We start from the raw sequence: 57,671 nt of genomic DNA, 5'->3' as shown, positions 1-57,671 counted from the left end.
CTACTAAGAACAGACCGATCCCAAGTCCAAATGTTTTCAAATCAGCTGTGCCTGAAATAATGACCCAAGCGGAATACCCCATCGCAACAAGCGCAATGATTCCGTCTCTTGTTCGCTTCCCTTTTTGAAGATCATACGTGTCACCTTGCATGATGACCTTAAAGCTATAGATCGAAGACACAATATACGGAATGAGATACGCAAGTGTCGCTGATGTCGTTAAAAAGGTAAAAGCTTCATTAATCGTACGGGACATCACGGAGAAAATAAACAGTTGTGACATGATATTTGTAACCGTCAAAGCAAAAACAGGACTGCCTTTTTTGTTTGTTTTTGCAAATACTGCTGGGAAATCGCCAGCCTTTGCTGCTTGATACGGTACTTCTGAACCAAGTAAGATCCAGCCAAGCATCGAGCCAAATAAACAAATGATCGCAAGCAGTGCCATGACTATTCCGCCAGCCGGTCCAATAATGAGCTGAAGCACGTCAACGAATGGTTTATCTGAGCCTTGCAACTGATCATGCGGCAGGACGCCCATTGTAATCAATGTAATAATCATGTAGATGGAAAGTGCGATTAAAAGACCTGTAATCGTTGCACGTTTCACATCGCGCTGCGAGGATGCTCTCCCTGATAAAATCACAGCTGATTCGATGCCAATAAATGCCCATAGTGTGGAAATGGCCGCATGATGAATTTGGCCTCCAAGTCCGAGCACTCCTTCGCCTTCTGCTGCAACTGGGAAGTAATAATGTTCAAATAATGCCGTTTGGAATGCAAATAATCCCGCAACAATAAAAAGGACGAATCCAAGTACCTTTGAAAAGGTCGTAATAAAGTTTAATTTACTTGCAGCACTTAAGCTTGTAATTAAGATCGTATGTGTGCCCCAAAGAAGAATGGTACATACAATAAACGTTGTCAGCTGACCAAGTGTGATCGCTTCTTTTCCAAAGGTGAAAATCTCCGTCTTCACGGTGAGAATAGGGAAAAATGTCGTTAAATAACCGGCAAGACTCGTAATAATTGCGACATTACTAATCCAGCTTGCCACCCAATATCCCCAAACCATTGTAAAACCGGCCGCTTTCCCTTTTTTCGGATCGTTAAAAAGCGCTCTTGCATAACTTTGTGGTCCAGCCGTCAGCTGCGGCTTATGAATGGACAAATGCCCAAAAACAAGTGCAATCATCAGCACACCGCCACCTGTAACAAGCCATGCCATCGTCACACCTAAAGGACTGGCATGCTGGGCAAGTGTACTTGGCAGCATAAAGATGCCTGACCCTACCATATTTCCGACGACAAAAGCCGTCAATAACCAAAAACCCCATTTTTTTGTCTGTTCCATTTCCGTACCTCCGTTATATTCACTTCGGACCAGACCCGGCAGTATCTTCATTGATATATTCGTGAAGCAATGACTTGTATTCTTTATGTTCATCATGGGTCACTTTCTTAACAGCATACCCTTATCTTAGATACTCAGAACATAAAAAAAAGCCTGAACAACAGTCCATGCTTTTCAAAACATACACCTTGATCTCCGGATAGCCCTCCACGCTTCAAAGACGTGGCAGTCCTGCATTTATTCAATGCAGACCCAGCATAAAGAAAGTTGGAGCTCTCTCTACACTTCGGCGCTGATGCCTTTTTTCTCATGATCTTCGATTCCATCTCTCCCATGAGTGACTCATCATCCGCGCAACCTCTACCTCACTGAGACATAGCGTGAGGATTTCTATTCATTTTTACTACACGAAGGTTATCAAACATTCTCACATCTGTCAAAGGGAAAAACATAGAAAAAAGGCAGAGAATCATTTCTCTGCCTATTACCTGCTTATTGATCGTTGTTTTTCTTCTTTTGTACAGCTTCCTGAAGCGGATCGCCTGCTAGCTCTTTGCTTGCTTCTTCTAACAGCTGATCAACCTGCTTGTGGTCTTGCTCGCTTTTCGCCTTTTTATCCTTTTGGAAAAATGACATCGCTGTTTCCTCCCTTTTCATAAAATGCGGTTGCCTGTTTAATTTGTGCTACAGTGCGCCTCATTATACAAGGTGGAAAGGCTCAATCATCATGGAAGGTCTGTCTCATTTTTTGCAAATACGTCAAAAAGGTCTTTAAGTCTTCCTTTGTGAAGTCTGACATCATATGCTGAATCACCTTTCCGAAAAGACGTGTATGCTTTTCATAAATCGCTACCCCTTTTTCCGTAGCTTCTAACCGGACTAGCGTGGGGTCGTCTTTGTCACGTTCTCTCTGAATATAGCCCTGCTCACATAATTTATTGAGTGCAATGGAGGCTGCACCTGGGTTTAAGGAGAGTCTTTGTTTCAGCTCTTCGGCATGTGATACTTTGCCTTGTATCAAAATAGAAAGAGCATATATCTGCGGTGGCGTGATGTCTTTTTCTAACTCAAGTAACTTGCGGTTTAATTTACGGCTGACTTCATAATGTACGAGAACAATTTCTTTTAAAATGTCTGCATTACTCATCCGAATCGCATCCTTATCGTTAGTATCAACATGACTTCCCCCTTATTATAGAATGTTTTTCCAATCAGCCAACCCTTTTGTCCTCTTTTTCTTTAGAAATAAGCCTTGCTGAATGAATTCACCCTTGATATAGTGAGTACTTGAACAAAAGATAGAACAGGAGTACGCATCATGACAGGAAAAACACACATTATGGGCGGAATCGCCGCCTCAACGGCCGTCGCCTACTACTACGGACTCGACCCAGTCATCATGGCTGCAGCTGGATCAGCAGGTGCTCTGATCCCCGATCTTTGCCATACAAAAAGTAAAATCGGCAGAAAATTCCCGTTGCTCTCGACACTAATCAGCAGCGTGTTCGGTCATCGCACGTTTACACACAGTTTATTATTTCTGCTGATCATTTATTTTCTCGCGACAACATACATTCCAAATGACAGCTTAAGTACCGGTTTACTCGTTGGAATGGCGAGCCACCTTATCCTTGATGCTGGAACAGTGAACGGCATTAAATTTTTATTTCCAGCTTCCATTAAAGTGCGTCTCCCCTTCTATGTCAAAACAGGCAGCACAGGAGAACAAGTCGTACTAGCTGCTCTCACCGTCGTCACCTGCTATTACATCGCCGTCATCTGCGGCATATCCATCCCAATCCAGTTCTAACAGAATAAAAAAAGAGTTTTGCGAAAAAGACAGGATATGAATTGATCATTCCTCATTTTTTTAGTAGGTTTAAGATAAGTGTTTTTGCCTTGCAGCTGAATACAGAATGGTGAGGAGATACATAAATGAAAGCGTTTTTCAAAAATCACTGGTTTTTAGTGTATTCCATCCTTTTCATGTGGATGAAAACATACATCATTTATCAATTCGGATTTCACATACGAACGGCCAATCTGTTTCATGAATGGCTGCTTTTGATCAATCCACTTAGCTTTTTGCTCCCTTTGTTTGGGATTGCTCTTTTTTTAAATGAAACCAACCAAAAGGTTTTTTTATTGACCGCAAATTTTATTCTAACGGCGATTCTCATCTCGAATACGATCTTTTATGGTTTTTATATTGATTTCATTACCATTCCCGTGTTATTCCAAGCGAAGAACATGGGAGATATGGGCAGCAGTATGACGGAATTATTCCACCCGCTCTTTGTGCTGATGCTCATTGATTTTGTGGTACTGGCATGGCTGCTCAAGCGCAAACCATTAGCCCCAAAAGCGTCATTCAAGACGATCAAAACGTATTATGCGGTCTGCTGCAGCTTCTTATTGTTTCATGTCAGCTCAGCTATGATGGATCACCCTCGATTTCTGACAAGCTCTTATGATCGTGAAGTCATTGTCAGAAACCTCGGGCTTTTCCAATTTCATCTGTATGACGGTGCTGCCCAAACGGCACGCATTGGACAAAAGGCCTTTGCAGATGAAGATACGCTTTCTACTGTAGCAAACTACACAAAGGCTGATTACAGCGCACCAAACGAAGAGTATTTTGGACTTGCTAAAGGCAAGAACGTTGTGTTCATTTCACTTGAATCGACGCAGCAATTTGTCATGAATCAAAAGGTGAATGGACAATCCATCACTCCCTTTTTAAATCAACTGGCTAAAAAGAGTTTTTATTTTGATGAATTTTATCAGCAGACAGAGCAGGGGAAGACGTCGGATTCAGAGTTTATTGTCGCTAATTCCCTCTACCCTTCTAGCAGCGGCGCTGTCTTTTTCACAGCGAGTGACAACGAATATGACACGTTATACAAGCAGTTGAAAAAGGAAAACTATCAATCCGTCCAATTTCATGCGAATAATAAAACGTTTTGGAATCGTGATGTGATGTATGAATCGCTTGGAATTGATCGTTTTTATGATGTCGATTCATATCATGTCAATGAACGGAATTCAACTGGCTGGGGCTTAAAAGATATCGACTTCTTTGATCAATCCATTGATCATTTAAAAAAGTTGAAGCAGCCTTATTACAGCACATTCATTACACTGACCAATCATTTTCCATTTGAAATTGACCCGAAAGATCAGTTTATTGATGAATATGATTCGTCCAGTACCATTTTAAACCGCTATGTGACGACCGTCCGCTATCAAGATGAAGCGGTTAAAATGTTTTTTGACCGTATGAAAGAAGAAGGATTGTATAACAATACGATGTTTGTCCTCATGGGTGACCACTATGGCATCTCAGAGGCACATCATGAGGCAATGGCACAGCTGCTCAATAAAGAGGAAATCACGCCGTTTGATGCGGTCAAACTGCAGCGGGTACCCTTTTTGATTTACATTCCAGGTGTCACGGATCAAGCACCGCAGACCATTTCTGAAACAGCTGGTCAAATGGACGTAAAGCCGACACTTCTTCACTTACTTGGGATTGAAACGAAGGATGCCATTCAATTCGGCAATGATTTATTTTCAAATGAACGTACGCCTTTCGCTGTACTGAGAAACGGGAACTTTATTACAGATGATTATCTCTATACAAAGAACACCTGCTATGATCAAAAAACAAAAGAACCTGTTGAACAGGATGAGGTGTGTCAGCCTTATATCGAAAAAGCCAATAAAGAGCTTTCCTTATCAGACAAAGTGATCAATGGGAATTTGCTGCGTTTTTATCAGAAGTAAACAGGATAAAACGATCCCTTTTATCTTCACGCTGAAAGTCGCCATTTGGCGGCTTTTTCTTTTCTCTTTTTACTGAAAGCCTATGAATGCTCAAATAAGTTTGCTTATAATAAAGGGAACCACATGATATTGAATGAGAAGAGGTGTGAACATGAAGTATACATTCTTAGCCTTCATCTCCATATGTTTGCTCCTGAGTGGATGCCAAACAGAGATGATGCCATCTAATTCGAATAAAAAAACAGAGCTTGTGATTTCAGCAGCGGCAAGTCTTCAGGATGCACTAAAGGAAATTGAAGCCTCCTTTCACAAGCAACATCCGAATGTGACATTAACGAATAACTTCGGGTCATCCGGCGCATTGAAGCAGCAAATCGCTCAAGGAGCAAAAGCGGATCTTTTTTTCTCAGCAGCTGAGGAGCCATTCGATGAACTTGTTCAATCTGGAGACATTGATCAAGATTATATCAAGGACGCTATACAAAACGAGCTAGTCCTTATTGTGCCAAAAGATGGCTCTTCCTCTATTAAAAGCTTTCAAGACGTCCGGCACGTAAAAGGAAAGATTGCTCTTGGCACACCTGAATCGGTTCCTGCTGGTACATATGGCAAAGAGATCTTCACACAACTGAACATATGGGACCAAGTGAAAAAGAATGCTGTCTACGGCAAGGATGTGCGGCAAGTCCTAAGCTACGTCGAAACAGGAAATGTAGAAGCAGGTGTTGTGTATAAAACAGACGCCCTCGTTTCCAAAAAAGTAAAGATTGCAGCTGAGGCAAATCCGGACATGCACTCCCCGATTATGTATCCAGTAGGGATTGTAAAAGGGACAGAACATCTAACGGAAGCCAAGGTCTTTTTTCAATTTCTTCAATCTGATAAAGCCAAATCCATTTTTAAGAAATACGGCTTTCAAGTGTCGTAATGGCTATGCTGACTGAAGAATTTCTATCACCCATTTGGCTGTCCATTCAAGTGGCCATCGTCAGCGGACTGTTGGCCACTGTTTTTGGCACAACGGTCGGCTTTTGGATGACGCGAACAACTTTTAAAGGGAAAATGATTGTGGAAACGTTCCTGATGATGCCGCTCGTTCTCCCACCAACAGTCGTTGGCTTTTTATTGCTCGTCGTATTCGGAAAACATAGTGTAATAGGGGGCGCGATTGAATGGATCTTCCATCAGCCGGTCATTTTCACATGGTGGGCGGCGGTCATTGCTTCGACAGTCGTGGCATTTCCGCTCATGTATCAATCAGCAAAGGCGGGCTTTTCTACAATTGAGTCAGATATTGAAGGGGCTGCAAAAGTTGATGGTGCTCATTCATTCCAAGTCTTTGCCTATATTACGGTACCTCTTGCCCTGCCTTCCCTGCTGTCTGGCAGCGTCCTCAGCTTTGCGAGAGCCCTAGGAGAATTCGGAGCGACCTTAATGTTTGCCGGCAACATCCCAGGAAAAACTCAAACACTCCCAACCGCTATCTATGTGGCGATTGACTCTGGACGAATGGAACTTGCTTGGGCCTGGACGATTTGTATTGTGATCTTATCTTTTATTATGCTTTTGGCTGTGCGCAGAAGCAGTACATAAAAAATCCCCTTTCTCATATGAGAAAGAGGATTTTTTTCATTTATTCAAACCCAACCGTCATCGTCTCTGGATTCGAGCCGACGCGCTCGTTATTGTTTAACGCATCGATTTTTTCCATGTCTTCTTTGGATAGTTCGAAATCAAAAATATCTGCATTTTGTTTAATGCGTTCTTCGTTGATTGATTTAGGAATCGTCACGACGCCGCTTTGCAGATCCCAGCGCAAGATGACTTGCGCAACAGATTTGTTGTAGCGTGCAGCAATGTCCTTCAATACGTCATGATCTAATAGCTTTCCTTGCATCAGCGGAGACCACGCTTCAATTTGAATGCCTTTTTCTTTTGCGTATTGACGCAGTTCGACAAGTGTCAGTTTCGGATGAAATTCAACTTGGTTCACGGCTGGAACAACCTCAGCATCTTTTAACAGCTCTTCTAAATGCTGAATGTAGAAGTTGCTGACGCCAATGGCTCTCACTTTCCCATCCTTGTAAAGCGTCTCAAGCGCACGCCATGTGTCTTTAAATGTATCTGCATTTGGGCCAGGCCAATGAATCAAATAGAGGTCTAAGTAATCAAGACCTAATCGATTCAAGCTTGCGTCAAACGCAGCCAGCGCTTTGTCATAGCCTTGATCCGTGTTCCATACTTTAGACGTAATGAACAAGTCTTCTCGTTTCACGCCAGATTCTTTAATCGCTTTGCCTACGCCTGTCTCATTTTTATAAACGGCAGCCGTATCAATACTGCGGTATCCGTTTCGTATGGCTGCTTTTACGGCATCTACCACTTGATTGCCGTCCTCCACTTTGAATACACCTAAACCAAACCAAGGCATTTCCACTCCGTTATTCAGTGTTACGGTATCATTCAAGCTTTTGACCATTTTAACAACCACCTTTTTCATAGATTCCATCTTTTTCATTATCTCACGTTGTCCATTAAAACTCTATTATCAGGCGTTTTTCTTCGCTTCGATGGCTAACAGCAAAGCACCTGTCATGCCGGCCTTGTCCTCAAGTCCAGGAGAGACAATGTATGTATCAAGCGGCGGCAGGTCTACATAATCATTGAGATAAGCAGCAAGCTTCTCTCGAATCAGTGGAAACAGCTGCTTTTGCTTCATGACACCCCCGCCCATCATGATGCGCTCTGGGCTTAAAATGAGCGAGTACTGCATCAGCGCCTGAGCCAAATAATCAGCTTCAAGTGCCCAAACTGATTCTTCCTCCGTGAGCTCTTTGGCAGATTTCCCCCACCTTTTCTCAATCGCTGGGCCAGCTGCCAGTCCTTCTAAACACGTCCCATGCGCTGGGCAGACTCCTTCAAACGGGTCTGATTCATGCTGCCTGACAAGGATGTGCCCCATCTCTGGGTGCGAATGACCGTGAAGAAGTTCGTTTTTTACAACAGCGCCAGCACCGATACCCGTACCGACCGTGATATACATACAGCTTTTCAGCCCTTTGGCTGCTCCTTTTGTTAATTCACCTAAGGCTGCCGCATTAACATCTGTTGTAAAGGATACTGGGACCCGTAATTGCTTCTCTAGTTCTGGAATGAACGGGTAATGCTTCCACTCTACTTTCGGCGTGTTCATGATATAACCGTAAGAAGGATCGTCTTTTTGAACACAGATTGGTCCAAAGGAGCCGACCCCTAATGCTTCAATGTCATGCTGCTCGAAAAATGGAATGAGCTTTTGTAATGTTTTTTCTGGGTGCTCTGTTGGAATCGTCATTTCCTCGAGAATGTCCCCATGCTCATTGCCGATTGCACAACAAAACTTTGTACCGCCAGCTTCAATTGCTCCATAATACGCCATCATTGATCTCCCCCTGCTTGTTCTCTTTCTTCATCATAAAACATAGGGGAGAAGATCACAACATTACGTATTGGTCAGGAGAACAGCTTCCATGTCATTGATATACTCCCTTAAATGATGGGCAATGTCACGATTGATTTCACCATCTTCATACAGAGTTTGAATTTCATTTCGTATTGTCTGTACAGCTTGGAAGTTAAGCTCTTTTTTCTTCCGGTCAAATGAACGGTCTTTTTGCTGAAAGAAGCTTGGACCGTGTTCACATCGATAAATGACTTGGTTGTAAAAACCAATCACTTGATGACACGTTTGTTTATTTTCATCGGTCATATGCTGTTTGATCGAGTCCACAGCAGCCTCAGCCGTTTTCTTACGGATTTGTTTGTACGAGCCCTCGTTTTCTAAAATGCCGCTGGAAACGTGCTGATTCGGCCGCCATAATTGGAGCCATTGAAGCAAGCGCAGAAACTTCACTTTTGAAAAACGGATTTTGAAGGAGTTTGAATACAGCATTTCTAGCTCATGAAATCTTTCTTGCAGCTCATAGGCTTCTTCTTTATCGATTTTCTCTTCCTCAATGAGCTGTTGCAGCTTCATCTGCTCAGCTTTGATTCCGTGCAGCCTGATCTTTCTCTCTTGTTTTCTCATCCCGAATTGATACGGTTCACGCTGGATATTGCGCAGCTTCATTCGGTAATCATTGATGAGTGCAAGAGACACTTCCCTATTGTCTTCATTCATTCCTTCTCTTAAGGTTTTAATGGCACTTCTTAGCAGCTTCCGTTTCGCATGCTGAATCTTTGTATCCAAATCCACAGCAATTTGCTTGTCTTTTTTCTCAGATAAAAGAGGCAGTAACACACTAGCTAAAATGAGTGTACATAAGATGACGCCTGCTGCGAGGAAAATAATCAAATGCCGTTCAGGAAACGGTGATCCGTCCGCAAGTGTAAATGGGATGGAGAAGGCACCGGCTAATGTCACAGCCCCACGAACACCAGAGAATGTCATGAGCATCGAGGCGCGAAGCTTCGGTTTTTTCACATTTTGCTTTTTCGTTGCACTCCAATTCCCTGCCCAGAACAGCCATACCCATAAGAACCTCAGGATCATAAGACACAGCGTGATGATTAAGATGTAACTGATGACCTGCATATTATTAAAGGCTTCATCCTGGAAAATGACCGTCGATACATCAGGAATCTGCAATCCAAGGATAACGAAAACAAGTCCGTTTAAAATAAATAAAATAATATTCCATGTGTTTGATGAAGCAATTTGCAGTTTGGCTAAATTTGCTTCCATTCGATCCTGCTCAATAGCGTGTGTCACACCGCCAGCAACAACCGCTAAAATACCGGACACACCGATTTCTTCCGCTGCTAAATAGATGACAAATGGTGTAAGAATTTGCAGGATGATGTGCATCGTGACATCGTCCATTCCTAGACGGCGGAGGAAATAGCGAAAACGAATGATAAAAAAGGATAGAATAAATCCAGTCAATAGACCACCTGCGGCAATCAGAACAAAGCTAAAGGATGCCTCAGCAATTGAAAAAGCGCCAGTCACCGTTGCAGCAATGGCAAATTTAAAGGCGACAAGTCCTGATGCATCGTTCATCAATCCCTCGCCTTCCAGCAGTCTCATGATACCCTTTGGCATGTTCACACGGCTGGAAAGAGCACTGACTGCTACCACATCTGTCGGTGATAAAATCGCTGCAAGCGCAAATGCGGCTGGAAGCGGAATGCTTGGGATCATCCAATGGATGGTATATCCTGCTACAATGACTGTCGCAAATACTAACCCTAGGGCTAACAGAAGAATCGGCGCTCTTAATTTCCACAGCTCGTCCCTTGGGGTACGCTTCCCGTCATTAAATAACAGCGGCGCAATGAATAAAACGAAGAATAGTTCGGGATTTAAAGAAATATGTAAACCTGAAGGAAAAGCCGCCACCAATATTCCTAAGCCCACTTGAATTAACGGGACTGGAATAAAGGGGACAAAACGATTGATAATATTAGATGATGCGATGAGTGCTAGTAATACAAGCACTGCCAAAAAAATCTCCACTAGTACGTGTCCCTCCTATTTCAATTTTTTCGTCAAGTTTTGCTTACATGCAAAGATGTGTTCATTCCATGTTGATTCATCCGTCCGATCATAGGTGCTTCTTTAGTATTCCGCAAAATGTGAAACCAACACATAACAATCCATCTAGGCAAAAAAAGCTGAATCCAGATATTCAGCCAGCTGACAAAATTTTCATCCCATGTATTGTTCCAATGATGAACAAAAAGACCCTGCTTTTATTTTACACGAAAACTCCATTACCTGCTGACATCCAGCTCGTATCAAACACAAAAAAAAGAGCGAAACCGCTCTTTTCTCGTTTTACCCTTTATTTAAAAAATAAGACCTAGCGGGAAGCCGCCATTTGAATAGGTAGGAACAAACCCTGCATACGACAAGGATGAGAAACAGCAAATACAAAGCAATCTCTCCTTGTGCTAAACCGAGTCCTACGAGTAAGCCGCCAAGTGCTGCCCAAACTGCGTAAATCTCCGCTTTTAGCACAAGCGGCTTTCGCCCTGCCAATAAATCACGCACAATTCCGCCTCCGCTTCCAGTCAAAATGGCTGCCACAATGACCGCACTGAGCGGAAGCTCTCTTTGCACAGCAAATAATGCACCTTGAATCGCAAACGCTGCTAAACCAATCGCATCCGAGAAATTCCCCCATGTGCTCCAGTGCTTGAGCAAAAGCTTTGGAAAAAGAAACACAATCGTAATGGATACAAGAGCAATGGTAAACATTTTGCCCTGTGACCATAAAGCAGACACCGGAAGACCGATTAATAGATTTCGAATCGCTCCACCGCCAAATGCTGTCACAATCCCTAAAATGTACACACCAAGAATATCGTACTCTTCCTCCATTGCTACTATCGCACCACTAATGGCGAATGCGATAATACCAATGATACTTAAGACTTCCCATGCCATTTTCCGCTTATCTCCTTACATGATCTGATCATCTAACACTACTCCCTTAATGTATATCTGACATAAGCGAAAAGCAATACAAATTTTCTTTAAATTTTATCTTTTTGCAAAAATAAAAAATAGCCCGCTGAAAAGCAGGCTATCTCTCAATCTTCTTTTGCATTTAACAGCAGCATACTGAGGATGATCAGAATAAATGCAATAAGTGCTAACAGCGGAATGGTAATAAAACCAAACCAGTTCAGATAATCAACGGAACAAGGAATGCCGCTTAAGCAAGGACGAATCGACGCAAAGCCCGGGATCTTTTGTTCCATATAATGATAGATGGAAAAGCCAGCACCGATCACAGCCAAAGGCAGTACGTAATACTTCACTTTGACATCGCCCCGGAACGTAGCAATTCCAAGTAAGAGCACGAGCGGGTACATGAAAATGCGCTGAAACCAGCACATATCGCATGGGATAAACTTCTTTATTTCACTTAAATACAGGCTGCTCATCGTCGCAACGATAGAGACAATCCAAGCACTGTATAAGTAAATGAGCTTATTCTTCATGATTTTTTCCCTTTGAGCTCTTGATCAATTAATTCTTTGATTTCATCATAGTCATAAAAGTTTTGAACTTGTTTATTGTTAATCAAAATCGTTGGTGTTGAATTCACTTTATATTTGTTCACAAGCTGATCGTCTGTGTTCAGCTGCGGCTGATACGTTTTCTTTGATAAGTTATCTTTGAGTTTGTCCGTATCAATTTTTGTTGTCTTTTTCGCTAGTTCAGTCAGCTTAGCAGGCGTAACCCATTCCGCTTCACTATCTGGCTGTGCTTGATAGACAGCTTCATGGAATGCCCAGAAGTTTTTTGGATCTTCTTTCCACACTTCTTCAGAAGCTAGTGCTGCTAACACTGCGCCATCTCCATGAACAGGCAGTGGTAAATTAATAAATGAAAAGGATACATCGCCTTTATCTATGTAGTCTGCTTTCAGCTTTGGGAAAATGTCTGTTTCAAATGATTTACATGACGGACATTTGTAGTCCCCAAACTCAACGACTTGCACCGCTGCGTTTTTGTCCCCTATGACAGGCTGTCCTTTAATCGAAGGCTTACTGTCAACTGTTTGTGCTTCTTGGCTGTTCTTGTTCCCAATCACAACAAATAGACCGATGAGAAGAGCTGCGATGATGGTTAAAATGACAGCAAATTTAATGGATGAAGATTGATTATTTTTCTTACTCACATAAGCACCTACCTTATCTTTTTCATTCCTTAAAAAAGAAAAAGGATAATAGCTTAGAAAAATGCCATTATCCAACTTCTTCTATTTTAACAAGAGGGGGTCGATTATGAAAGATGGTATTCATGAAATTTTCCTTACAATTTTATTTCATGACCCTCATCGCATTTAAAACAGCGAGTACGGTGACACCGACATCCGAGAAGACGGCTTCCCACATGGTCGCAATACCGAATGCACCGAGTAATAGGAAAATGCCTTTGACACCAAGGGCAAATGCGATATTCTGCCATACAATCCTTCTTGTTCGTTTCGCGACAGCGATGGCTTCTGCTACCTTTGATGGCTGGTCCGTCATGATGACGATATCAGCCGCTTCGACAGCTGCATCTGATCCAAGCCCGCCCATTGCAATTCCTATGTCTGCTCTTGCTAATACAGGTGTATCATTAATGCCGTCCCCAACAAATAACAGTTTTTCTTGAGGCGCTTTTTTCTGATCAATTTCTTCTAATTTCGTTACTTTATCCTGCGGCAATAATTCTGCATGTACTTCGTCGATACCAATTTGCTTGGCGACCGCAGTTCCGACTTGCTTAGCATCACCAGTGAGCATGACGGTTTGAATACCAGACGCTTTTAGAGCAGAAACGGCCTCGATTGCATCATCCTTCAATTCATCTGCAATCAAGATCGATCCGGCAAACTCACCGTTAATCGCCATGTACACAACGGTTCCGCTTCTTTTTTCTTTTTCATACGCAATGCCTTCTCGCTCCATCAAGCGATGATTTCCCGCTAAGACATGGGAACCGCTGATGGTCGCTTTAATTCCATGTCCCGCGATATCCTCATATGCTTCAATCTGGCTTTCATCAAGCGGCGAGCTGTATGCCGCTTTAATCGATTCTGCAATAGGGTGTGAGGAATGGGCTTCTGCCAGTGCTGCAAAAGAAAGCAGCTCCTCTTCTGACCACTTGTCACTGGTTGTGACGATATTGGTCACCGTAAAGTTTCCTTTTGTGAGTGTGCCCGTCTTATCAAATACAGCATATCTCACAGAATTCAATGCTTCTAGATAGTTACTGCCTTTCACAAGGATGCCTCGTTTAGAAGCTGCCCCAATTCCCCCGAAAAATCCTAATGGAATGGACACAACAAGAGCACAAGGACAAGAGATCACGAGAAAGACAAGTGCCCGGTACACCCAGTCAGACAATTGTGCCGATGGAATGAAAAGCGGCGGCATAAAGGCCAGCAATAAGGCAAGCAAGACGACAGCCGGTGTATAATATTTTGCAAACTTTGTGATGAAATTTTCTGTCTGTGCTTTTCGGCTGCTCGCATTCTCAACCAAATCTAAAATCTTCGTCACTGCCGATTCACTTAGCTCTTTTTGCACTTCAATTTCAAGTATACCGTTTTGATTCACAAACCCTGCAAGAACTTCTTTTCCCGCTTCTACATCCCGCGGCACCGACTCCCCTGTTAATGCGGATGTATCAACAAGTGAGAAGCCTTCAATAACGAGCCCATCCAGCGGAATTTTTTCACCAGGCTTCACGACAATACGGTCACCGGCTTTTACTTCTTCTGGATTCACTTTTTTCGTTTCATTTCCGACTTTTAGATTCGCGTATTCTGGACGTATATTCATTAATTCACTAATTGATCGTCTTGAACGGTTCACTGCCGCCCCTTGGAAGAGCTCTCCAATTTGGTAAAAGAGCATGACAGCAAGCGCTTCTGGATATTGCTGAATGACAAAAGCACCAACCGTTGCAATCGTCATTAAGAAGTTCTCATCAAAGACTTGACCTCGCACAATATTTTTCAGCGCTTTAAAAACCACATCACCGCCGACTAGTAAATATGCTGCGAAGAACATAATGAACTTTAATACACCATCTTCAGGTATAAAGAAAGCTGCTGTTCCAATGACTGCACCGCCAATTAATTTCAGCACAATCGTTTTTAAATTTTTCGTCCCGTGATCATGATCGTGATGATGACCATCTTCTTTCGGTGATACACTCACATGAGGTTCAATGGACTGAACAGTTTTTTCAATTCGCTTTGACATCGTTTCTTGCTTATCTGCATGCGTCACAGTCAAGGTGCCTGTCGCAAAGTTAACAGAGCAAGCTTCCACTCCATCCATTTTGCTGACACCTGTTTCTATTTTACGTGCACAGTTGCCGCAATCAAGACCGCTTAATACGTATTCATCCTTCATCTTTTTCATGTTCTCACCTTTTTCTATATAAGTAGCCTTCCCTGATTCAATCAAACCTATCAGCTGCTGTGGATATTATATATGAGCACATATTCATATATTGAATTATCTTTATTATATGAGGAGTTCTGATCAGCTGTCAATCATTTATAAGCAAATGTTTGGTTTTTTTATGCCCAATCCTGCCACATGGATTTTCAATAATCCAAGCTCATGTCCCCCGCTCCCCGCATAACATAAAAACGATAGTTTGACCTCTGACAGAAAAAGTGCAGCTTTTCTCTTTACAAAAGAAGGACATACACTTAGAATGAAATAAAAGTTTCCCTAAGGAAACAAATTAGCATTAGAGAATCATTTCATCCTTTAGTCAAAACTATTTAATGTATGCATATATCTTTAGGAAGTGCAATGATGATTGAAAGGGGCCGCAGACATGCCAAATGCTTTAACAATCGACCGTCTTCATGTCTCATATCACGGGCAGGATGCATTAGAGAACATCTCTCTTTCCATACAGGAAGGAACGATGACAGGAATCATAGGTCCAAATGGTGCCGGTAAATCGACTTTACTCAAGGCATGTTTGGATTTAATTGAAAAAGACCAAGGGGATATTCGCTTTTTTGAACAGCCCTTTAAACAAGTCAGAAAACAGATCGCCTATGTACCACAGAGAAATGATCTAGACTGGACGTTTCCTATTCATGTGCTGGATACCGTGCTACTTGGAACATATCCGAAGCTTGGCCTGATGAAACGTCCGAAAAAAGAAGACCGGGCATATGCGTACCACTGTTTAGAAAAGGTCGGCATGCAGGACTTTGCCAAAAGACAGATTGGTGAGTTATCCGGCGGTCAGCAGCAGCGTGTCTTCCTTGCAAGAGCACTTGCGCAAAACGCACAGCTCTTCTGTTTGGATGAACCGTTTGTTGGGATTGATATGGCCAGTGAAGAAACGATGGTTCGCATTTTGCAAGAATTACGGGATGAAGGAAAAACCATTTTGGTTGTCCATCATGATTTAAGTAAAGCCGATGATTACTTCAGTCATCTCGTTCTGTTAAATAAAAAACTCATCAAAGCTGGACCTGTACACGACATCCTTCGCCCAGAGGTCATGCTGGAGGCATATGAAACGCAGCTACCATTCTTAAAATCAGCAGGAGGAGACGTGTAATGGAATTTTTAACCGGACTCTTTGAATATGCGTTTTTACAAAAAGCGTTATTTACATCCGTGATGGTAGGCATTATTTGCGGGGTCATTGGCTGCTTTATCATTTTACGGGGCATGGCATTGATGGGAGACGCCATATCGCATGCTGTGCTGCCAGGTGTCGCCATCTCTTATATGCTGGGAATTAACTTTTTCTTCGGGGCCGTCTTAACTGGCGTATTAACAGCGATTGGGATCGGATATGTGAGTCAAAACAGCCGAATTAAAAATGACTCTGCGATTGGCATTGTCTTCACCGCTTTTTTCTCAATCGGGATCATTTTGATCACATTTTTGAAAAGTTCCAGTGATTTATATCATATCTTGTTTGGAAACGTTCTAGCTGTTCGATCATCTGATATGTGGATTACACTTGGCATCGGCATTTTTATCCTGCTGGCTGTCATCGTTTTCTACAAAGAACTGCTCATTAGTTCATTTGATCCGGTCATTTCTTCGGTTTACGGTTTACCGAATCGAATGATCCATTATTTTCTCATGACGCTGTTGACCCTTGTGACCGTTGCTTCACTGCAAACTGTTGGGATTATTCTTGTTGTTGCCATGCTTATTACGCCGGCAGCCACTGCGTATCTCTTAACAGACCGGCTATGGATCATGATCTATTTATCTGCTTTTTTCGGGGCAGTTTCTGCCGTCGTCGGACTTGGGCTTAGTTTTACGTATAACTTGTCGTCTGGCGCTTCTATCGTGCTGGTCGCGACCATTTTATTCGGGAGTGCCTTTATCCTTTCACCAAAGCAAGGAATTCTATGGAGATCATTAAAATCTAAACGAAAACGAACGCAGCTAAAAAAGGAAGCGTCTATGTAAAAGGAGGACATATATGAAGAAGGTATTTGCAATCCGTTTGACCGCAGTATTCATTGCCCTTATGGTCATCACAGGCTGTTCTACTAAACAAAATAATTCCGGCAAAGATGACGGCACATTAAAAGTCGTCACGACCTACTCCATTCTTTATGACATTGTGAAGGAAGTAGGCGGAGAGCATGTCTCTATTCACAGCATTGTTCCCATTGGTACAGACCCACATGAATTTGACCCACTGCCAAAGGATGTTCAGCATACAACGGATGCAGACCTTGTTCTATATAATGGTTTAAACCTTGAAACAGGGAACGGCTGGTTTCAAAAGCTGCTCGAATCGAGTGGCAAGGACGGGGATGATGCACCTGTAGCCGAATTAAGTAAAGGCGTCAAAGTAAAACATTTATCTTCAAAAGGCCTCGAAAGCCAGCAGGACCCCCATGCTTGGCTGAATGTCGAAAATGGGGTTCTGTATGCTCAAAATGCCCGGGATGCGCTTATTGAAGCGGACCCTGAGCATCAAGAGGATTACGAAAAAAATACAGAAGCCTATATCAAAAAGCTTCAAGCGCTTCACGATGAAGCAAAAGACAAGTTTGATCAGCTGCCAAAAGACAAAAAGCTCCTTGTGACAAGTGAGGGAGCCTTCAAGTATTTTGCAGATGCCTATGGACTGAAAGCAGGCTACATTTGGGAGATCAACACAGAAAGTGAAGGAACACCTGGACAAATGAAGCGCATCATTCATTTTGTCAAAGATCATCAAGTTCCTGCGCTCTTTCTTGAAACAAGTGTCGATCAACGCAGCCTTGAAAGCTTATCTGAGGAAACCGGGGTTCCGATTAAAGGAAAAGTATTCACTGACTCCATTGGAAAGAAAGGTGAAGATGGGGACAGCTACTATAAGATGATGAAATGGAATATTTACACCATTTACAAAGGGCTTTCATCATAAGAAAAGACAGGCAGAGTGATTTCGCCTGTCTTTTTTATTAGCTGGCTATATTTTGCGGGTGTTTTTTCGGCCAGATCACATAGCTGATGCTAATGACGAAATCAATGGCTAAGACCATTCCCCATACTCTCGCTAGCTGCATCAGTGCTTCCGTTCGTTCTGGTGCTTGGATGAGAAAAGATAACCCAAATAGCAGACCAGCTCCGATGACATAAGAGACGAAATGCCGCGTCCAGCTGACCATTTCATACACTGACCGTTCCTTCCCGTACTTAGGTCTTCCCTTCGGCTTAGGGCCTCCTGCAAATCGATAAGCAAACCGAGCATCTGCCCATTTCACCATTTGATGTCCAAAGGCGAGACTCACCCCAATATAAACAGCCGCAAGCCCGTGGATGACACTCGCCACAGCCCCTTGCCTTAAATCCATATAAGTAGCCGCAAGAAGGATTAGATCCAAAATCGGCGTACAGACCAGAAAGAAGGCGCCCCACTTTTTCTGTCTAAATACATAACGCAGTGTTAAACCCACCAGAATAAACAGCCAAAAACCAATTTCACATGCCACAATCAATAACCCGACCAATTTTCACCACATCCTTTTTAACACAATTGTATTAAATAAAAAATAACACAACTGTGTTAAAAAAACAATAGCTGTGCTAAAATCAATGTATGCCAAAAATCGTCGATCACCATAAACAAAAACAAAAAGTCGCTCAAGCTGCCATGAGAGTGATTAAACAGGATGGATTGGAAAACGCTTCTGTACGAAAAGTAGCGGTAGAAGCTGGTATTTCAGCGGGCTCTATGCGTCATTATTTTTCCACACAGCAAGAGTTATTTCTTTTCTCTATGACATTGATTCAGGAAAGAGTCAAAGAGCGTATTACAGGACTTCAGCTTAACGGTTCAACGGAAGAAAATGTCCTCGCGTTATTGGAACAGGTTCTTCCACTTGATGAAGAACGAAGATTTGAAATGGAGGTGTGGCAGGCTTTTACAGTCAAGTCGCTGACTGAACCAGATTTACAGCCGCTCAATGCAAAGATGTATGACGAGCTTCTCCAAATGACCCAATATTGTTTAATGAAATTAAAAGAGGATGGGCTTTTGCTTGATCATATCGATCTTTTAGTCGAAACTGAGCGGCTTTATGCGGTCATCAACGGGCTTGCATTGAATGGAATCTTGCAGCCTCATCGTTTACCGCCTGAGCTCTTACGCTCCGTGCTGCAGATGCATCTGCAATCGATCACCAAAAAAGACATGTCTCCCTCATGAGGGAGCATGTCTTTTTTTAATCTTCCATAAAAATACGTTTTGCTTCGTAGTAGAGCACCTGCACAAATTTCTTCACATTGATACGAGTATGTTCTTCTCTACCGCTCGTCTCTTTTGTTAATTCACTCATTTTCTTTCGCACGATGGTGAAATCAAAGAATTTAGATGCATAATTTTCAAAGGTCGGATGAGAAAAATCAGTTAACCCAAGTGATGCGATGTGTTTCAAAGATTGGTTGATCGCACGTCTTACCCGCTGTTCCGCTGCCTTCGCTTCTCTTGCAATGTCTGCTGATGTGTACGGCTCATTTAATTTATCCTCCGTGATTCCGGTAAAAATGATCTTTAACGAAGGAAAGGAATCGTGATGATCGGTATGCAGCGCTACATACTGATCTGTGAAGAGAATCATATCTAATAAATCTTTAGACCCCTTCTCACCGACAATCCCAAGCTCCGCCAGCAAGAACTGACCTGCCTCTGCAAGACTTTTCCCCCGCTGCTTCGTTTTCGTCTGACCGCGCTGCTGAAACTGCATGACGGATTTGAGTGAGTGCTGAATGTTTTCAATTGAATGCTCTAAATGAAGACGTTCAATCATGAGATGGAGCACGCTTAAGACCTCTACACGATTGATTGGCTTTGTCACATAATACTCAACACCAAGCGTATACGCCTGGCCGATTAATTCCTTTGTTTCTACCTGCGACAGCATTAAGTATTTCCCATGAAACTCATCCTTAATGGCTCGAATCGTTTCAAGACCGTCTCTTTCCGGCATCAATAAATCAATACATAAGATATCAATGTGCAAATCATTTAAGTAGCTTGCCGTTAACTCTGCGCCATCCTCTGCTTCCCCTGCGACAATGCCAAGCTCTTCATCTTCAATGAGCTGAGCCAGTGAAGAACGCACGGCTTCATCATCATCAACAATAAAAAATCTCATCTCCCAATCCCCTCTTTTCTACTGACTTGATCCACTGGTATCGTTAACGTGAAAATCGTTTGTTTATTTGGGATACTCTTCATCTCAACACTTCCGCCAAGTTTCTCCGCTGTATCCTTCACATAGGAAAGCCCGATACCGCTTGATGGATTCCCAGCCTGGTCGTATTTTAAAGTAAAACCGGGTTTAAAAATCACATGATGATTACGCTCTTTAATGCCAGGCCCGTTGTCACTGATTTGAAAGATCACCTGGTTCTCTTTCTGTGAAATAGAGAGTGACACCTCTCCATCCACTGGAATGGCTTCGACAGCATTGGAAACGATATTATTTAACAAAGATAGAATGGTATACACGTGATAGGCGGGATGCTGCCCATCTTCATCATAATGAAAGACAATGTTTTTTTTAAGAGATTCTGCGTAATTTTCATGGATACGAATCACAAGCCCAGCAATATGGGCAGGACTTGCATAAGCCTGGAAATTTTCTTCATGAATCAGCTTTGATAATGCAGAAAAAATCCGCTGGTTATCCTTTTTGATCTCATGTACCTCTCCTGCAATTTGCAGGGCTGTTTTTCCGAGCTTTTTCAAATCCAATGATTCTGTATCCTTTGCGTGGTGCAGGGATTGATACAATTGATAGGATGTCGCTGTAATGTGCTCAGCATGTGCAAGTGTTTTATGAAAATATGTAGATTCCGTGTAAAGGTTAGACAGAAGCATCAGCAGATGTTCCTTTTCCTTTTTCATTTGACGCTCTCTCGCCTGCTCTTCATATAATCGAATCATTGTATAACAAGCCAACACGAAAAAGCTTCTGAAAATCGCCAAAACAAAAAGTTGAAACAGCGTCCGCATCGTTAAAATTTCATCGATGGTGCCACGAAGTGCAATCATCTCAACAACGCTCGCACACAGTTCCATGATGATGCCTGTCGCACCAATCAGCCAAGGCTGATCGCGGAAACGTCTGACCTGTAATAAATAAAAGAGCGTGCCATAGACGACATAATAAAGCAGGGAAGGAAATCTTAATGAAACCGCCTCTTCCAGCGGAAGATGACCTGTGACGGCTGTATCAAGAAGCACGCGAAACGCAAAAACAGATACCCCTGCAATAATACCGCTTGCCCATGCCGGGAATTTTTTCATTTGAAGCAGGATAAAGAAAAAGACAACGGTTCCAAAGCTGACCCGAAAGCTGTCCTCAAATGGATAAAATTTAAACTCTCCGCCAATCGGTGTCAGTACAATGAGCATCACAATTAAATAAGGCTCTGTATTCAGCCATTTTTTTAGTAGATTCAAACGCAGTCACATCCCTAATAATTGACGATAGTATACTATGTGAGCTTGAGAAAAACAAACATCCATGAAAAAGCGCACACCGGAACTTTGTCGGTGTGCGCTTCTCATGATGCCGCTTAATCTTCTAAACGATCCTTTTCTAAAAGTGATGCGCCAGCAATACCTGGTTTGGTCATTTCAAAAGGATTCAAGATGACGTCAAGCTCTTCCTCTGTTAACACATCATTTTGCAGACAAAGCTCACGTACAGATGCGCCTGTAAGAATCGCTTCTCTTGCAATTCGTGCAGCAGCTTCATAACCAATATGCGGATTCACCGCTGTCATGACACCAGCACTTCTTTCTACATATTCTTTTAATCTTGTTTCATCTGCTTTTAGATCACGCAAGCAGTTGTCCACGAAGGATTCGAATACATTTTTCATCATGCTGAGAGATTGCAGTAAGTTGAATATTAAAACTGGTTCCATGACGTTCAGTTCAAGCTGACCAGCCTCTGATGCAAGACAGATCGTGTGGTCATTTCCGATCACTTGGAATGCCACTTGGTTCATGACCTCAGGCATTACTGGGTTAACTTTCCCTGGCATGATAGATGAACCTGGCTGTCTCGGCGGCAGGTGAAGCTCACCAAAGCCTGCTCTTGGACCTGATGCCATCAAGCGAATATCATTCGCCATTTTGGACATATTCATCATACATACTTTCAGTGCAGCTGATACTTCTGTATAAGCATCCGTATTTTGCGTGGCATCGACTAAGTCTTCAGCTCCAACTAACGGTAATCCGCTAATGTCAGATAGATAGCCAACCACCTGGCGAATATATTTAGGATCAGCATTCAATCCAGTTCCGACTGCTGTTGCTCCCATATTGACTTCATATAAATGCTGTCTAGACTGCTTGATACGTTTAATATCACGTGCAAGAACCTTTGCATAAGCACTAAACTCCTGACCAAGTCTGATTGGAACAGCGTCCTGAAGATGCGTACGCCCCATTTTAATGACATGATCGAATTCCTGCGCTTTTTCCGTCATGACTTGATGCATGTTTTCCATCGTATAAAGTAGTTTTTCAATCATATTCAATGTTGAAATATGAATCGCTGTTGGGAAAACGTCGTTTGTTGACTGCGACATGTTCACATGCGTGTTTGGACTTAGCTCAGTATAAGCGCCTTTTTCCTTTCCTAGTAGTTCAAGCGCTCTATTTGCAATGACTTCATTGGCATTCATATTCATTGAAGTGCCAGCCCCGCCTTGAATTGGATCGACAATAAATTGGTTGTTCCATTTTCCTTCAATAACCTCATCTGCGGCTTGAACAATTTTTTCTCCAAGACCAGAATATAGTCGCTTTGTATCCATATTTGCAAGTGCGGCTGCCTTTTTGACAATCCCTAATGCTTTGATGAGTTCCTCATGAACATGGTAGCCAGTAATTGGAAAGTTCTCTACTGCACGTAATGTTTGAATTCCATAATACGCTTGAGTGTCTACTTCCTTTTCACCTAGAAAGTCTCGTTCGATTCGAACTTGCTTGTCCTGTAGCTTCGTCATTTGAAAAGATCTCCTTTTACGCTGCTTTTGTTTGTTGTTTTAATTCCTCAATATACTTCTTCGATTTCTCTTGATCAAAAACTTTTTCCCACTTAGACATGACAATGGCTGCAAGTGAGTTACCAAATACGTTAACAGTTGTACGAACCATGTCAAGTATACGGTCGATCCCAACGATGAAGGCAAGTCCTTCAAGCGGCAGTCCCATTGCACCAAGTGTTGTGATGACAACAACGATTGATGCACCTGGTACACCAGCCATTCCTTTAGATGTCAGCATCAAGATTAATAGTAACGTAATTTGCTCATAGATGGAAAGCGGCATGCCGTACATTTGTGCAACAAATATGGCGGCAATGGATTGATAGATGGCACTTCCATCTAGGTTAAAGGTGTAGCCTGTTGGGATAACGAACGACGTGATCGCTTTCGGGCAGCCGAACTTCTCCATTTTATCCATAAGTCTAGGCAGTACAGCTTCTGAACTTGCTGTTGAGAATGCAAGAATGATTTCTTCTTTTAGCACTCTAAATAGTGTAAAGACGCTTGTTCCAGCTAATTTTGCGATAATGCCAAGTACGACAATGACGAAGAATGCCATTGTACCGTAAACGACAAGTACCAGTTTACCTAGCGGGAGAAGCGCTCCGACCCCGAATTTGATCACCGTCACACTGATGAGCGCGAATACACCAAATGGTGCAAACTTCATCACTTTATTGGTCACCCAGAACATGGCTTCGAGTATACCCTCAAAGAATCCTAATACTGGTTTCCCTTTGTCTCCTACTGCGGCAATTCCTAATCCGAATAAGACTGTAAAGAAGATCGTTGGTAATAGATCACCTTCTGCAATGGATTGGAAAACGTTTGTTGGCACTAGATGCACAATGGTTTCAGAGAAACTCGCTTTTTCGGAAGAAGCTTTCGATGTCTCTTCATATTTAGAGATATCGCCTTTTTCCATGTTGCTCATGTCAATTCCTGTACCAGGATGGAAGACGTTTGCTGCAAGCAGTCCCACTGCTAATGCAATCGTTGTCACAATTTCGAAGTAAAGAATCGTTTTTCCGCCGAGTCTTCCGATGGTTTTCATATCCCCTACACCAGCTACTGCTACAATCAACGCAGCAATAACAATTGGAAGAACGATCATTTTAATTAAATGGATGAATATATCGCCAATCGGCGTTAACACATTAATAACGGTTTCATTTTGATAAAACAGCGCTCCCACGATAACACCCAGAACAAGTGCAATGAGTATTTGAGAAGCTAACCCTAACTTTTTCATACGTGAACCCCCTTTTTTTGATAACGCTTTCTTTGTTGCTTAATCGCATCTTAACGATGAACCTACAAAAAACGACAAAAAGGAACAAAAAGAAGTGAATTTTTTATGAAAAATCTTTTAAAAGGTGGATTTTTCCACAAAATTGTTAAAAAAAGACTTCGCTTTTGGCGAAGTCTTAATGATGTTGCATTTGTTCACTTGGCGGTTCTTGCTTTGGATAAAATTCATCATACATAGCATATCCAATAAGAACAAGAGCAACATAGAACAATGCACTAATCGTCCAAATCCATTTGACATTCAGCTTCATTGTGCCACTCCCTCTCTAACCGGTTTCAAACGCTGCAATCTGAGCGCATTCAATACAACCGACACGGAGCTAAAGGCCATTGCTGCTCCTGCAAGCCATGGCGCAAGAAGTCCAAAAGCAGCTATCGGTATCCCAATGCAGTTATAAGCAAGCGCCCAAAATAGATTTTGCTTGATGTTTCTCATTGTTTTTTTACTAAATTCAAGCGCATCTGCAATGGCATGGAGGTCTCCTGTCATGAGCGTGATATCTGCTGCTTCCATGGCGACATCTGTCCCTGTTCCAACTGCCATCCCAATATTCGCTGTCGCAAGAGCCGGGGCATCATTGATGCCATCTCCGACCATGGCGACTTTCTTTCCTTGTTCCTGAAGCGCCGCAATGTGAGCAGCCTTTTCCTCAGGCAGGACTTCAGCAATGACATGATCAATGCCCGCCTGTTTCGCAATCGCCTCTGCTGTCAGCTTGTTATCACCTGTCATCATCACAACGTGAATCCCTTGCTCTTTCAGACGCTTGATAGCTTGAGGTGAGGATGATTTGATCGTATCTGCGACCGCGACTATGCCGGCGACTTCTCCATCAATCGCGACAAGCATAGCCGTTTTCCCTTGCTGCTCCAGTAACGTTACAGACGCTTCGACTTGATCATATGGGATATGATGTTTTTGTAATAGCTTACGCGTTCCAATCAAAAGCTTGCGTCCTGCGGCTTTTGCTTCAATTCCATGGCCTGGGTCTGCTTGGAACGCTTCGACCTCGACCGCTTCAAGACCTTGTTCCTTCATTCCGTCTGTGATCGCTCTGGCAAGCGGGTGTTCCGACTGCTGTTCTGCTGATCCTGCTAGCTGTAGCAGCGCAGCTTCTGTCCAATTGGCATATGCCAACACATCTGTCAGACTCGGCTCCCCTTTTGTCACAGTCCCTGTTTTATCTAAAACAACCGTGTCGAGTGATTGGGTCACTTCTAAATGCTCCCCGCCTTTAAATAAAATGCCTGATTCAGCTGCACGGCCGCTGCCAGCCATTATAGAGGTTGGTGTGGCAAGACCAAGCGCACACGGACATGCGATGACGATGACTGCGATAAACGTTTCAAGGGCTGACGTCACATTTCCTGGTTCAATAAAGAAAAACCATATCAGGAAGGTGAGCACAGCAATTCCTACAACGATGGGAACGAATATCCCTGATATTTGATCTGCCATCCTTTGAATCGGCGCTTTTGAGCCCTGTGCTTGTTCTACGACTCGGATAATCTGTGAAAGGGCGGTCTCTTTCCCGACTTTTGTCGCTTTCACTTTCATAAACCCATTTTTATTGATGGTTGCCCCGATAACCGCATCACCTGCAGTTTTATCAACAGGCAGACTTTCTCCCGTAATCATGGACTCGTCAATTGCGGTTGTTCCCTCCACGATCTCTCCATCTACCGGCACTTTTTCCCCCGGTTTGACAAACACAAGATCATTCACTTTTACTTCGGAAATTGGCACGGTCATCTCTTTTCCATCTCGCTCGATGATCGCTTCTTTCGCTTGTAGGCCCATCAGCTTTTGAATCGCTTCTGATGATCTCCCTTTTGCTCTTGCTTCCATTAATTTTCCGAGCACGATCAACGTAATAAGCACAGCACTTGTTTCATAATAGAGGGCTGCCTCATGTGTGCCTTGAACCGCTGACTGAATGCTTTCGTATAAACTATAGAAAAACGCAGCTGATGTCCCAAGTGCGACAAGAACATCCATGTTGGCACTTTTATTACGTAAAGCTTTATATGCTCCTACATAGAAGGGCCAGCCGACAATGAACTGAACCGGCGCTGCTAAAGCCAGCTGAACCCATGGATTCATGAACGCTTCTGGCAGCCAAATAAAAGACGTGAAGGAAAAATGGCTGACCATTGCCCAAAGAAGCGGCAGTGACAAGATCATTGAAAATAAAAAGCGTGCCGTCTGCTTCTCTATTGCTGCTTGGCGATGATCTTTCTTTCCTTCCTCTGCTTCATCTGCAGCTGGTTCAATTAAAGAATATCCAATGGACTGAACCGCATCCTTTATATCACTTGTAGACGTTTGGCCAGGATGATACGTGACCTGAAGGGTCTCAAGTGCAAAGTTCACAGATCCGTGATCAACACCGTCCATCCGGTTAATTTTTTTCTCGATTCGGTTGGCACACGCTGCACACGTCATTCCCTCTATATCAAATTCTGCTTGCTCCATCACCACATTGTAGCCAAGGGATTGAATTTTTTGCTTCAGATCATCTGGTGTTAGTTGTTCTGTTTCATACACAATATGAGATGTTTCCAGCGCCAAATTCACATTGGCATCATCCACACCTTCCAGCTTGTTCAAACCCTTTTCAATGCGTCCTGCACAGGCAGCACAGGTCATCCCCGTAATATGAAAATCAATTTCCTTTTTCATTCATCTCACCTCTTCACATACTCCATGGGGGTATCTTTTTTTGAAAAAAATACGCGCTGTCACATGCAGCACGTATATCATTTATACGACATCATATCCCTGTTCTTCAATCACATCAGAGATTCGGTGTAACGTGACTTGATCAGGATGAAAAGAAACCTCCACCTGTCCCTTGTCTAAATGGACTTTCACAGATTCAACACCTGCTAATTCTCCTACATTTCCCTCGACTGCTTTCACGCAATGTCCGCAAGACATGCCCTGCACTTGAAGTGTTGCTTGTTCCACTTCTCATCGCCTCCATCAATCATTTTCTACACCTCACTATACCCTAGTAGGGTATCAATGTAAACATATAAATGCTACGATTTTGTGAGCTTATGAAAGACGTTCATTAACTCTTCAATGGCTTCATCCCCATTGCCGCTCTTAATAGCATCCGCTACGCAGTGATGTGTATGCTTTTCCATCAAATGAAGACTGACTTTTTTCAAAGCTGCATTGACAGCGGAGATTTGATTGACAACATCTATACAGTAACGATCGTTTTCAATCATTTGCTGAATCCCGCGCACTTGTCCTTCCACTCGTTTCAACCGATTGATCAATTGATCTTTATCCTTCTCGGCTCTAGGCGAAGCCATATGTCTTTCTTCATGTTCTGTCATGTGATCACCTTTTTTCTAATATGACTTGTCTTTCCTTAAATTAAAGCATATCTCCACTGGAAAAGGCAAAGATATGCTGAATGCGCGTCTAAGAGCTGTGTTTGTCCTAGTTTGTTAATTGTTCAATATCCTGTAAAAGATTGACGGACTGCTGAAGCTGCTTGATCAACCCTTGCTGGTCCTCAAGCATAGCAGCAACGTCGATGTTGTCCGCTTTCAATTGCTGTAAATACGTTTGAATTTCCTCTGACAGCACCTTATTTTTTTCAATGATCTGCACATGCAGGTCTTCTGCTATTTTTGGTGCTGTCAGTTCATTAAATTCTTGAATGTCTGCCTTCAATGATTCAAGCTGCTGGGTTAATTCTGCTTTTTTGGCGGCGTTTTTTACAGCTTCTTCTGCGAGCTGTGGAAAGTCCTCCGTAAATTGCTGAATGTCCGTCACATACTCATTTGCCTCTGTGACATATGTCGTTGTATCACTTACTTGGTCAAGCAAACCGGAGCATCCACTTAATACAAGCGTGCCCGAAAATAACAAAGAGATCACATGTTTTTTCAAGATCGATCATCCTTTCATCTGCGGTATTGAAAACATCATTTGTCCCGCTCCCCCATCACACAGATGCAATAAGACCTTAAAAAAGCCAGACCTTTGCCTCATGTGTGATAGGCAAAGGTCTGGCTAACATGTTCATGCCGGAATGGCCGAGAAACAACGTGAGTTTCTGTAATGACGACCAAACCGTAAAAGCTACTCCCCTTTAGGAAACCGTTCAAATGTTATGTTTATCATATCGAATGTCAGGACAACAGTCAATGAGAAGCTGGCGGTAGATCATGCTCTTCATACAGCATATAGCCCGCTCCAGTTGACGCATAAATCCGGTTGCGCCCTTGGCGTTTTGACATATACAAGGCTTGGTCCGCTTCAAATAGAAGAGTTTCTAATACATTTGGATCATAAGCTGTATGAGCGATTCCAAAGCTCGCTGTCACTCGCACTTTTTCCTCATCAGTCTCAAAGAAACTCGTCTCAAACGAATGTCTCATTCGCTCCGCAATATGACATGCCTCTTCAAATGAATGATGCGGCAGACAAATAGCAAACTCTTCTCCGCCATATCGTCCGAATAAATCGTCCATCTGTAAATGCTGCTGACAAATGGTGACAACATGACGCAGCGCCTCGTCTCCAATATGATGTCCATGCGTGTCATTGATTTGTTTAAAGAAATCAATATCAAACAGCAAGATCGCCGTATCCTGCGCATCCTCTTCCAAGATCATCTGCGTTCGTTCAATAAAAGAAGAACGATTGAAGATATTCGTCAACCCATCAATATACGCACGACGCTCCAGCTCTTCCTGCAGCAAACGCTGCTCTGTTACATCACTGATCACAATTTGCCTGCCCTCGATCTCTCCTCTTCTATTAAATAGGGACGATGCGGTCAAGTGATAATAGCTGGAATGATCTTTTTCCCTTTTCAACATTAAATCATATTGCGAATGATCCTGCGGAGAACGCAGCCACTGAATGAACGCGGTATCTTTGATGATCCCTGAGAAAATATCGTCAATTTTAAAGCCAATGCCCTTTTTATTAGAAAGTGCTGGAATGATCGATGCAGCAGCGGGGTTGTAATCTATGAGTGTCCGGTATCGATCTAAAATGAGAACCCCTTCAGACATATGCTCAAACACACGCTCCATTGCAATGGGAGAGAGCTTAAAGAGCTGGAACGACATAATCGCCCATAAGTAGAGTGCATTGGTTAAAAACATCACCACAGGGACCGGGTCAATATGAAGAGGCGTAACGCCTAATAAATAGATAAAAGATGTCGTGATTGGCAGTAACATTCCCACTAGCAAAATGAGGATCTGCTTTAAATATTCTTTTTTTGTGACACGTAAAAACCAAACCAGCATAAAAATAGCGAGCATCGAACAGCCAAATGTATAGACGCCATGAATGATATACCAATAGCCAATCGTAAAATCAGCCAATAAAAATCCGTCTACTGGATTCATCGTGATGCTACGATAAAAGAGTGAATGAAAAGAGTTGGTGAACACCATAATGGTAGTGAGAGTTGGAATCAGTAAGATGAGAAGCACGCGGCGCTTTGTGAAATATTGATGGAATCCCGTAAATTGCAGCACAATCATCAGACTGAATGGTGCGATGAACGGAAGACCTATGTATTGAAAACAAACCCAGAACATGATCTGTCCAGGTGTACTTGCCAATAATTCAAACGTGTGCCCAAAGATATAAATCGCAGTTGCTCCAGACATGTACATAAACAATTGACAGCCAATATACCGGCGGCGGTTCGCATGAGCAATGATTGATAATATCACGGACAGAATGCCAGAAACACTCATGATCACAATAAAATGTAAAACAATCGAATCCATGTAAACGCCCCAATTTCAGTTATTTAGAACTAGTCTAATCTTACTATATATGAGGAAGTCATAAATGGGAAGATGTGATTTTGATTTGGTTGGAGGTTTTTTGTACAGTTTCGGTCGTTATCTGTTCGTGATCCCTTATATTTTCACTACTTTTTGCTTAATTTGAGGGAGAAGTATGTTGCGGTAGGTGAAATATCTGTACAATGTGGAAATCGGGGATCAATGACGAGGAGGCTTACAAGGTATATGACTTTTTTGATTATTATGGCGGGGCTATTTATGCTGATTCTCTTAGAGAAGCCATTTGAGAAGAGAAGTTCTGGGTTGATATTTTTGGTGAGTTATTTACTACTGATTGCAGTTTATGTGATTCAAACAACGTTTGTGGAACTCTTATCTAATCAGCTCTTACTCATCATTGCTATTATAGTTGTTTGTCCTTTGTTAATTCGATTTTTACAGTTGTTTCGGGGGACATAAGTTGACCAATACATTAAAAAAAGATGCTGGCTATCGGCATCTTTAAGTTTTCCGAGAAAATCTCGTCAGTCTTATTTTCTTCTTAATTCCATCCATTTTATAATAGAGAAATTTCTCGTTAAAGCAAGGTGTTGTTCTCATATTCCACTCTAGAAATCCTTCTCAACACAAAGCCGATTTTGTATTGCTAGATTATTCCGATTAATGGCTTGAAGAATAATCTCATTGAAAATGTCCTGGAAAATCGTTGTATCTTTAAATCGAGTAAGGCGATGCCAAATGATAAGGAACGGGGTCATTGATGCTCAAACCTAAAAACATCAATATTCTATGCTATGCCAATTGATCTAGTGGTAGAGGCCACGTTCTTTTAAACCGATTCACCCCAACTTAAAGAAATGCAAACAACATCAATAAATATCCACGACCCTGTTCCTTATCATGAAGCAATGGATCTAAAACGTTTTGATATATTAGTCGTACAAAACCTCCCTCATATTAAACATAATATAACCTCTTTTTATAAAGCGGAGCCACATATATAATGAGGGGTAATAGTCATCATAAATATACAGTATATATTTTTATTTAATAGCTCTATAAGGGTAGCAATTATCATTTAAGAATAATAAATTAGAACCTTTTAGTCTTCATACTCCATTCATAATGTCCTCGAACACCATTCTCCAACCTAGATATGAATTTAATCATACCACTATCAAAAGGCTCATTACTGATAAAGACTTTATTTTTAAGTTCAATGAATGTATTAATTTCTATGTTTAACATTTCCTTTGCTCTATCTAAAGCTGTCTCTATTGAACAATTTTCTTGTTTTTGCAGAATGATAACCAAATTATGAATTTCATCATTCTCAAATTCTTTTTTAAAAGATAATAAATCATTTGTCCAATTTACTATTTTATTGATAGAGTTAATTAAATCTCTCAGTAAAATACTACGACTAGAAGCAGGAATAAAACTTCTCCCTCCTCTTTCTATTAGATCAAAACAGACAAAAACACTCCCACTATGCATCCTATGATTGACGTACTCTTCAAGAGTTGGTATGTACTTTTCTTTTTCATTTTTAATTTCCCATTTAATAGAATTAAAACAATTTTGAATACTTTGAATAATTCTTTTTTTCCATTCATCAGGCATTCCTATACTAAGACGTTTCCACCAATCATGCCACGCATATAAAAAAGTATCATCATCATAAAATGCTCTTTCATTAAGAATTTCAATTATCTTTTTAGAATATATATCATATAACTTTTGATTGTTCAAATTGTCGCTATAATCATCCAATATACAAAACAATAAAAGATAATCAGAAGACAATCTTACACTGTCGTAAGAGTCATAAGGTTGAGAACGTCCTGCCAAGTATGAAATTTTTTGTCTTTCATATCTTTTTATGTTTGAATCATTCATTAAATTATTAATTTTAGCCCAATTAACTGTGTCTTCATGTACTTTTTTAACATAAGGATTGATAGAACTTTCGAAACATTCTTCTATTTTCGGTATGTTTTTTACTTCTAACATTTCGTCCTCCTAAAAATTATTTTCTTTTTTATGTATTTACCCTGTTTAAATTTTCAAAAAACGCAGTTAATAATCTTGTTTTTCTGTCTAAAAAAAGATAAACAGAAAAATGCTTATCTTAACAGAATAATTAATAAAAAATACCATTTACCTGTTTCCGCAGGGTAAACTATAAAGAGACTTGAACAATATTCCATTATTAAACAAACAGTTGGTTTAACTTTGTTCTTGTCTTTGTACAGAATCTCTTTGAATTAATTGCGTATATGCTTCTTCATAAAATGAAGTAATGTTTGGCCTAAAGCAGTTAGGATAACACCTTTCCCATCACATTTTGGGCATATTTTTTCTTCGTTCTTAATAGAAATATGACTTGTTCCATTACAATTAGGACAAACATGCTCTAAATCGTCTGTTGATATAATGACTGACATCTCTTTCACCTCAACTTATAGAATAATGATGTTTCTTGGCTAAACCTTAAATCTAATAAGATCCATAAACATACATTTTTTAAATAAAATTTCTATTTGGCAATAAAGATATCATATTATAACATAATTAAAGTGCTCAATGTTTGAGTGACAAATTAATCTATTAAGGAGGCTTTAAGAGAGCTGCATCGTGCAAACCATTAATTGAGCGACCAACATAAAGCCCTGAACAATTAAGGAATCTCAATACACCACAATGATTAAGGATGTTTTTAGCGAAGTAATTAAATATTTATCATTTTTTGCTCCTCTATAAACTGCACCATTAGATTCTGCTCCGACATACGCTTCACAAAGTCTGTCAAATCAAGTGATGGATCTATTAAAGGGCATAAAAAAAGACGCTCAAAAAATAGCGCCTTTTAAAAATAATGATAGAGTTTTGGAACTTCTAAAATGATGCCAAACCCGTATCAAGGGCTTTCAAACCCTTGATACCCGACTGCATTCTAAAAGTTTTGATGGAGACGGTGGGAGTCGAACCCACGTCCAGAGACATCGATTACTTAAGCGTCTACGAGCGTAGTCAACATATTTCGTGTTCACTCATCCGCATGCCTGCTGACGGGCGCTTGGAGAGCTAGTCTGATGGATCTCTTCTTACGTCCTCAGACGGAAACGTAAGCGTAGCCTACTTCATTGGGCTCCTCACAGACACATAGGCGATGTCAGGAAGAGCTCGCTGCACTTATTAGGCAGCTAGTGCTAAGTTTTGGTTAAAACTTTTAGTTTTGCCAGTTACATTTAAGTGCGTGTTAACGAGATCGCCTCTCGGCTCGCAGCCTAAGCTCGAACCATCCCTGTCGAATCCGTAACGTCCCCTTGTAAAAGGGATATACGGGATGGAAACGTTCAGCTTAACTGCTTCCGTATATAACTATTATAACAATCTCTTCGCTTGAAACAACTGGTGGTTTCTGTAAGAAAAGCAATGATTGTTTACTGCATAACATATTGTAGCATAATGCTTCCGCTCTCAGCAAGACATCTGCATGAATCTAGAATTGCTTTTGGCGATCACGGAAAGCACGCTCGATTTCACGTTTTGCATCTTTTTTCTTCAGATCGTCACGTTTATCATATTTCTTTTTCCCTTTACCAATTCCGATCAGCACTTTGGCAAAGCCATTTTTTAAATAGAGTTTCAGAGGCACGAGTGAGTAGCCCTCTTCCTTTGTCGCACCAATCAATTTGCTGATTTGCTTGCGATGAAGCAGCAGCTTTCTCGTTCTCAGCGGATCATGGTTATAACGGTTCCCCTGCTCGTATGGGCTCACGTGCATGTTGTGAAGAAACACTTCTCCTCGCTCGATTTTGGCAAAGGAATCTTTTAAATTCACTTTTCCTGCACGAATCGATTTGATTTCAGTTCCTTGTAACACAAGGCCGGCTTCATACGTTTCTTCTATAAAATAGTCATGATTTGCTTTTTTGTTTTGGGAAACAACCTTTCCCTCTCCCTTTGGCATTGGCGTACACCCTCCTTTTGACACAAACACGGTCCAAATCGTACGGATTATTTTATCAAACAATCCAGCTTTCGACAATGCTGACGCCATGTGGTCAAAAAGCAAATAGAGCATCACGCTCTATTTGCTTTTTGGCACGTTACTTTTTCTTTTTACGCTTTTGTTTTGGCGCGTTATCAAATACGCGTTTTTTCTTTTTCTTCTTCTTATGGCCTGTGAACCAGTCACTTCCGCCTTTATCCTCTTTGGCTTTATCCCCAGAGGCATTTTGACCTCCACGCCCTTTTTTCGCTGGTGAATCTGTCCGTTTTTTGAACTTAAAATCTTTTGGCGATTTACGGCGGGTGCCTTTCATGCCGACGATTTCAAAATCAATGGAGTGCTCATCTTTATTAACACTAACCACTTTGACAGTGATTTCGTCACCGATACGATATACATTCCCTGTGCGTTCACCGATCATGGCAAAGTGCTGTTCATCAAAGCGATAGTAGTCGTCTGTCATGTAGCTGACATGGACAAGACCTTCAATTGTATTCGGCAGTTCAACAAATAGTCCGAAGTTCGTCACGGAACTAATCATGCCATCAAACTCTTCACCGATTTTATCAAGCATAAATTCTGCCTTCTTGAGGTCATCTGTTTCACGCTCTGCATCGACTGAACGGCGCTCCATAGTAGACGCATGATCTGCGATTTCAGGCAGCAGCTGGCCCCACTTTTCTAGGGTTGCTTCGTCTGTTTTTTTCTGAATCAAATAGGTTCTGATCAGTCTATGCACGATTAAATCCGGATAACGGCGGATCGGTGATGTGAAGTGCGTATAGAATTCCGTTGATAATCCAAAATGGCCGATGCTTTCTGGATCATATTTCGCCTGTTTCATCGAACGAAGCATCACGGTTTGTATCACAACTTCTTCTGGTTGATCCCTCACAGCATCAAGTACACTTTGAAGGGCACGCGGGTGGATGTTTGTCGACGTTCCTTTCACAATGTAACCAAACGTTGTCACGAACTCTAAAAAGCGCTGAAGCTTCTCAGGATTTGGTTCTTCGTGAATTCGATATATGAAAGGTACATTCAACCAGTGGAAATGCTCTGCAACCGTTTCGTTTGCAACAAGCATGAATTCTTCAATTAATTTCTCTGCGACAGATCGCTCACGTATGACAACGTCTTTCGCCGCTCCTTCATCATCTACAAGCACTTTTGCTTCCTTGAAGTCAAAGTCTACTGCCCCGCGCTCCATTCGTTTGTCGCGAAGAATCTCTGCAAGCTTCTCCATCTCTTGGAACATTGGCACAAGCGGCTCATATTTGTCTAAAAGCTCTTCGTCTTGGTCGACTAAAATCTTATTCACATCAGAATAGGTCATTCTTTCCGTCGTTTTGATCACACTTTGGAAAATCTCATGTTTGACGACCTTCCCATTTCGATCGATGACCATTTCACAAGACAGGGTGAGACGATCGACCTTCGGATTCAATGAGCAAATACCGTTTGACAGGCGATGCGGGATCATCGGAATGACGCGGTCTACGAGATACACACTCGTTCCACGCTCATAAGCTTCCTGATCAATCGGGGAGTTCTCTGTGACATAATGAGAGACATCTGCAATATGCACCCCTAGCTTATATTTGCCATCATCCAGCTTTTGCACCGTAACGGCATCATCTAAGTCCTTCGCATCTGCTCCGTCAATTGTTACAATCGTTTCGTTGCGCAAGTCACGTCTGCCTTCCAGGTCTTTTTCATCAATCGTTTCAGGTGTGTCTACTGCCTGCTGAAGCGCTTCTTCTGGGAACTCACCTGGCAGGCCGTGTTTATGAATGATCGATAAAATATCAATGCCAGGGTCATTTTTATGACCGAGGATTTCAGTCACTTCGCCCTCTGCACTCATTCTTCCTTCTGGGTAGCTTGTCAGCGTCACGACCACTTTATGCCCTTCGACCGCTCCATTTTTAGCGGATTTCGGGATGAAGATATCGGTTGTGATTTTTTTATCATCAGGAATGACAAAGCCAAAGCTTTTCGTTTCTGTGTAGGTACCGACAACCGTCTGAGTATTACGCTCCAGAATTCGGATGACAGTTCCTTCTTTTTTTGTGCCGTTTGATTTGTGGCTGACACGAACCATGACCGTATCACCATTCATCGCTGTGCCTAGCTCATTAGGCGGAATGAAAATATCATCCTGTCCAAACTCTTCTGGTGTCACAAATGCAAAACCTTTTGCATGAGCAGACAGCTTTCCTTTTACCAAGTTCATTTTTTCTGGTACACCGTAGCGATCGCTGCGCGTGCGAACAATGAGTCCTTGATCTTCCAGCATCACAAGTGCTTTGACGAGCTCTTTATAATCATCAGGATTGGTAATCTCCATCATCACTTCCAGCTCTTGAACGGTTAACGGTTTATAAGCTTCATCTTTCATAAAAGCGAGTAATTCATCCATAAATTCTTCTTTTTGCACACTCTAACCCCCTATATATTTAAATTGACCAATTAAGTGATTCTAAGAATGCATATACATCCTGATGAACCTTCTCACGCTCTTTATCAAGCGTGATCACATGGCCTGATTCTTCATACCATTTCAAATGCTTTTGATCTGTCTCTACTTCGTTATAAATGATATTCGCACTGTCTGTATTAATCATATGATCGTGACGTGCCTGAACAACAAAAGTAGGTGAATAAATCATGTCGACATTGTTTCTGACATCTGCAATCAGTTCTTGCAGGCTTTTGAGTGTATCCATTGGCGTTTTCTTGAACTCTTCCATTTCCTGTTCAATCTGCTCCTCTGACTTACCCTCGAATTTCTTATAGTTACGGGCATATTCTAGTACACCCTGGTACATGACTTCTTCACTTTTTATGTACATAGGTGCACACATAGGTACAATTCCCTTTACAGGTACAGTGTAACCTAATTTCAATGAAAAAACTCCTCCGAGGGATAGTCCGCAAACCGCAATTTCCTCATAGCCTTCATCTTTTAAGAATTGATAGCCTTCTTCTACATCTTTCCACCAGTCAGCCGGGCCAGATTGGACAAGCTCTTCTGGCGGCACACCGTGTCCTTTATATTGAGGTGCATGGCATGTATACCCTCTTTCGTTCAAATAACGGCCTAGCATTCGAACATCGGCTGTATTCCCAGTAAAACCGTGAAGAAGAAGCACCGCCTTTTCTCCACCTTTAAACGTAAATGGTTTCGGTGTAACAACTTTCATGATGTGACTTCCTTTCCTTCTGATATGGTTTATATTTTCCACTTGTATGTATGAAACAAACACAAAAGAGTGCTGATAATAAAAAAAGGTCTGAAAAAAGATCAGACCTTCTGTTACTCGCGCCTTACACGCCTAGATATGCCAATGCAAGTGTTAAGATGAAGAAAAGCACTGACAAAATAACCGTTAATCGGTGAAGTATCAAGTCAAGGCCTCTCGCTTTTTGCTTACCGAAAAGCTGCTCGGCTCCACCTGAAATAGCGCCTGACAGTCCAGCACTTTTACTTGATTGTAACAATACAACGATGATAAGTGCGATACTGACAATTACGAGTAATGTGATAACAAATGCGTGCATGAAAACACCTCCAGACAAACTGGTACACATAACTTTATTTTACATGAAAACAAGGTGCATGTCACGAAACATCAAAATAAAGATTCCCTCTATATTGTCGACTTTATTCGTTATTTTGATTCAATTTCATTCCAAAGAGTAGTATGCAGCATTTTTTATATGCAATTTTCGGTTAAAAATACGTTTTTAACGGGTTGCTTCTTCTTTCAATAGCTGTTTTAATTCTACTAACAAACGTTCAGCTCCTTCAGGACTCAGCATCACATTCCCATTTCCATAGCTTTTGTTATACTTCGTCACTTGTCCAGTTAACAGGCAGCTCTTATCTGCATCATATTTTTTCAGCATAATGGTTTGATCTTCAATGAAAATTTCTAATAGCTGCTCTTCTTTAATATTGAGCACCTTGCGCATTTCTGAAGGCAGAACAATTCTGCCTAGTGAATCAATATGTCTGACCATCCCAGTTCTTTTCAACGACATTGCCTCCTTGATCATTTCATTCGTTGACTTTTGTCAATATCTTCATAGTAAAATAGATCTTCAAATTTTTTATCAAAGTAATGAATCATTTTGCCAATGACAAGCTGGCCTGGTTTCCGGTGACCATTTAATACCCTGCTGAGTGTGGCAGGAGAAATGCCAATTTCATCAGCGAGCTGATTTAAAGACATATCGTTTTCGATCATATACTGCATGACAAAAGCCCGCCTGATCTGAATCTTTTCGACCATCATTACAACCTCCTATGGAATCAATATGTACAACGTGCAGGTGCTCACATGAAACAGATCTATTAACTTAAGTCAACACTTTTACCCCTCTGCTATTTCCTTTGGTCAATGATCATACTAAAATAAGTCATATACTGAAATGTGAGGTTCGATGTCATGAATCACTTTGGTGAACAATTACGCATTTTAAGAGAAAATAGAAAAATGTCTGTCAATCAACTCGCCATGTATTCAGGTGTAAGCGCTGCTGGAATTTCTCGTATTGAAAATGGAAAGCGCGGTGTGCCAAAACCTTTGACTATCAAAAAATTAGCACATGCCTTGAAGGTGCCTTATGAGGATTTAATGCTGCTTGCCGGTCATATCGAACAGGAGCAAGTTCATGAAATGAAACCAAAATATGAATCCATGTTGAAAATCTATCAAACGGCGCTTCAAAAGGATGTAGAACATCTTCCCATTTTTGATGGGGACAAATGGGAAAGGCTCTCCGCACAAGACATCAGCCAGCTGAATGAATACTTTCTCACGCTCATCAACCAAAAAAAGGCGAACAAATAGCGGGGCATAAACCTAATGTACATCCACTATTAACTAATGTCAATATTTTCATGGTATACTTGTTGCCAATAGTCAACAAATCAGATAAAATAGACATATCTAATCTATAACCATGTGAGGTTTTGCCTTGATGAACTTTGGTGCATATTTAAGAGCATTACGTGAGGAAAAGAAGCTGTCAGTGAACCAATTAGCGATGTATTCAGAGGTCAGCGCTGCTGGTATTTCTCGTATTGAAAACGGGAAACGCGGTATTCCAAAGCCTCCTACGATTAAAAAACTAGCCGGTGCATTAAAGGTCCCTTATGAGGAAATGATGCAGGCTGCGGGCTATATTGAGGAAGCCTCTTCTGTCCATCAGTTGAAGGAAGAGGAAATGGCATTATCCAAAATAAAGGAAGCTGCAGCGCTATATGAACTTGGTGATCTCGAAATATTTGATGGAGACATTTGGTCAACTCTTTCGAAAAAAGAAATAGAGGATCTTAACCGCTATCTGTTATTTATGTTAAACAGCCGTTCGTCATCATAGAATGTTTTGAGCATTGACAAGCTTTTCGAGCTGATTTATGACAGATTTACGGTATAATGAGTTCAGATTGGAGTGAAGAAAGATGAATCAATCTGACATGTGCCCGCGGTTTGAAAAAGCAGTTGAGTTATTGAGTAAACGCTGGGTTGCACTGATTGTTTTTCAGCTTCTCTCAGGTCCGCAGCGCTTTAGTGAAATTGAGGCTGCTCTGACAAATTTAAGCGGAAGAGTATTATCTGAGAGATTAAAAGAGCTGGAAGCAGCAGGCATTGTAAAACGGGAGGTTTTTGCTGAAACACCCGTGCGCATTGAGTATTCTTTAACTGATATGGGGCGTTCCCTTGCACCCGTTTTTGAGGAAATTTCGAAGTGGTCCTCTGAATGGATCACGCTTGAATCATAAAACACCTGCATGTGAATCGCCTGATCATCATAAAACAGCCTCCCTTACAGATGTAAGGGAGGTTTTGTCTTTTTAACCGCTTAAGCAGATGTGATGTTTTTTGCAGCTAATGCTTTTCTTTCTTTTTTCTTGTTAGTTGGGCTTAAATAGCGTTCGAGCCAGCCCATGACTAGGTCAGCGATAATGGCCATGAGCGCAGTTGGAATAGCACCTGCTAAAATGATGGCTGTTCCATTTGTGGCGTTTGATCCTCTGATGATGATATCACCTAGACCTCCCGCACCAACAAATGTCCCAATCGCTGTAATGCCGATGGCGATGACAAGGGCGGTTCTTAAACCAGCCATAATGACCGATAAAGCAAGCGGTAATTCAACCATTCTCAGCACTTGCCATTTCGTCATGCCCATCGCTTTACCCGATTCTAAATAAGCATGTTCAATGCTGACAATCCCTGTATACGTGTTGCGGATGATCGGCAGAAGCGAATACAGAAAGAGTGATAAGATGACTGTATTTGCGCCAAGACCTAATACAAGCATCAGCACGGAAAGCATCGCTAACGCCGGTATGGTTTGTATAACATTGGTAATGGCGAAGATCCAATTGCTCAGCTTACGGTAATGCGCCACAAAGATGCCTACTGGAATTCCGACAATCGCCGCAAACAGCACCCCATACGCTGACATGAGAAAATGCCGATAAAATTCTTCTAACACATATGAACCGTTCTGCTGATAATACGTCCATAATTGCTGCAGTGTGTCCATCAGCCGTGACACCTCCCCATCTTACTCAAAGTAATTGTGCTTTTTTAGGAAATTTTTCGCAACGGTGGCTGGTTCTTGAAGCTCCCCGTCGACTTGATAGTTAAGCTCTTGCATTTGCTCTGTATCGATTTTTCCGATCAGCCTGTTGATCACCTTATCAAGCCCTGGGTTCTCTTTTAGGACTTTTTCCGGGACAACTGGCGATGCATCATATGGCGGGAAAAACCGCTTATCATCTTTTAAAATTTTGAGGTCATAGGCTTTGATTCGTCCATCTGTTGAATAGGCAAGCACAATATCCATTTTTTCATTTTTTAATGCATCGTAGACTAAACCAATCTGCATTGGATACGTGCTTCCAAATTCAATTCCGTATGTTTTCACGAATCCTTCATAACCGTCGCCTTTCTTTTTGAGCCAAATATTATCGACACCGAACCGGTAATTTTTCGCATTCTTTTTCAAGTCAGAGACGGTTTCTAACTTGTTTTCCTTCGCCATCTTTTGCGTCACGGCAAAGGCATACGTATTATCAAAGCCATAGGAATCAAACCATTTGTAATCATAGCGTTTCTTAAATTCTTTTTGGACGATCTCCATCGCACGCTCCGGGTCTTTTTCCGCATCCATTCCAAGCGTACTCGTCAAATCTGTCCCTGTATATCTTGTGGCAGAAATGTCGATATCTCCGTTTTCCATTGCTTTCTGCTGTACGGTATTAGAGCCTAGGTTTTTCACAATGGTTGTCTTTTTATCTGTGTAATGTTCGATGATATCGCTAACCATGTAGGCCATAATTTCTGATTCGGTAAAGTTTTGTGCTCCAATTCGCAGCGTATTGCCTGAAGAGCCGGCTAGTCCAGGTAGTGAACAGCCGCTTATCAATAGCAAGCATCCGGCAAGCAGTGCACTGATCCATCTTGTTTTTCGATTCTTCACATAAGCCAACTCCTTATGAAACTTCCTTCAATCCTTTTAAGCCTTCTGGTGTTACTTTTTTCTCCAGCTTCATCAATGAAAAGTCGATGATGACCGCTAAAATGGTGACTGGGATGGCACCTGCAATAATGTATTCCGGCTGGTATAGCTGAAGTCCAATCAAAATGTAGTCACCAAGACCTCCTCCACCGATAAAAGCAGCAAGTGTTGTCCAGCCAATTAAATAAATCGTTGACGTTCGGACACCTGCCATAATGATCGGTACAGCAAGCGGAAGTTCCACAAGACGAATTTGTTCCCATGTGGTCATGCCGATCCCTTTACCGGATTCAAGCAAGTTTTTGTTCACACCTTGGACGCCCGCATACGTATTTCTCAAAATAGGCAATACCGAATAGAAAAAGAGAGCAACGATTGCAGGTATTTTCCCCACCCCCAAAATAGGAATAAAAAATGCAAGAATCGCTAAACTAGGGAGTGTTTGAAAGATATTCACGACACCGATGACAAAACCTGCGCCTCGTTTCATTCGTGTGAGAACGACGCCTAAAGGAACGGCAACGATAATTCCTAGCACGACGGCAATTAAGGAAATATATAAATGCTCCCACATTTTTGTGAGGAGTTCCCCACCATTTTTCTCTAGAAAATCGATGATTTGATCCATGTGTCCACCTCCCTTAGTTCATTTCAATGGCAGACGCCGGCGTATCGTCTCCCCAAATAGAGTCGTACACAACATCTACAAGACTTGCCCGTGTTACAATGCCTTTTAAATGCCCTTTGGCATCCACAACCGGTACATATTTAATACCGCGTATTAAGATTTTCCGAACGGTGTCTCTTAGAAGTGCGCCTTCTTGTACAGTATAGAACTCTGTATTTAAGATCTCACCAACGAAAGCCGCTTTTCTGCGGTTCGCATCGATTGTTTCAATATCGATATAGCCTTTTAGCACATGATGTTCATCTACTACAAGCAAGGAATCGACCCGCTTTTCTCTCATGATGTAGATGGCATCAGTCAACGTTTGTTCGACTGTAATGGTGACTGGTGACGTGTTCATCATTTGTTCTACACGTTCCATATTCGGATTTGATTGAAGCAGGCGCTCTTTTCCGATGAATTCTTCTACGAACTCGTTGGCGGGGTTACGCAAAATATCTTCAGGTGTGCCTACTTGGACAATCTCTCCATCTTTTAAAATCACAATTCGGTCAGCGAGTTTAATGGCTTCATCCATGTCATGTGTGACGAATACGATGGTTTTATTTAACGTTTTTTGCAGTTTCTTAAATTCTTCCTGCAATGTATCTCGTGTAATTGGATCAAGTGCACCAAATGGTTCATCCATGAGGATCAGAGGGGGTTCTGCTGCCAGTGCGCGAAGAACTCCGATGCGCTGCTGCTGTCCTCCACTGAGTTCATGAGGATAGCGCTCTAAAAATTCCGGGCCCATGTCGACGAGCTTCAGCAGTTCGCGAGCTCGTTCTTTCCGTTTTTCTTCCGGCCATTTTAAGAGCTTCGGCACAAGTGAGATGTTTTGCGCGATGGTCATATGGGGGAACAGTCCAATTTGCTGAATCACATAACCGATTTCTCTTCTTAATTGAACTGGATCTTTTTTCATAATATTTTCTCCCTCGATGAAAATGTTTCCTGAGGAAGGTTCAATGAGTCGGTTGATCATCTTCATGGTTGTTGTCTTACCACAGCCACTCGGTCCAATAAAACAAATAAATTCTCCTTTTGCTATTTCTAAATCAATATTTTTGACAGCTTTTTTTCCGCCTTTATACGTCTTAGATACATTCTCTAGTTTCAGCAAATGAGACACCTCCAATTAGTTGGATCTATATATTCAGAAAATTTACACCTTATTCATTATAGTGCAAACTTTATAAAATAAAAAGTTTATGATGTGTTTGTATTGCATAAGATTTATATAAAATTTTCAGTTAACGCTGTAATATCTAGAGATCTCTCCTTTTTCCTTCAAATTACTAGCAATTACTCAATATTTATTGTTTTCATCAACAAACAGGTATATGATATATTGTGTTACAAATTGTCAGTCGTGAAGGGATGAAGCGGGGAGTGGACAAGCAAGCGTTAGGCGCCATTCAAAAAGCACAGGATCATTATATTGAAAAAGCTGCGGAGAACATGAATGCCTTTGGTCTTTCTTCTACAGTGGGTAGAGTGCTTGGTATCATTCACATGAACCGTAAACCAATGACGCTGGAAGAGCTATCAGAGGCGACCGGCATGAGCAAAACGAGGATGAGTCAAGTCGTTCGAGAAATGCTCGATTTGAATATTGCGGAAAAGGTTTATGAAAAAGGAATACGTAAAGATCTTTATGACGTTGAGCAAGATCAATACCAAACGTTTATTTCATTGTTTGCAGCCAATTGGTCCCGAGTTGTCAGCAAAAACCGTAAAGCACATAAGAAAACGTGCAAGGAATTGCAAGAGCTGCTTGAACAGGACGACTTACCTGAAGAAACAGAGGATAAAATCAATCTGCTTCTTTCAGAAATCAAGGAAAGTCTTGATTACTATGATTGGATTAGCCGCTTAATTGAATTCTTTGAAAGTGAAGAAGTATTTAAGCATGTGCCGAAACCTTAAAAAAAGCTGTTTTATTTTACATCATTGTAGAAAAAAACAGCTTTTTTATATACACTTATGACATAAACATCGGAAACATCCCTTTTAAGCCTGCGCCGATCATCTCAACTGCCACTACAGCAAGAATTAATCCCATCAAACGCGTCACAACATTCATCTCTGTTTTCCCCATTTTCCGCATAATGAAACTGGAATAATGAAAGGCATAATACGTCATGGCAAGAACAATGATAATGCCGATTAGAATCGAAAACATGTGGAGCATCCCTTGACTTCCCGGGGTTAAACTCATTACTGTAGCGATTGTACCGGGCCCAGCGATGATCGGGATTGCCAGCGGCGTAACGGAGATATCTGCCTTCTCTTTGCTTTCTGCCTTTTCCTCCGAATGAGGATTTTGGACGTGTGATTCTTTTGCATTCAGCAAATTGTAAGCGATACCAAAAATAAAAATACCTCCGGCGATGCGGAGTGCATGAATATCGATCCCAAACAATTTGAATATGAGCCTGCCTGCCAATAGAAAGGCAATCAAAATAATGAAAGAGACCACGATGGCTTTTTTGGCTGTCTGAGCGCGTTCTTTCTCTGTATAGCCTTCTGTTAAGGTGATGAAAAGAGGCACGTTTCCAATGGGGTTTGATACAGCAAATAATGAGACCACAACATGAATCATAAAGGAAATCAACAGACACCCTCCTTTTTTCATAGTGTCTGCCAAACTGATGTGAATATTCCCTTTGATGTTAAAACCTGTTTATCTTTAACCGATGATAATAGAGGTTTAAAGAAAGGGGTTCACACTTGAAAAAACCATTACGATCATTCTTCTGTCTGTTGCGGTGTTAGGCGCAGCTGGCTGGATTGTTTGGCAGCAGCAGAGGAAAAACATCAGCAAGAAAGCAAAACGAACACTAAGCAGCTTTCGAAGTTAAAATCAGATCAAACGGATATGAAGCATGAAAACGATGAACAAAAAAAGCAAATAGCCACCGTCACAAAAAAGCTCAAAAAAGAAAAGAAAGCCTATGAAAAAGAGGTCAAACAGCGTAAAGCGCTTGAGATAAAAGTCGACCAGCTTCAAAAAGAGCTGGCAGCAGCAAAAGCTACTGCTCAAGCGAATAAGCAGACCGCACAGGCTACAAGAAAACCAACTGTCAAAAAAGACCCGAATGTCACTCATCACCCTCCCTCTCAGGTGGGTACAGGACCAATATGATTGGGGCGTGAAACAAGGGTATATGAAAGAATAGAAAGGATGAAAACATGTGATACAGATTCGACCATTATCTCATGATCAATCTCTCCCTATGGATCTTTTACTATTAGCTGATCCTTCAAAGAAAAAGGTTCTCGCGTATGTGCAATCCGGCTCTTGTTATGCCGCCTTTCATGAAGAGGATGTGATTGGTGTTTATGTGCTATCATCGCTACCTCAGCATACAGTCGAAATCATGAATGTTGCTGTGAAGGAGTCATGGCAAGGAAAGGGAATTGGGAAACAGCTGATCCGTCATGCGATCGCTGAAGCGAAAGCCGCTGGTTTCCATAGGATTGAAATCGGCACAGGCAACTCGAGTATTCAGCAGCTCGCACTTTATCAAAAATGCGGCTTCCGCCTGACTTCGATCGATCGCGATTTCTTCCTTAAGCATTATGATGAACCGATTTATGAAAACGGGATTCAATGTATGGATATGGTACGGCTGTCTCTCACTTTTCAAGCAGACTGACTATTTGCTCAGCCTGCTTTTTTTATGCTCTTCGCTTTTTCACAGCTTGAATCACATATTGAATGAAAAAGTATAGCACAGCGCCAGCTAAAAAGCAGACAACACATCCAAAAAGCGTCGCCTCTGAGCTGAATTGATACTCTTCAATTTTCATGATATAAAATGGCATACCAAACAGTGTTGGACTTGATTCAACATGATTGACTTCTAGCAGCAGTAAAAAGACAGGGGTCATAAACACAGCAAATATATACAGCATCGCAAGTGTTAAGCCGCTAGAAAACGAATGAAATACTTTGATCATCTCTTTCTCTCCTTCATCTCTTTTAAACTGGCTGTGATATTTTTCCCATCTGGGCAAGCTGGATGCAGCATCACAGTGTTCAGTAAAGAAAAAAACAGCAGCTGATGACTCACCGGATGCTTCCACATTAACAAAAGCACACTCGAGCAGAGCACAGGAAACAGCGGACCCGCAAGTGCCACCATCAGATTAAAGCTCGGCCGGGCAAATGTCTCATGGACGATCGCCACTTGCTTCCAATCAATCATCATCACAAAATCAAAAAGGGGTCTTTTTTCGAATTTGTTACACACCATGACCATCAACATATGACCGAGTTCGTGAATGAGCACAACAGCTAGTAAACTAATGACAAGCCCCATCATCGCAATACAGGCCTTTTTAACATCGCAGCATATATACAACTGAAAAAGGCAAGTGAACCAAGCAGATAAGCGGTGGCGAGAAGAGATACATCAGATGAAAGCCATTCTAATAAAAGCATATCGATAAAGCTGAATACAGCAATCATCAACACGATCACAAACAGCTTATTAAAATCACTGATTTTCACGACAAACCCTGTACAGGCCGCCATGGCGGTAATCAATAAAATGGACAAACTCGCCAATCCATGACCTTCACTTTCAATACCGATCACCAAATAGGCAAGCCCAATATACACAAAATATGTCAGCAGATTAATGGTGTAATAAAATAACATTCTCGACATTAAATAAGCGCCCTTTGATGTATTTAACATAAAGATGGCCCTTTGATTGATATGATATTCCCTGCCAATCATCAGCGGAAGCATGATCAATATTTCCTTTAACGCAAACTGCACAATAAAGGCATACAGCCAGCCAGTTTCTGCCGGGGTAAAAACAAATGGCAGCCCCACCGTCAAACAAATGAGAAAGAGAAACAAAATGCCTTGCTCTTTAAAAACAGCTGATCGGCTGAAATAGACCAATTCCTGCCGCAGATGCGTCAGAAAGGAAGAGTGCGTTCTGATTTTCTGGTAGGAAAACGACTTCACCTCTTTTTTCAGCTGCAAAAACATCTGATGAACATAGCAAGCTGCTAAACCCTTCACCCATAGCCATCCAGCGCTTAGGATGATGACAAGTAACAACAGATAGACAGCCGGCCATACATGGATCATCTCCACCGCTTTTTGAAAAAGGAGAAATATTAGTACATGAAGCGCCGCAAAGCCGATCGTTTGAAGCAGCAAATGCTCTTTTGTTTTTGATACGAAATGGCTCACACCGATCCGCAGCAGCATCCATGAAGAGACCGTATAAAGTGCCAATATGCAACATGTGATGCAGACAACGATGATCCAATACAGAGATGGAGTGACACCCGTGATCAAAAGACCTAATATAATCGGTAAAAAAAGCAGTCCAGCCATGAGGAAGCAAAAAAGAACTGGAAAGAAATACGCACAAAGGACAAAGGATACACTTTGTATCGCGCTGTTCAAAAAGTAGAATTGATATTCTTGGCGCTTCAGTTTATTCCGGGATAACACAATCCCTGCTCCTAATAGTAAGAGCGACATTTTGACAAATTGGAGGTATAGCGTAGCTGGCTCACTTTCACCTACCTGCATGTAAAAGCGCAGGCTGATGACAACGTATATCGCATAAATCAGCAAGAGAAAAACGGCAGCTGCGAGAAGCTGCAAAGGATACTTTTTTCCAAGCTGCTTTCCTTTCGCTGTCAGCATGCCCCATTCTATTTTATGAAGAACGTGTCGTGTCCAAATCATTGAGTAACCTCTCCACCTGCATATAGTAATCTCGATTTACTTCTTTATAAATCTCTTCAAGTGCCTGATGAGGAAATGTCTGAGTCGTTTCTTGGCGGGACATATTCAGCTTGACGTCACCATTTCTTAAGATCATGAGATGGTCATATAATGTATCACCAAAGCTCAAATGATGAGTTGATATCAGAATGCCAGCGCCTTGATCTCTCAGCTTCATGAGCACCTTTTTTAAGATAATCATCATATCTGGATCAAGTCCGTTCGTTGGCTCGTCGAACACATAATAATCACATGGCCTGAGAAGCTGCGAAATGATTTGTGTTTTTTTTTGATTGCCATGGGACAGCTGAGCGATTGGCTGATCCATATACGGACTCAGCTCAAACAAATCGATGAATGTCTCTTCACGTGTGATATCTTGCTCATGTGGCAGCTGAAGTAATTGAAAGTATTCCCTCGGTGTTAAATAATCGAACAACGCATGTTCGTCAGGAATATAGGAAACGTGTTTTTTCAATAGGGAAATATGTGCTGAGGATTGAAGGTTCAGCTGTTCACCATGTAAGGAAACAGAGCCAGTAAATGGCGTTAGCCCAAACATAGCTTGGATCATTGTTGTCTTTCCTGCACCATTGTGTCCTAAAAGAAGCATCGTTCGGCCTTTCTCTACGTTCATTTGTATATGGCGGAGAGAGAAGGTGCGGCTATACGTTTTTTCTTGTATTTGTAATGTCAGCATCATATTCCTCCGTTTGTTTCAGATGGAACAGATGACCTCGCATCTGTTCTCATCCCTGTTAGAAACCGCATTTGATTTTCACGTACATGCCTAAGAACTTGAATTCGCCTAAAAATTTAGAGCCTTTTCCAAAGGTCTTGCATGCCCAAATCAATGCTGCGACTGTCACAATACCTAAAATAGCGGCAAGGACATAAATCCAAAATGCATTTTTCTGTATGTTCTTAGAAGTTAGAATTCGTTGCTTCCTTTCATCATAGGCCGCCAGTAGGTGAAGGACATACATATACACACCTACTGGAAAACGAAGGCTAAAAGGATTCAGCATCTCATCACCCCCTAATATATGTAAAATGATACCACCCCCTTACAGAAAGCATAAGTTCATTTCAGATCATATTTTTAGTCGATTTTTCATGATTTAGTGCTTATAAATGGAGGGGATTTTGACTGCTTCTCTAACTGAAGGAGGATTTTTTACAAAAATAGGATAAGACAAATGAATTAGCTATCGGATTTCGCTCAACACAAAAAAAACGCTGCGTCCCGCTCTCATGAAAGAGCGGGACGCAGCGCGTAGCTGGCATTATTTATTCAAGTTATAGAATGTTGCAATGCCGTGATATTGTGCTGTTTCAGCCAATTGATCTTCGATGCGAAGTAATTGGTTGTATTTCGCCACACGGTCCGTACGAGACGGAGCACCTGTTTTGATTTGTCCAGCGTTTGTTGCAACAGCGATGTCTGCAATTGTGCTGTCTTCTGTTTCACCAGAACGGTGAGAGATGACTGCTGTGTATCCTGCGCGTTTTGCCATTTCGATTGCATCAAATGTTTCAGTTAATGTACCGATTTGGTTTACTTTGATCAGGATAGAGTTACCGACACCATTTTTAATACCTTCAGAAAGCTTCTTCGTGTTTGTCACGAATAAGTCATCTCCTACTAGCTGAACCTTGCTGCCAAGGCGCTCAGTTAATAGTTTGTGACCTTCCCAGTCGTTTTCATCAAGGCCGTCTTCGATCGAGATGATTGGGTATTTCGATACCATATCTTCATACCAGTCAACCATTTCAGCAGATGTTTTCACAACACCTTCGCCTGATAAATGATATTTACCGTCTTCTTTGTTGTAGAACTCAGAAGATGCAGCATCCATTGCAAGTTTCACTTCTTCACCTGGTTTGAAACCAGCTTTTTCAATCGCTTCTACGATTGTTTGAAGTGCTTCTTCGTTAGAACCAAGGTTTGGAGCGAATCCGCCTTCGTCACCTACAGCTGTGTTTAAGCCTTTTGCACTTAATACAGATTTCAGGCTATGGAAGATTTGTGCGCCCATGCGAAGTGCTTCACGGAAGTTCGGTGCACCTACAGGCATAATCATGAATTCTTGAATGTCTACGTTGTTATCCGCATGCTCTCCGCCGTTGACGATGTTCATCATCGGCACTGGAAGCGTTTTGGAGTTGAATCCACCAAGGTATTGGTAAAGTGGAATTTGTAAGAAATCAGCAGCCGCACGTGCTACAGCGATAGATACGCCAAGGATTGCGTTTGCGCCTAATTTCCCTTTGTTTTCTGTTCCATCAAGTTCGATTAACATTTTGTCAATCGCTACTTGTTCTGTTACATCAAAGCCTAAAAGTTCTGGTGCAATGATTTCATTTACGTTGTTTACAGCTGTCAGAACACCTTTTCCAAGGTAACGGTCTTTGTCTCCGTCACGTAGTTCTACTGCTTCATATTCACCAGTAGAAGCACCACTTGGTACTAATGCACGGCCAAAGCCGCCAGATTCTGTGTAAACTTCTACTTCAACTGTTGGGTTACCGCGAGAGTCTAATACTTCGCGTGCATATACGTCAACAATGTATGGCATCGTTATTTCTCTCCTTTTGAATCAATTTTTTTATTTCTGAATCAATGATGTTCCTGTCATCTCTTTTGGTTTTTCAAGACCAAGTAAGTCTAAAAGCGTTGGAGATAGATCGGCTAGAATGCCGCCTTCTCTAAGCGTTGCACCTTTTTTCGTCACGATTACTGGAACAGGGTTTGTCGTATGTGCAGTATGCGGCTTGCCTTCTTCGGTTATCAGCACGTCTGCGTTACCGTGGTCTGCCGTGATGATGGCATGTCCGCCTTTTGCTAGGATTGCGTCGACTACAGCTCCTAAGCACTCATCTACTGCTTCAATGGCTTTGATTGTTGGCTCGAGCATACCTGAATGACCAACCATATCCGGGTTAGCAAAGTTCAGGATGATCGCATCATGCTTATCAGCATTGATGTCTGCAACAAGTGCATCCTTTACCTCGTAAGCGCTCATTTCTGGCTTGAGGTCATAGGTTGCCACATCTGGCGAATTGATCAAGATGCGGTCTTCACCAGGAAATTCTTCTTCACGCCCACCACTCATAAAGAACGTCACATGAGGATATTTCTCTGTTTCAGCAATCCGCAGCTGTTTCAATCCATTTTGAGAAAGCACTTCTCCTACTGTGTTATCCAAATTCACTGGTTTGAAGGCGACATAGCCATCAACCGTTTCACTGAAGTGTGTAAAGCAGACGAAGTGTAAATCCTTCGGATGTGCTTCCCCGCGATCAAATGAGCGGAAATCTTCATTTGTGAAGGTGTTCGAAATTTGGATCGCACGGTCTGGACGGAAGTTATAGAAAATCACAGAGTCGCCGTCGTTTACTTTTGCAACTGGCTCACCATTTTCTCTCGTGATGACAGATGGAATAACGAATTCATCGTAGATTCCATTTTCATAGGAGTCATCAACGACATCATAAATGTTTTGATAACTTGGGCCTTCACCATACGCCATCGCGCGATATGCTTTCTCCACACGATCCCAGCGTTTGTCACGGTCCATTGAGTAATAGCGTCCAGAAAGTGTTGCCACTTCTCCGACACCGATTTCTTTGATTTGTTCTTCAAGCTGTTTTAAGTACACTTTGGCTGTCTTTTGACCAACATCACGTCCGTCTAAGAAACCATGAATGTATACCTTTGTTAAGCCTTCTTTTTTCGCCAGCTTCAGCAGGGCAAAGAGATGCTGGATGTGGCTGTGCACACCGCCGTCTGACAAGAGACCGAATAAATGAAGGGCCTTGTCATTCTCTTTTGCATAAGTCATTGCATCTAGGAACGTTTCGTTTTTCTCAAATTCCCCTTCACGAATGGCAACATTCACTCTTGTTAAGCTTTGATACACAATGCGTCCTGCACCGATGTTCAAATGCCCAACTTCAGAGTTCCCCATTTGACCTTGCGGGAGGCCTACTGCCTCACCTGAAGCCGTTAAGGTTTGATGCGGGAATTCATTCCAGTAGCGGTCGAAGTTCGGTTTCTTTGCTTGGGCAACAGCGTTACCGACTGTTTCGCCTCTTAAACCGAATCCATCTAAGATGATTAATGCAGCTGGTTTCTTACTCATATTGACCTTCCTCCAATAATTGAACGAAAGACTGAGGTTCTAAGCTTGCGCCGCCTACCAAAGCACCGTCAATATCGGATTCTGCCATATATTCTTTAATATTCGCCGGCTTCACGCTTCCGCCATATTGAATGCGAAGGCTGTCTGCCGCTTCTTGACCATATTCGCTTGCAACCGTTTGACGGATATGCGAACAAACATCGTTTGCATCTTTCGCTGTAGAAGATTTCCCTGTACCGATCGCCCAGATTGGCTCATATGCAATGACAGATTCAGCGACTTGCTGAGTTGTTAAACCAGCTAGTGCTTTCTTCACTTGATCAGCGACAAGTTCATTTGTTTTGCCAGCTTCACGCTCTTCAAGCGTTTCACCTACACAGATAATTGGAACGATGCCATGCTTGAATGCAGCATGTGCTTTTTTGTTCACTGTTTCATCTGTTTCAGCGAAGAATTCACGGCGCTCTGAATGACCGATCACTGAGTAGCCGATGCCAAGATCTTTTAGCGCAGCAGGGCTGATTTCACCAGTGAATGCACCATTTTCTTCAAAGTGCATGTTTTGTGCACCAATTTTAAGGTCTGTTCCGTTAGAAAGGCTGTTTAGCTTTTCAAGGAAAAGTGCTGGCGCACAGACAATTGATTCCACTTTGTCAGGAGATGGAATGGATGACTTGACTTCTTCAACGAAGCTAACCGCTTCGCCAAGTGTTTTGTTCATTTTCCAGTTCCCAGCTATAATTGGTTTTCTCATGATTGACACTTCCTTATAGCAGTTTTGGTCTTATTTATCGTTTAATGCAGTAACACCTGGAAGCTCTTTGCCTTCCATAAATTCAAGTGAAGCGCCGCCGCCTGTAGAAATATGGCTCATCTGATCAGCAAGACCAAACTTCTCAACAGCTGCTGCTGAGTCTCCACCGCCAATGACAGAATATGTATCTTTTGCTTCTGCCAGTGCTTCTGCGATTGCTTTTGTCCCTTTAGCGAATGCATCAATTTCAAATACACCCATTGGTCCGTTCCAGACAACAAGTTTGCTGTTTTTAATGACATCAGCATACTTCTCTCTTGTCTCTGTTCCAATATCAAGTGCTTCTAGATCACTTGGAATTTCAGAGATTGGCACAATGCTTGTATTCGCATCATTTGAAAAGTCGTCGGCTACCAGAACATCTGTTGGAATCAGGAAGTTCACGCCTTTTTCTTTTGCACGGTCCATAAAGGATTTCGCTAAATCTACTTTGTCTTCTTCTAATAAAGATTTTCCTACTTCGTGGCCAAGTGCTTTCACAAATGTGTAAGCAAGTCCGCCGCCGATGATGAGGTTGTCCACTTTATCCAGAAGACTTTCAATCACACCGATTTTATCCTTTACTTTTGCGCCACCGATAATCGCTGTAAATGGGCGATCAGGGTTTGAAATGGCTTTTCCTAGAACCTCAAGCTCTTTTTGCATGAGGAAGCCCGAAACAGCCGGAAGATATGCTGCAATACCAGCAGTGGATGCATGTGCACGGTGTGCAGCACCGAACGCATCATTGACATACACATCGGCTAAATCAGCAAATGCTTTTGATAATTCAGGATCGTTCTTTTCTTCACCAGGATAGAAACGAACGTTTTCAAGCACTAGCACATCTCCTTCTTTTAAGTCAGAGATTTGCTTTTTCACGTTGTCTCCGTAAGCTTCATCCGCTTTTTTCACTTCTTGTCCAAGAAGCTCTTGCAGACGTTTTGCCACAGGTGTCAGACGCAGTTCTTCAGTAACTTGACCCTTCGGACGACCCAAATGACTAGCTAGCAGTACCTTTGCGCCTTGTCCTGTTAAATACTCAATCGTTGGTAATGCTGCGCGAATACGAGTATCATCCGTCACTTCTCCGTCTTTCATTGGAACGTTAAAATCTACGCGGCAGAACACAACTTTACCTTTTACGTCAATGTCTTTTACTGATTTCTTATTCATGCTCGTCAGGAGATCCTCCTTTATTCTGGTTTCCTTACGCATTGGACAAGTCTCTCTTTATCCTTTTCCCATTTTGCCCTCATCAAAACGAGAAATCGTGCAGAACGGATAAAAACAGAGAAAAAGGGAAAGGGATGCTTCCCCTTCCCTTGTCCTTCTTCATTATATCGTGTCTCTAGGAAAGAACCAAGTGAGTTCCTTCAGTGTGAGAAATTAAAGACCTTGTTTTGCAATGTAAGCTGCAAGGTCAACAACGCGGTGAGAATATCCACTCTCGTTATCGTACCAAGAAATGACTTTCACCATGCTGCCTTCCATCACCATTGTAGAAAGAGCATCGATTGTTGAAGAGTTTGCATTACCATTGTAGTCACCAGATACTAATGGCTCTTCGCTGTAGCCAAGGATTCCATTAAGTTCTCCTTCAGCTGCTTCTTTAAGTGCTGCATTTACATCTTCAGCTGTTACATCTTGGTTTAATTCAGCCACAAGGTCAACTAAAGAAACGTTAGGTGTTGGAACACGCATAGCGCCACCGTTTAATTTACCTTTAAGTTCAGGCAATACAAGTGAAACAGCTTTCGCAGCACCTGTAGAAGTTGGGATGATGTTTTCCGCAGCTGCACGAGCACGACGGTAGTCTTTGTGCGGAAGATCAAGAATTTGTTGGTCATTTGTGTATGAGTGAACAGTTGTCATCATACCGCGTTTGATACCAAATTTATCGTTAAGTACTTTTGCAAATGGAGCTAAGCAGTTTGTTGTACAAGATGCATTAGAGATGACATCGTGGCTAGCTGCATCGTATTTGTCTTCGTTTACACCCATAACGATTGTGATATCTTCTTCGTTAGCAGGAGCAGAGATGATGACTTTTTTAGCGCCAGCTTCTAAGTGTTTTGCAGCGTCTGCACGTTTTGTGAAGAATCCAGTAGATTCAACAACGATTTCTACGCCTTGTTTACCCCAGCTTAATTTCGCAGGGTCACGCTCAGCTGATACTTCGATTGTTTTACCGTTCACTACTAAGTTTGTACCGTCTACAGAAACCTCTGCATCTAGTTTTCCGTGAACAGAGTCATATTGTAAAAGGTGTGCAAGCATGTTAGCGTCTGTTAGATCGTTAACCGCTACTACCTCAACTTCAGGATTGTTTAATGCTGCACGAAATACGTTACGTCCAATACGTCCAAATCCGTTAATACCGACTTTTACTGCCATGATGTTTCCTCCTTTTATAGGTAACAATGTTTTATATTGAGGGATCAATTGACTCCCTTAATAACTCTTTTGCGGCTCCTTCGTCTGTGACGAGAACCGTTCGGCGGGGTTTTTTGAAATAAGCTTCAATGGCCCCTGCCTTTGATGATCCACCTGCAACAGCAATGATGTGTGGAATGCTTTCTAAATCATCTAGCTGCATGCCGACGGAGTGCACTTTGTGGACGACCTCACCATCACGATTAAAGTAATAGCCAAAGGCCTCTGTCACTGCGTCATGCTCATCAATCTTTTTTAAATCTTCAGCTGGTGTATTTCGTCTCATCGCCATTGTTTTTGCTTCACCGATCCCATGAATGAGCATCGTGGATGATTTAATCGTTTGAAGCACTTCTTTGACTGACGGCTCTTCAATAATAGAAGAGTAAGCACCTTCTGACAGCTGCCCTGGAACAAACAGCAGTTTGTAAGTACCGGAAGCTTTTTCAGCCATGTGGGCACAAATGGTGTTTGCCTGATTTTTTACATTCTCCCCAAGACCGCCTCTCGCAGGGACAAACATCATGCCTCTGTTTTTGGCATCAGGGGTCATCATTTCGGCAACGGCTTCCATCGTCGTTCCGCCAGTGACGGCGACGATATTATTTCCAGTAAACCTTTTTTTCATACATTGGACAGCAGCTCTTCCCATTTCTTGCTTCACCCACGGGGATTCGTCACTGTCACCAGAAACGATGATGACTTCTTCTAGGCCTAACTTCCTCTTTAATGTATTTTCCAAAAAGGTTAAACCTAAAACGTCCTTCATCATTCCTTCAAGCATTTCAAGCAAAGCGTGGCCTTCACTCGTCAGCATCATGCCGCTCGTTTTGACATCCAGCAGGTTTTGTTCTTTTAAAAACTGAACTTCAGCTCTTAAGATGCGCTCACTGAGACCTAGGCTCGTCGCAAGGCTTCTGCGGCCGATTGGTTCAGCTAACCTGATGTATTGCAAAATGTCGTAGCGTTTTTGCATAACGATGAGAAGATCTGGCAATAATTTTTTTTGAGCTTCCAATAAACGATTCATGGCTAACGACCCTTTCTTTTCACGTTGGACTAAAAACGTCCCACTGTGACAAAAAACGTCCCGCCACAGCCAAAAAAAATCAATCCCTGCTTTCTTTAATTATTTTAACAGGATAATCTTGCATTTTCAACTCTTACAAACACATTTAGACAAAAAATAGACACATTTTCACCGATAACCTGCTTGTCATCAAGGTTCTTGCTATGATATTTCTTTTCAAAATATTTATTTTCTTCTATATTCAATGAATTCACCATTGAAAATGTGCATGCGTGTGAGATCCGCATGCACATTTTGTTGATATAGTTGGTCTTTTATGTTTTTGGGATGGTTCCTTCCTCTTCAGCGAAACGCTTTGCCTCTTCCTTCGGTTTGATTTTGAAATAATAAATGATGTAGCAGACAGCCATGAACGGAACGCCGCAATAAAGGCCAATCCGCTGATCCTCAATAAAGAATAGGCTGATGAGAACGATGCCAAATGCGATGAAGCCTGCCAATGGCACAAATGGATAGAGCGGTGTACGGAAGACGAGATCCTTTACATCTCCACCCGCTTTTATGAATTGTTTTCTAAAGAAATACTGAGACAAACAAATGGACATCCACACCACAACTAGAACCATTCCGGAAATCGAAATGAGCCACACATACACCGTTTTTGGTGCCACAACACTTGTGAGCAGGGATAAAGCGGATACACCCATTGTCACCAATAATGCATTGATCGGGATTTTACGCTTGGACAGCTTTTTCGTAAAGACAGGTCCTTTCCCGTCCTTTGAAAGCGACCAAAGCATACGTGATGATGCATATAATCCAGAGTTTGCTACAGATAAGACAGCCGTGATGATAATAAAATTCATGATATCTGCAGCATATGGGATGCCGACCTTGTCCAGCACGACCACAAACGGACTGTCAACAGCGCCTGCTGTCTGCCATGGAAGAAGTGCGGCAAGAACC

60 protein-coding genes, 1 other RNA gene and 1 riboswitch (2 of these 62 only partly in view) are annotated in these 57,671 nt (G+C 42.0%); of the genes, 14 read left to right on the top strand and 47 right to left on the bottom strand.

What is annotated here, in order from left to right; translation table 11 throughout:
• The 3 genes from C6Y07_RS10975 to C6Y07_RS10960 all read right to left on the bottom strand — a co-directional run.
• Positions 1 to 1,354, bottom strand: partial view of an amino acid permease gene (locus C6Y07_RS10975; RefSeq protein ID WP_060597291.1) — the 5' portion only. 53 nt of this gene lie to the left of the window's left edge; only the first 1,354 of its 1,407 coding nucleotides appear in the window; the start codon lies at positions 1,352 to 1,354; its stop codon lies off the left edge, out of view.
• 192 nt (positions 1,355 to 1,546) lie between these two features.
• Positions 1,547 to 1,725, bottom strand: a riboswitch (Lysine riboswitch).
• A 121-nt stretch (positions 1,726 to 1,846) separates the two neighbouring features.
• Complete coding sequence (gene sspJ, locus C6Y07_RS10965) at positions 1,847 to 1,990, bottom strand: small acid-soluble spore protein SspJ (RefSeq protein WP_034659969.1); 144 nt, start codon at positions 1,988 to 1,990, stop codon at positions 1,847 to 1,849.
• Between the two features lie 82 nt (positions 1,991 to 2,072).
• Positions 2,073 to 2,501, bottom strand: coding sequence for a MarR family winged helix-turn-helix transcriptional regulator (locus C6Y07_RS10960; protein WP_034659971.1), 429 nt, complete (start codon positions 2,499 to 2,501; stop codon positions 2,073 to 2,075).
• Between the two features lie 171 nt (positions 2,502 to 2,672).
• Here C6Y07_RS10960 and C6Y07_RS10955 point away from each other — a divergent pair, with 171 nt between their 5' ends.
• From C6Y07_RS10955 to modB, 4 genes are all read left to right on the top strand, one after another.
• Positions 2,673 to 3,164: a metal-dependent hydrolase gene (locus tag C6Y07_RS10955; RefSeq protein WP_060597293.1), complete on the top strand. Its 492-nt coding sequence runs from the start codon at positions 2,673 to 2,675 to the stop codon at positions 3,162 to 3,164.
• A 125-nt stretch (positions 3,165 to 3,289) separates the two neighbouring features.
• Positions 3,290 to 5,140: an LTA synthase family protein gene (locus tag C6Y07_RS10950; RefSeq protein ID WP_066030417.1), complete on the top strand. Its 1,851-nt coding sequence runs from the start codon at positions 3,290 to 3,292 to the stop codon at positions 5,138 to 5,140.
• Between the two features lie 151 nt (positions 5,141 to 5,291).
• Positions 5,292 to 6,068, top strand: a complete 777-nt coding sequence (gene modA / locus C6Y07_RS10945) for a molybdate ABC transporter substrate-binding protein (protein ID WP_060597294.1) — start codon at positions 5,292 to 5,294, stop codon at positions 6,066 to 6,068.
• Entirely contained in the window at positions 6,068 to 6,733 is a 666-nt protein-coding gene (modB, locus tag C6Y07_RS10940) for a molybdate ABC transporter permease subunit (RefSeq protein ID WP_066030416.1), read from the top strand. The genes modA and modB overlap by 1 nt, the downstream gene beginning before the upstream one ends.
• 40 nt (positions 6,734 to 6,773) lie before the next feature.
• On the opposite strand, the gene C6Y07_RS10935 is transcribed toward modB, so the two are convergent.
• The 7 genes from C6Y07_RS10935 to C6Y07_RS10900 all read right to left on the bottom strand — a co-directional run bounded on the left by C6Y07_RS10935 (position 6,774) and on the right by C6Y07_RS10900 (position 15,055).
• Positions 6,774 to 7,619: an aldo/keto reductase gene (locus C6Y07_RS10935; protein ID WP_034659979.1), complete on the bottom strand. Its 846-nt coding sequence runs from the start codon at positions 7,617 to 7,619 to the stop codon at positions 6,774 to 6,776.
• Between the two features lie 69 nt (positions 7,620 to 7,688).
• Complete coding sequence (locus tag C6Y07_RS10930; RefSeq protein WP_060597712.1) at positions 7,689 to 8,558, bottom strand: ROK family protein; 870 nt, start codon at positions 8,556 to 8,558, stop codon at positions 7,689 to 7,691.
• 63 nt (positions 8,559 to 8,621) lie between these two features.
• A complete protein-coding gene (locus C6Y07_RS10925; protein WP_034659982.1) occupies positions 8,622 to 10,637 on the bottom strand; it encodes a Na+/H+ antiporter in 2,016 nt (671 codons plus the stop codon).
• A 321-nt stretch (positions 10,638 to 10,958) separates the two neighbouring features.
• The gene (locus C6Y07_RS10915; protein WP_003212961.1) at positions 10,959 to 11,570 is read right to left on the bottom strand and encodes a trimeric intracellular cation channel family protein; all 612 of its coding nucleotides are present in this window, start codon (positions 11,568 to 11,570) and stop codon (positions 10,959 to 10,961) included.
• A 146-nt stretch (positions 11,571 to 11,716) separates the two neighbouring features.
• A complete protein-coding gene (locus C6Y07_RS10910) occupies positions 11,717 to 12,130 on the bottom strand; it encodes a disulfide oxidoreductase (RefSeq protein ID WP_060597297.1) in 414 nt (137 codons plus the stop codon).
• Positions 12,127 to 12,813, bottom strand: a complete 687-nt coding sequence (locus tag C6Y07_RS10905) for a DsbA family protein (protein ID WP_060597713.1) — start codon at positions 12,811 to 12,813, stop codon at positions 12,127 to 12,129. The genes C6Y07_RS10910 and C6Y07_RS10905 overlap by 4 nt, the downstream gene beginning before the upstream one ends.
• A 142-nt stretch (positions 12,814 to 12,955) precedes the next feature.
• Entirely contained in the window at positions 12,956 to 15,055 is a 2,100-nt protein-coding gene (locus C6Y07_RS10900; RefSeq protein WP_066031734.1) for a heavy metal translocating P-type ATPase, read from the bottom strand.
• A gap of 427 nt (positions 15,056 to 15,482) precedes the next feature.
• Here C6Y07_RS10900 and C6Y07_RS10895 point away from each other — a divergent pair, with 427 nt between their 5' ends.
• From C6Y07_RS10895 to C6Y07_RS10885, 3 genes are read left to right on the top strand one after another with little or no spacing between them, the layout of a single operon-like run.
• Positions 15,483 to 16,226: a metal ABC transporter ATP-binding protein gene (locus C6Y07_RS10895; RefSeq protein ID WP_060597298.1), complete on the top strand. Its 744-nt coding sequence runs from the start codon at positions 15,483 to 15,485 to the stop codon at positions 16,224 to 16,226.
• Complete coding sequence (locus tag C6Y07_RS10890; protein WP_066030413.1) at positions 16,226 to 17,098, top strand: metal ABC transporter permease; 873 nt, start codon at positions 16,226 to 16,228, stop codon at positions 17,096 to 17,098. Before C6Y07_RS10895 ends, C6Y07_RS10890 begins: the two co-directional genes overlap by 1 nt.
• A 13-nt stretch (positions 17,099 to 17,111) precedes the next feature.
• On the top strand, positions 17,112 to 18,050 hold the full coding sequence (locus C6Y07_RS10885; protein WP_106156677.1) for a metal ABC transporter substrate-binding protein: 939 nt from the start codon (positions 17,112 to 17,114) through the stop codon (positions 18,048 to 18,050).
• A gap of 37 nt (positions 18,051 to 18,087) precedes the next feature.
• Here the strand turns inward: C6Y07_RS10885 and C6Y07_RS10880 are convergent, their stop codons facing one another.
• Positions 18,088 to 18,636: a hypothetical protein gene (locus C6Y07_RS10880; protein WP_060597300.1), complete on the bottom strand. Its 549-nt coding sequence runs from the start codon at positions 18,634 to 18,636 to the stop codon at positions 18,088 to 18,090.
• A gap of 89 nt (positions 18,637 to 18,725) precedes the next feature.
• Here C6Y07_RS10880 and C6Y07_RS10875 point away from each other — a divergent pair, with 89 nt between their 5' ends.
• A complete protein-coding gene (locus C6Y07_RS10875) occupies positions 18,726 to 19,334 on the top strand; it encodes a TetR/AcrR family transcriptional regulator (protein ID WP_060597301.1) in 609 nt (202 codons plus the stop codon).
• A gap of 16 nt (positions 19,335 to 19,350) precedes the next feature.
• Here the strand turns inward: C6Y07_RS10875 and C6Y07_RS10870 are convergent, their stop codons facing one another.
• The 19 genes from C6Y07_RS10870 to C6Y07_RS10780 form a co-directional block, all read right to left on the bottom strand.
• Positions 19,351 to 20,283 (bottom strand): response regulator, encoded by a 933-nt coding sequence (locus C6Y07_RS10870; RefSeq protein WP_066030411.1) that lies wholly within the window; start codon positions 20,281 to 20,283, stop codon positions 19,351 to 19,353.
• Positions 20,280 to 21,596, bottom strand: coding sequence for a sensor histidine kinase (locus C6Y07_RS10865; protein WP_060597303.1), 1,317 nt, complete (start codon positions 21,594 to 21,596; stop codon positions 20,280 to 20,282). Before C6Y07_RS10865 ends, C6Y07_RS10870 begins: the two co-directional genes overlap by 4 nt.
• A 116-nt stretch (positions 21,597 to 21,712) precedes the next feature.
• A complete protein-coding gene (gene aspA / locus C6Y07_RS10860; protein ID WP_060597304.1) occupies positions 21,713 to 23,158 on the bottom strand; it encodes an aspartate ammonia-lyase in 1,446 nt (481 codons plus the stop codon).
• Positions 23,159 to 23,174: 16 nt separating this feature from the next.
• Positions 23,175 to 24,452, bottom strand: coding sequence for a cation:dicarboxylate symporter family transporter (locus C6Y07_RS10855; RefSeq protein ID WP_003213370.1), 1,278 nt, complete (start codon positions 24,450 to 24,452; stop codon positions 23,175 to 23,177).
• A 175-nt stretch (positions 24,453 to 24,627) separates the two neighbouring features.
• Positions 24,628 to 24,762, bottom strand: coding sequence for a hypothetical protein (locus tag C6Y07_RS19225; RefSeq protein WP_258182048.1), 135 nt, complete (start codon positions 24,760 to 24,762; stop codon positions 24,628 to 24,630).
• The gene (locus tag C6Y07_RS10850) at positions 24,759 to 27,194 is read right to left on the bottom strand and encodes a heavy metal translocating P-type ATPase (RefSeq protein WP_106072099.1); all 2,436 of its coding nucleotides are present in this window, start codon (positions 27,192 to 27,194) and stop codon (positions 24,759 to 24,761) included. The genes C6Y07_RS19225 and C6Y07_RS10850 overlap by 4 nt, the downstream gene beginning before the upstream one ends.
• An 81-nt stretch (positions 27,195 to 27,275) precedes the next feature.
• A complete protein-coding gene (gene copZ / locus C6Y07_RS10845; RefSeq protein WP_024423475.1) occupies positions 27,276 to 27,482 on the bottom strand; it encodes a copper chaperone CopZ in 207 nt (68 codons plus the stop codon).
• Between the two features lie 74 nt (positions 27,483 to 27,556).
• Positions 27,557 to 27,862, bottom strand: a complete 306-nt coding sequence (locus tag C6Y07_RS10840; RefSeq protein WP_060597306.1) for a metal-sensing transcriptional repressor — start codon at positions 27,860 to 27,862, stop codon at positions 27,557 to 27,559.
• Positions 27,863 to 27,968: 106 nt separating this feature from the next.
• A complete protein-coding gene (locus C6Y07_RS10835) occupies positions 27,969 to 28,424 on the bottom strand; it encodes a DUF6376 family protein (RefSeq protein ID WP_060597307.1) in 456 nt (151 codons plus the stop codon).
• A 254-nt stretch (positions 28,425 to 28,678) separates the two neighbouring features.
• Positions 28,679 to 30,289 (bottom strand): histidine kinase N-terminal 7TM domain-containing diguanylate cyclase, encoded by a 1,611-nt coding sequence (locus tag C6Y07_RS10830; RefSeq protein ID WP_060597308.1) that lies wholly within the window; start codon positions 30,287 to 30,289, stop codon positions 28,679 to 28,681.
• A 1,113-nt stretch (positions 30,290 to 31,402) separates the two neighbouring features.
• Entirely contained in the window at positions 31,403 to 32,323 is a 921-nt protein-coding gene (locus C6Y07_RS10820) for a terpene synthase family protein (RefSeq protein ID WP_066030409.1), read from the bottom strand.
• A 254-nt stretch (positions 32,324 to 32,577) separates the two neighbouring features.
• Positions 32,578 to 32,757 carry a tryptophan RNA-binding attenuation protein gene (locus C6Y07_RS10815; protein ID WP_080869546.1) on the bottom strand — a complete coding sequence of 60 codons (180 nt, stop codon included), beginning with the start codon at positions 32,755 to 32,757 and terminating at the stop codon, positions 32,578 to 32,580.
• A gap of 519 nt (positions 32,758 to 33,276) precedes the next feature.
• Positions 33,277 to 33,639: a transfer-messenger RNA gene (gene ssrA, locus C6Y07_RS10810) on the bottom strand.
• A 176-nt stretch (positions 33,640 to 33,815) separates the two neighbouring features.
• Positions 33,816 to 34,286 carry an SsrA-binding protein SmpB gene (gene smpB / locus C6Y07_RS10805; protein ID WP_060597311.1) on the bottom strand — a complete coding sequence of 157 codons (471 nt, stop codon included), beginning with the start codon at positions 34,284 to 34,286 and terminating at the stop codon, positions 33,816 to 33,818.
• 139 nt (positions 34,287 to 34,425) lie between these two features.
• Positions 34,426 to 36,768 carry a ribonuclease R gene (gene rnr / locus C6Y07_RS10800; protein WP_106061581.1) on the bottom strand — a complete coding sequence of 781 codons (2,343 nt, stop codon included), beginning with the start codon at positions 36,766 to 36,768 and terminating at the stop codon, positions 34,426 to 34,428.
• 19 nt (positions 36,769 to 36,787) lie between these two features.
• A complete protein-coding gene (locus tag C6Y07_RS10795; protein ID WP_060597313.1) occupies positions 36,788 to 37,534 on the bottom strand; it encodes an alpha/beta hydrolase in 747 nt (248 codons plus the stop codon).
• A gap of 124 nt (positions 37,535 to 37,658) precedes the next feature.
• Positions 37,659 to 37,892: a preprotein translocase subunit SecG gene (gene secG / locus C6Y07_RS10790; RefSeq protein WP_003212746.1), complete on the bottom strand. Its 234-nt coding sequence runs from the start codon at positions 37,890 to 37,892 to the stop codon at positions 37,659 to 37,661.
• A gap of 186 nt (positions 37,893 to 38,078) precedes the next feature.
• Complete coding sequence (locus tag C6Y07_RS10785; protein ID WP_060597314.1) at positions 38,079 to 38,369, bottom strand: AbrB/MazE/SpoVT family DNA-binding domain-containing protein; 291 nt, start codon at positions 38,367 to 38,369, stop codon at positions 38,079 to 38,081.
• 17 nt (positions 38,370 to 38,386) lie between these two features.
• On the bottom strand, positions 38,387 to 38,629 hold the full coding sequence (locus C6Y07_RS10780; RefSeq protein ID WP_106030503.1) for a helix-turn-helix domain-containing protein: 243 nt from the start codon (positions 38,627 to 38,629) through the stop codon (positions 38,387 to 38,389).
• A 153-nt stretch (positions 38,630 to 38,782) separates the two neighbouring features.
• Between C6Y07_RS10780 and C6Y07_RS10775 the strand changes: the two genes are divergently transcribed.
• From C6Y07_RS10775 to catR, 3 genes are all read left to right on the top strand, one after another.
• On the top strand, positions 38,783 to 39,187 hold the full coding sequence (locus tag C6Y07_RS10775) for a helix-turn-helix domain-containing protein (RefSeq protein WP_034660010.1): 405 nt from the start codon (positions 38,783 to 38,785) through the stop codon (positions 39,185 to 39,187).
• 130 nt (positions 39,188 to 39,317) lie between these two features.
• Positions 39,318 to 39,719 carry a helix-turn-helix domain-containing protein gene (locus tag C6Y07_RS10770; protein ID WP_060597316.1) on the top strand — a complete coding sequence of 134 codons (402 nt, stop codon included), beginning with the start codon at positions 39,318 to 39,320 and terminating at the stop codon, positions 39,717 to 39,719.
• A gap of 82 nt (positions 39,720 to 39,801) precedes the next feature.
• Positions 39,802 to 40,122, top strand: coding sequence for a catDE operon transcriptional regulator CatR (gene catR, locus C6Y07_RS10765; RefSeq protein WP_034660013.1), 321 nt, complete (start codon positions 39,802 to 39,804; stop codon positions 40,120 to 40,122).
• Between the two features lie 80 nt (positions 40,123 to 40,202).
• Here the strand turns inward: catR and C6Y07_RS10760 are convergent, their stop codons facing one another.
• The 4 genes from C6Y07_RS10760 to C6Y07_RS10745 are packed head-to-tail and all read right to left on the bottom strand — an operon-like array spanning position 40,203 to position 43,660.
• Positions 40,203 to 40,892, bottom strand: coding sequence for an ABC transporter permease (locus C6Y07_RS10760; RefSeq protein WP_034660014.1), 690 nt, complete (start codon positions 40,890 to 40,892; stop codon positions 40,203 to 40,205).
• 21 nt (positions 40,893 to 40,913) lie between these two features.
• Positions 40,914 to 41,831, bottom strand: a complete 918-nt coding sequence (locus C6Y07_RS10755; RefSeq protein ID WP_034660015.1) for an osmoprotectant ABC transporter substrate-binding protein — start codon at positions 41,829 to 41,831, stop codon at positions 40,914 to 40,916.
• A gap of 13 nt (positions 41,832 to 41,844) precedes the next feature.
• The gene (locus tag C6Y07_RS10750; protein ID WP_060698329.1) at positions 41,845 to 42,498 is read right to left on the bottom strand and encodes an ABC transporter permease; all 654 of its coding nucleotides are present in this window, start codon (positions 42,496 to 42,498) and stop codon (positions 41,845 to 41,847) included.
• Between the two features lie 13 nt (positions 42,499 to 42,511).
• Complete coding sequence (locus tag C6Y07_RS10745) at positions 42,512 to 43,660, bottom strand: betaine/proline/choline family ABC transporter ATP-binding protein (protein WP_034660016.1); 1,149 nt, start codon at positions 43,658 to 43,660, stop codon at positions 42,512 to 42,514.
• A 269-nt stretch (positions 43,661 to 43,929) separates the two neighbouring features.
• Between C6Y07_RS10745 and C6Y07_RS10740 the strand changes: the two genes are divergently transcribed.
• A complete protein-coding gene (locus C6Y07_RS10740; protein ID WP_060597715.1) occupies positions 43,930 to 44,466 on the top strand; it encodes a GbsR/MarR family transcriptional regulator in 537 nt (178 codons plus the stop codon).
• Positions 44,467 to 44,521: 55 nt separating this feature from the next.
• Here the strand turns inward: C6Y07_RS10740 and C6Y07_RS10735 are convergent, their stop codons facing one another.
• Positions 44,522 to 45,154, bottom strand: a complete 633-nt coding sequence (locus C6Y07_RS10735) for a MarC family protein (protein ID WP_060597319.1) — start codon at positions 45,152 to 45,154, stop codon at positions 44,522 to 44,524.
• Positions 45,155 to 45,334: 180 nt separating this feature from the next.
• Here C6Y07_RS10735 and C6Y07_RS10730 point away from each other — a divergent pair, with 180 nt between their 5' ends.
• Together C6Y07_RS10730 and C6Y07_RS10725 are read left to right on the top strand one after the other, a co-directional pair.
• Entirely contained in the window at positions 45,335 to 45,685 is a 351-nt protein-coding gene (locus C6Y07_RS10730; RefSeq protein ID WP_223250421.1) for a hypothetical protein, read from the top strand.
• Between the two features lie 49 nt (positions 45,686 to 45,734).
• Positions 45,735 to 46,199, top strand: coding sequence for a GNAT family N-acetyltransferase (locus tag C6Y07_RS10725; RefSeq protein WP_081311373.1), 465 nt, complete (start codon positions 45,735 to 45,737; stop codon positions 46,197 to 46,199).
• 22 nt (positions 46,200 to 46,221) lie between these two features.
• On the opposite strand, the gene C6Y07_RS10720 is transcribed toward C6Y07_RS10725, so the two are convergent.
• The 12 genes from C6Y07_RS10720 to C6Y07_RS10665 all read right to left on the bottom strand — a co-directional run.
• Positions 46,222 to 46,503, bottom strand: a complete 282-nt coding sequence (locus tag C6Y07_RS10720) for a hypothetical protein (protein WP_066030362.1) — start codon at positions 46,501 to 46,503, stop codon at positions 46,222 to 46,224.
• The gene (locus C6Y07_RS10715) at positions 46,500 to 46,868 is read right to left on the bottom strand and encodes a zinc metalloprotease (RefSeq protein WP_106071390.1); all 369 of its coding nucleotides are present in this window, start codon (positions 46,866 to 46,868) and stop codon (positions 46,500 to 46,502) included. The genes C6Y07_RS10720 and C6Y07_RS10715 overlap by 4 nt, the downstream gene beginning before the upstream one ends.
• Positions 46,865 to 48,262, bottom strand: a complete 1,398-nt coding sequence (locus C6Y07_RS10710; RefSeq protein WP_060597322.1) for a hypothetical protein — start codon at positions 48,260 to 48,262, stop codon at positions 46,865 to 46,867. The genes C6Y07_RS10715 and C6Y07_RS10710 overlap by 4 nt, the downstream gene beginning before the upstream one ends.
• Positions 48,234 to 49,001, bottom strand: coding sequence for an ATP-binding cassette domain-containing protein (locus C6Y07_RS10705; protein ID WP_060597323.1), 768 nt, complete (start codon positions 48,999 to 49,001; stop codon positions 48,234 to 48,236). The genes C6Y07_RS10710 and C6Y07_RS10705 overlap by 29 nt, the downstream gene beginning before the upstream one ends.
• Positions 49,002 to 49,059: 58 nt before the next feature.
• The gene (locus C6Y07_RS10700; protein WP_060597324.1) at positions 49,060 to 49,329 is read right to left on the bottom strand and encodes a hypothetical protein; all 270 of its coding nucleotides are present in this window, start codon (positions 49,327 to 49,329) and stop codon (positions 49,060 to 49,062) included.
• 258 nt (positions 49,330 to 49,587) lie between these two features.
• Positions 49,588 to 50,880 (bottom strand): phosphopyruvate hydratase, encoded by a 1,293-nt coding sequence (gene eno / locus C6Y07_RS10695; protein WP_003212752.1) that lies wholly within the window; start codon positions 50,878 to 50,880, stop codon positions 49,588 to 49,590.
• Between the two features lie 30 nt (positions 50,881 to 50,910).
• Complete coding sequence (gene gpmI / locus C6Y07_RS10690) at positions 50,911 to 52,446, bottom strand: 2,3-bisphosphoglycerate-independent phosphoglycerate mutase (protein WP_106030511.1); 1,536 nt, start codon at positions 52,444 to 52,446, stop codon at positions 50,911 to 50,913.
• Positions 52,439 to 53,200 (bottom strand): triose-phosphate isomerase, encoded by a 762-nt coding sequence (gene tpiA / locus C6Y07_RS10685; RefSeq protein WP_060597326.1) that lies wholly within the window; start codon positions 53,198 to 53,200, stop codon positions 52,439 to 52,441. The genes gpmI and tpiA overlap by 8 nt, the downstream gene beginning before the upstream one ends.
• A gap of 30 nt (positions 53,201 to 53,230) precedes the next feature.
• Positions 53,231 to 54,415: a phosphoglycerate kinase gene (locus tag C6Y07_RS10680; protein ID WP_034660025.1), complete on the bottom strand. Its 1,185-nt coding sequence runs from the start codon at positions 54,413 to 54,415 to the stop codon at positions 53,231 to 53,233.
• A 213-nt stretch (positions 54,416 to 54,628) separates the two neighbouring features.
• Positions 54,629 to 55,636: a type I glyceraldehyde-3-phosphate dehydrogenase gene (gap, locus tag C6Y07_RS10675; RefSeq protein ID WP_012011304.1), complete on the bottom strand. Its 1,008-nt coding sequence runs from the start codon at positions 55,634 to 55,636 to the stop codon at positions 54,629 to 54,631.
• A 31-nt stretch (positions 55,637 to 55,667) separates the two neighbouring features.
• A complete protein-coding gene (locus tag C6Y07_RS10670; protein WP_106030512.1) occupies positions 55,668 to 56,705 on the bottom strand; it encodes a sugar-binding transcriptional regulator in 1,038 nt (345 codons plus the stop codon).
• A gap of 314 nt (positions 56,706 to 57,019) precedes the next feature.
• On the bottom strand, positions 57,020 to 57,671 hold the end of the coding sequence (locus tag C6Y07_RS10665; protein ID WP_223254147.1) for an amino acid permease. 734 nt of this gene lie beyond the right edge of the window; only the last 652 of its 1,386 coding nucleotides appear in the window; its start codon lies off the right edge, out of view — the gene reads right to left on this strand; the stop codon is at positions 57,020 to 57,022.

The organism is Bacillus sp. LNXM12-1, from assembly GCF_003004375.1.
Lineage (GTDB): Bacteria > Bacillota > Bacilli > Bacillales > Bacillaceae > Bacillus.
The sequence above is the reverse complement of the archived record's forward strand: the minus strand, read 5'-3'. Positions and strand labels throughout refer to the sequence as shown.

Excerpts from the sequence above, each read along its gene's own strand:
- C6Y07_RS10670 (WP_106030512.1), bottom strand. The coding sequence starts at position 56,705 with ATGAATCGTTTATTGGAAGCTCAAAAAAAATTATTGCCAGATCTTCTC.
- C6Y07_RS10820 (WP_066030409.1), bottom strand. The coding sequence starts at position 32,323 with ATGTTAGAAGTAAAAAACATACCGAAAATAGAAGAATGTTTCGAAAGT.
- C6Y07_RS10910 (WP_060597297.1), bottom strand. The coding sequence starts at position 12,130 with ATGAAGAATAAGCTCATTTACTTATACAGTGCTTGGATTGTCTCTATC.
- C6Y07_RS10795 (WP_060597313.1), bottom strand. The coding sequence starts at position 37,534 with ATGAAAGTTGTTACACCGAAACCATTTACGTTTAAAGGTGGAGAAAAG.
- C6Y07_RS10775 (WP_034660010.1), top strand. The coding sequence starts at position 38,783 with ATGAATCACTTTGGTGAACAATTACGCATTTTAAGAGAAAATAGAAAA.
- C6Y07_RS10750 (WP_060698329.1), bottom strand. The coding sequence starts at position 42,498 with ATGGATCAAATCATCGATTTTCTAGAGAAAAATGGTGGGGAACTCCTC.
- C6Y07_RS19225 (WP_258182048.1), bottom strand. The coding sequence starts at position 24,762 with ATGAAGCTGAATGTCAAATGGATTTGGACGATTAGTGCATTGTTCTAT.
- C6Y07_RS10770 (WP_060597316.1), top strand. The coding sequence starts at position 39,318 with ATGAACTTTGGTGCATATTTAAGAGCATTACGTGAGGAAAAGAAGCTG.
- modB (WP_066030416.1), top strand. The coding sequence starts at position 6,068 with ATGGCTATGCTGACTGAAGAATTTCTATCACCCATTTGGCTGTCCATT.
- C6Y07_RS10830 (WP_060597308.1), bottom strand. The coding sequence starts at position 30,289 with ATGGATTCGATTGTTTTACATTTTATTGTGATCATGAGTGTTTCTGGC.
- C6Y07_RS10955 (WP_060597293.1), top strand. The coding sequence starts at position 2,673 with ATGACAGGAAAAACACACATTATGGGCGGAATCGCCGCCTCAACGGCC.
- C6Y07_RS10915 (WP_003212961.1), bottom strand. The coding sequence starts at position 11,570 with ATGGCATGGGAAGTCTTAAGTATCATTGGTATTATCGCATTCGCCATT.
- C6Y07_RS10950 (WP_066030417.1), top strand. The coding sequence starts at position 3,290 with ATGAAAGCGTTTTTCAAAAATCACTGGTTTTTAGTGTATTCCATCCTT.
- secG (WP_003212746.1), bottom strand. The coding sequence starts at position 37,892 with ATGCACGCATTTGTTATCACATTACTCGTAATTGTCAGTATCGCACTT.
- tpiA (WP_060597326.1), bottom strand. The coding sequence starts at position 53,200 with ATGAGAAAACCAATTATAGCTGGGAACTGGAAAATGAACAAAACACTT.
- C6Y07_RS10710 (WP_060597322.1), bottom strand. The coding sequence starts at position 48,262 with ATGATTTGGACACGACACGTTCTTCATAAAATAGAATGGGGCATGCTG.
- gpmI (WP_106030511.1), bottom strand. The coding sequence starts at position 52,446 with ATGAGTAAGAAACCAGCTGCATTAATCATCTTAGATGGATTCGGTTTA.
- C6Y07_RS10855 (WP_003213370.1), bottom strand. The coding sequence starts at position 24,452 with ATGAAAAAGTTAGGGTTAGCTTCTCAAATACTCATTGCACTTGTTCTG.
- C6Y07_RS10720 (WP_066030362.1), bottom strand. The coding sequence starts at position 46,503 with ATGATCAAAGTATTTCATTCGTTTTCTAGCGGCTTAACACTTGCGATG.
- C6Y07_RS10900 (WP_066031734.1), bottom strand. The coding sequence starts at position 15,055 with ATGAAAAAGATGAAGGATGAATACGTATTAAGCGGTCTTGATTGCGGC.
- C6Y07_RS10780 (WP_106030503.1), bottom strand. The coding sequence starts at position 38,629 with ATGATGGTCGAAAAGATTCAGATCAGGCGGGCTTTTGTCATGCAGTAT.
- C6Y07_RS10700 (WP_060597324.1), bottom strand. The coding sequence starts at position 49,329 with ATGCTGAATCCTTTTAGCCTTCGTTTTCCAGTAGGTGTGTATATGTAT.
- C6Y07_RS10850 (WP_106072099.1), bottom strand. The coding sequence starts at position 27,194 with ATGAAAAAGGAAATTGATTTTCATATTACGGGGATGACCTGTGCTGCC.
- C6Y07_RS10870 (WP_066030411.1), bottom strand. The coding sequence starts at position 20,283 with ATGAGATTTTTTATTGTTGATGATGATGAAGCCGTGCGTTCTTCACTG.
- C6Y07_RS10760 (WP_034660014.1), bottom strand. The coding sequence starts at position 40,892 with ATGGACACACTGCAGCAATTATGGACGTATTATCAGCAGAACGGTTCA.
- aspA (WP_060597304.1), bottom strand. The coding sequence starts at position 23,158 with ATGACGAAGCTACAGGACAAGCAAGTTCGAATCGAACGAGACTTTCTA.
- modA (WP_060597294.1), top strand. The coding sequence starts at position 5,292 with ATGAAGTATACATTCTTAGCCTTCATCTCCATATGTTTGCTCCTGAGT.
- eno (WP_003212752.1), bottom strand. The coding sequence starts at position 50,880 with ATGCCATACATTGTTGACGTATATGCACGCGAAGTATTAGACTCTCGC.
- sspJ (WP_034659969.1), bottom strand. The coding sequence starts at position 1,990 with ATGTCATTTTTCCAAAAGGATAAAAAGGCGAAAAGCGAGCAAGACCAC.
- C6Y07_RS10875 (WP_060597301.1), top strand. The coding sequence starts at position 18,726 with ATGCCAAAAATCGTCGATCACCATAAACAAAAACAAAAAGTCGCTCAA.
- C6Y07_RS10890 (WP_066030413.1), top strand. The coding sequence starts at position 16,226 with ATGGAATTTTTAACCGGACTCTTTGAATATGCGTTTTTACAAAAAGCG.
- C6Y07_RS10715 (WP_106071390.1), bottom strand. The coding sequence starts at position 46,868 with ATGATGGGGCTTGTCATTAGTTTACTAGCTGTTGTGCTCATTCACGAA.
- C6Y07_RS10705 (WP_060597323.1), bottom strand. The coding sequence starts at position 49,001 with ATGCTGACATTACAAATACAAGAAAAAACGTATAGCCGCACCTTCTCT.
- C6Y07_RS10895 (WP_060597298.1), top strand. The coding sequence starts at position 15,483 with ATGCCAAATGCTTTAACAATCGACCGTCTTCATGTCTCATATCACGGG.
- catR (WP_034660013.1), top strand. The coding sequence starts at position 39,802 with ATGAATCAATCTGACATGTGCCCGCGGTTTGAAAAAGCAGTTGAGTTA.
- gap (WP_012011304.1), bottom strand. The coding sequence starts at position 55,636 with ATGGCAGTAAAAGTCGGTATTAACGGATTTGGACGTATTGGACGTAAC.
- C6Y07_RS10840 (WP_060597306.1), bottom strand. The coding sequence starts at position 27,862 with ATGACAGAACATGAAGAAAGACATATGGCTTCGCCTAGAGCCGAGAAG.
- C6Y07_RS10815 (WP_080869546.1), bottom strand. The coding sequence starts at position 32,757 with ATGTCAGTCATTATATCAACAGACGATTTAGAGCATGTTTGTCCTAAT.
- smpB (WP_060597311.1), bottom strand. The coding sequence starts at position 34,286 with ATGCCAAAGGGAGAGGGAAAGGTTGTTTCCCAAAACAAAAAAGCAAAT.
- C6Y07_RS10680 (WP_034660025.1), bottom strand. The coding sequence starts at position 54,415 with ATGAATAAGAAATCAGTAAAAGACATTGACGTAAAAGGTAAAGTTGTG.
- C6Y07_RS10930 (WP_060597712.1), bottom strand. The coding sequence starts at position 8,558 with ATGGCGTATTATGGAGCAATTGAAGCTGGCGGTACAAAGTTTTGTTGT.
- C6Y07_RS10960 (WP_034659971.1), bottom strand. The coding sequence starts at position 2,501 with ATGAGTAATGCAGACATTTTAAAAGAAATTGTTCTCGTACATTATGAA.
- C6Y07_RS10935 (WP_034659979.1), bottom strand. The coding sequence starts at position 7,619 with ATGGTCAAAAGCTTGAATGATACCGTAACACTGAATAACGGAGTGGAA.
- C6Y07_RS10885 (WP_106156677.1), top strand. The coding sequence starts at position 17,112 with ATGAAGAAGGTATTTGCAATCCGTTTGACCGCAGTATTCATTGCCCTT.